We start from the raw sequence: 57671 nt of genomic DNA, 5'->3' as shown, positions 1-57671 counted from the left end.
GTCTACATCGTTGTTGGCAACGGCATTCACCAGTGCTTTGTGCTCATCTTCTTTATTGTTTTTGTGTAAGTATTTATGGGCGAGTTTTTCAACCCCTTCAAAACACAAATAGGCGCCGCCGATCATCAATAATGGTGTAATTAAAATCGGCAAAAAATAACTGATGGCTAAGGCCGCAGGCACAAGAATACCTTTGTTCATTAATGAGCCTTTCGCCACAGCCCAGACCACGGGCAGTTCGCGATCTGCCCTTACGCCAGTAACTTGTTCGGCATTCAGTGCAAGATCATCCCCCAGTACACCGGCGGTTTTTTGAGTGGCTACTTTGGTTAATACCGCCACGTCATCCAATAAGGTGGCGATATCATCAATCAGAGTCAGTAAGTTCGCTGCCGCCATGTGTTGTCCTTTTTATTCACTGTATTGATATTTATTGTTTTGATATTTACTGTTTTGAAGTATTGATGTGTTATTGAATCGTGCCTGTGGTTCGGACACGTCGGCTGACTTTTTCTACCGGTTGAGCATTGGCTTTGGCTTTTTCTTCTCGATATTGATCAATCACATTTTTCAAAGCGATCAGAAAACCGGTCACCAAGAATGCACCGGGGGGTAAAATGGCGACCAAAAACCCAGAGTAATCGTCGATTAGGGTAATGGTCATGCCCTTACCCATTTCACCCAATAATAGGTGCATGTTAGCGAATAAGGTGCCACTGCCCAGTGCTTCTCTGACTGCTCCAACAGCTAGGAGTACTAAGGCAAAGCCAACCCCCATCATTAATCCGTCGATGGCCGAAGGTAAGATCTTATTTTTGCTGGCAAAGGCGTCAGCCCGCCCAAGAATGGCGCAGTTGGTAACAATCAACGCAATGAAAATTCCTAAAATTTGGTACAACTCATAAGTGAACGCCTTCATTAACAACTCTGTGCAGGTAGTGAATGAGGCAATAATCATCACAAATGCCGGTAATCGAATGGCATCGGTGACGGCATTACGAATCATGGAGACGGCGATATTTGAGCCAACTAACACCAAAATGGTAGCAAGTCCCAAACCTAACGCATTCACTACAGACCCACTGACAGCTAATAAGGGGCAAAGTCCAAGTAGTTGGACGAGTGCGGGATTGTTCTTCCACAGACCATTTTTGGTGATATCTGCGTAGTTCACATCGCTCATATCTAGATCTCTCAAGCGTTAGGGTGTTGATGTATTAGGTTCTGATACCTTGAGCGGCAACTGTGTGTGTTCTTGTTCGAAAAAGGACAGTACTTGATGCACTTGGTGCACAACGGCTCTGGGCGTAATGGTGGCGCCGGTGAATTGATCAAATTCTCCGCCGTCTTTCTTGACCTTCCAGCCTTGTTTTTGTGGCAAGTTGATGGACTTTCCATTAAACGAGAGCACCCAATCGCTTTTCTTGAGATCGATTTTGTCACCCAGCCCTGGAGTTTCTTTGTGGTCTAACACGCGTACACCTGCCAAGGTGCCGTCCATGTTAATGCCCACAATCATACGAATGTCACCGCTGTATCCATCTCGCGCAGTGGTTGGCACGATAATACCAATAGGTACGTTCTTATTTCGGGCAACATGAATACTGTCTTCTTCGCCAGTGCCCAATGTTGAGCGGTACTTTTCGGGGACGGGTACGGTATCCATGAGTAGATCATTGTCGTGCTGATGTTCGGGAAACAATTGCAACAGTGCTTTTTGTGCGGCGGCTCGCTCGGAAGCGGCAACGCGCTCTTTTGTGCCTTCATGAGTCAGTGCCAAAACGGCAGCCGTGGATAGGGCGAATAACCCTAAAATGAGACTGTTTTTGCTGATGGTAATGGCCAGCATAGTAATGTTTATCGTCCTAGTGTTCTCAACGTTTAGTTATCAAGGTTTAATTATCGACGTTGTGATGTGTCGATTTTATCAGTGGCGCGGCGCGATTGCGTATGGCCGTAAGTTCTTGGCAAGGTGTAGTAATCAATGAACGGTGCGGCAAAGTTCATTAGTAGTACGGCAAATGCCACGGCATCTGGATAATTTCCCCATTGTCGAATTACGTAAATGATGATGCCGATACACCCTCCATAGATCAGGCGCCCTTTATTAGAAACCGCAGAGCTCACCGGGTCTGTGATAATGAAAAATGCGCCGAGCATGGTGGCGCCAGAGAACCAGTGCAGGAGAGGGGATGCGCCACTGGTGTTACTGCCGCCATCATAAAAAATCAACGCACAGAATCCTAAGCTGGCGAGCATGGCGATCGGGGCATGCCATGTGAATACTTTGCGATAAAGTAGAAATAGGCCGCCCAGTAAAAAAGCCACATTCACCCACTCCCAACCTGCACCAGCAAAATGTGCTTCACGAAAAATCGCTTGGCTGGCATAGAGGTTATCTGCCATAAGACCGGTGTTTTGCTTGAAAGCATCCAGTGGTGTGGCGCCCGTATAACCATCGAGTAATACTGGCGACGCAAAACCAAATACTAAGGAGAGTGCATCGGTTAAACCAGGTAACGATTGCGAGTCTGTTAAGATAGAAGTAGGGGCAGGCCAGCGAGTCATTTCCACCGGAAAAGAAATGAGCAGCACCACATAACCGACCATGGCAGGGTTGAAAGGGTTGTAACCCAGCCCCCCGTACAATTGTTTGGCAATGCCGATAGCAAAAAGGCTGCCTATGAAAATTATCCACCACGGACAGTAGGGGGGCAACGCGACGCCAAGCAACACGGCAGTAACCAAGGCGCTGTAGTCTTTGAGAAAAAAGCCAACAGGTCGGCGTCGAACTTTGAGTACTGAGGCTTCAATGATCAGGCAAAAAGCGGATGCCAGGATCAAATTGATAAAAGTGCCAATACCGAAAAAATAGGTGAGCGTAAGAATGCCCGGTATTGTTGCCAAAATCACGGTTTGCATGATTTTAGTGGTGTCGGTTTGGCCCCGTGTATGTGGAGACGATTGTTTGATCAGTGCCATAAATAGGGCCTAGCTTAGGCATCCTCCAACTGTTGTTGTGCTTGTTGTAACTTTATTTTGAGCTTTTCGACGCCCAGTGACAGAGCTTCTTGTTTGTCACTTCCTTCTTCAATGGCCGCCGCCAGCTTTTCTTCGGCTTTGGATAAGCGCTTTGTTAAACCGTCAATTTGCTCTTTAAGCTTTTCTTCTTCACTCATGGATGCCCGCGCCGAAGCTTTCGCTTGTGCTCTCGCGATAGCTGCACTGGCGGCATCCATCGGGGTATCTGGTTCTGGTTGGGCGTCCACAGTGGCAGGTTGTAATGTCTGTAATTTTTCCTGTGCAGCGGTTGTCTCAAGCTGATTCATAAATTCAGCTAACTTGGTTTCCGCTTTTTGTAACCGCTCTTGGGCAGCATTTAACTGTTTTTCAAACTTTTCTCGTTTTTCATCATCCGCTTCCGCCAGTCGAGCTTGCGTTTTTTCGATACTGTTCATGGCGCTATTAATGGCTTTTTCTAGCCTTAGGCGCTCTTTGTCTTTATCCGCCTCATTTTGAGCTTCTTGAGTTTGAGTTGAAGAAGTGCCAGATGTGTTTGTTGAGAAATTTGTGCTTGTTAAGAAATCGTTGAGTTTTTTCTTGGCATCGGTCAGTCGTACTTCGGCTTGTTTAACTTGAGCTGCGAATTTATCGTTTTTATCGGGTGTATGTTGTTGAGACTCCACCAATCGAGCACTGGCTTTTTGTAAGCGACCCTCTGCACTTTGAACAGCACGCTCAAGTTTTGCTTGTTGTTCTTTCGGGTCCGTTGTTTTAGTTTGTGTTTTGGCTAACGCATTGGTGATAGCATCGTCGCTATTGGCTTGTTGGGTGGCTTCGCTGTGTTGCTCAGCAGCCGCTTTCGCTTCGGCCAATTTTTGTTTTGCTTCTAAAGCTGCTTGCTGGCGGGCTTTTCGTTTCGCTTCTTTTTCTGCTTCTGCTCGGGCGATGCGTTCTTGGCGGAATTCAAAACGCTGTCGTGATCGATCGGCTTTTTCTTTTTCTATTTCTTGCTGTTTGATTTTGCCTTTCGCAGAGCGATAGTACTGCACGAGTGGAATATTGCTCGGGCAAACAAAAGAACAGGCTCCGCACTCAATGCAGTCAAATAAGTGGTGAGATTCGAGTTTTTCGTGATCCTCACTGCGTGCATACCAATACAGTTGCTGAGGTAAAAGTGAAGCCGGGCAGGCTTCTGCACAGAGTCCACATCGAATACAGGCGAGGGCTGGCGGGCTTGGCGGCATCTCTTTCTTAGTGGGGGCAATGAGGCAGTTGGTGGTTTTCACCACAGGAACTTCTGCACTGTGTAATGCAAAACCCATCATCGGGCCACCCATAATGAGACGAGAGAGCTTCTTTTCATTCACTCTGTTAAAGGTGAGTAAATCGCTTAATGGTGTGCCTAGTCGAACCTCTACATTTCGTTGCTCTGCCAGCGCTTCTCCGACCACGGTGGTGATTCGGCTAATAAAAGGTTCCCCGTAACGGACGGCCCGATAGCAGGCATAAGCGGTAGCCACATTTTGTACGACAACACCGATACTCGAAGGAAGCTCTCCGCTGGGTACTTCTTTGCCGGTCAAAATCTGAATAAGTTGCTTTTCGCCACCGGAGGGGTATTTCGTTGGGAAGACCGCCACTTGAATGGGCGTGTTCTTGACGGTTTCCCGCATGGTGGCAATCGCTTCAGGTTTGTTGTCCTCAATGCCAATGACGACATCTTTGGGTTCGCCCAGAATTTTAGAGAGTAATTCAACACCTGCGACAATATCTTGGGCACGCTCTTGCATGAGTATGTCATCAGCGGTGATGTAAGGTTCGCACTCTGTACCATTAATGATTAAGTGCTCGATACTGCAACCTGCTCTCGGGTTTAGTTTTACGGCAGCGGGAAAACCAGCGCCGCCCATTCCTGCAATACCGGCTTCTCTGATGATATCAAGCAGTGATTTGGCGGATTGGTTGCGATAATCGGGTCTCTCTTGCATGGGGATCGAAGCGTCTTTCCCATCTGACTCAATAATGATGCAAAGGTCGGATAGCCCAGAAGCGTGAGGAAGCGGATGTTCTTCAATAGCAACAATGGTGCCTGAGACAGAAGCATGAACAGGCAGGCTGACATAGCCATCGCCTTCCGCAATTAATTGCCCTGTTAGTACATGGTCACCCACTCTCACTATTGGGAGAGAGGGGGCTCCAATATGCTGGGACAACGGCAATATCACTTTGCCTGGCAGTGGGGCGGCAACAATGGGGCTGTTTAGCGATTGTTGTTTGTTTTCTGGCGGATGCACGCCACCTGGAATGGTGAAAAGGGTTCTCTCTTCATCAGTGGCAATAAGTTGTGGGTTTCCAGCTTGGAGATTGGCAGCGGTCACGATAATTCTTGCTCCGATGTCTTACGCAGCGCGATCGTCTTTAGAGGGTTTTTGAGCGTCATTGGGTGTGAGCTTGTCGGTGGCGATGATATTAGGGGTCGAGGTGCTCTCACTTGCCCAACTTATGTTGGGTTTTTCCCAATGCCACGTTTTTACTGTGGTTTCTATTGGACGCATCTCAATACAATCTACAGGGCAGGGCTCTACACATAAGTCGCAACCTGTGCACTCGTCGACAATCACCGTATGCATTTGTTTAGCGGCGCCCAAAATAGCATCCATAGGACAGGCTTGGATACATTTGGTGCAACCAATACATTCATCTTCGCGAATGTAGGCGACTTTAGGGATGTCTGCATCTTCCGCTTCTCCGGCATCCAGCGCTGGGGCGTCTACCCCTAAAAGGCCCGCCAACGCATCAACAGTGGCTTGGCCTCCGGGAGGGCACTTGTTAATGGCCTCTCCATTGGCAATGCCTTCGGCATAGGGCCGACACCCAGGGTGGCCACACTGACCGCATTGGGTTTGCGGTAAAAGGTTATCGATTTGCTCAACAATAGGATCGCCTTCTACCTTAAACTTGATGGAGGCGAACCCTAAGATTCCCCCAAACGCTAAGGCCAGTAGTCCAAGTGCCAGAATAGCTGCAGCAATTGGGTGAGTGCTTAATAACTCAATCATGTCTATACCCAATTTCGTTGTTGTTTAAAGTCATATTGCTTTTTTACTACGGTTATTCACAAAGTATTTTTTGGTAGGTTAGTTTCAGACTAAACCTGCAAACCCCATGAACGCGAGAGACATCAAGCCAGCGGTAATCATGCCGATGGCAGCACCTTCGAAAGGCTGAGGAACGTCCGCAGCGCTCAAACGTTCTCTCATAGCAGAAAACAAGATAAGAACCAATGAGAATCCAGCGGCTGCACCGAACCCGAACAAAGTTGATTCAATAAAACTATTGGCTTTATTCGTATTTTGAAGCGCAACTCCGAGCACGGCACAGTTGGTAGTAATGAGAGGTAAGAACACGCCGAGTACTCGGTAGAGGAGAGGGCTGGTTTTCTCGATGAACATTTTGGCAAATTGCACGACTACGGCAATGACCAGAATAAATGAAATCGTGCGTAAGTATTCGATATTGAGCGGCACTAACACATAATTATGGACAAGATAGCTGCAAATCGCCGCTAGAGTGAGCACAAAGGTAGTGGCACCTGCCATTCCGATGGCGGTTTCCAGTTTATTGGATACGCCCATAAAAGGGCATAATCCTAAAAACTGTACAAGCACGTAGTTGTTGACTAGCACGGTACTTAGCAAGATGGCAGCAAATTCACTCATTAGGTTTGTATTCCTCATCGCCACAATCAAGGTGTGAATCTATTACATGGAAGCTCGGTGGCGCATTATAGACACAGATTATGTCATAGGGCAGATGTGCGGCACTAAAATCATTAAATGATTGATTGAGTCACTCGCTCATAGGGGGTTCGTTATTGAATGGAATGATGGTGTTGCTCTAGAATTTATTCGTCGGGTGTAAAGTTTCTACTAGGGTTCTGCCTGGCTAATTTAACCCATGAGATCAGTCAATTAGATACTGTCGTAAGGTTAACTGGTCGCCCCGTTGTGCAAACTCTATTTGCTTTAAGGCAGTCATTCCTAAGAGTATTTCATCTTTGTTTTGTCCTGGGTTGATACTGGCTTGTACGTTTCTTAATTGGATGCTGCCTAATTGTAAAGATTGGATTTTAGTATCAAATACGTTCACAACACCATTGGCTGTATATGCTTGGGAGCGTCCCAATTTGGGTAGTGATAGTTCTGAAGCGATATGCGCAGGTATAGACACTTCCGTTGCACCTGTATCCAGTAGAAAAATGACTTTTTTCCCGTTAATGAGCCCGTTTACTACATAGTGGTGTTGTCGATTCGCTTGCAATACTACTTCGTTGATGGCGCCGGTTGAGGTGCCTTGAGCGTCGCCATTGGGGTTATAGCGACGCCAGTCAATCGCTGTAAAAACCAACGTCAGCACCCCAAGCAAGCTTACCCAAGCCATGAGTTGCATACCTTTTCCTAATCGGTTGGTTGAGGTCTGAGGTTCGTCCATTCGCATTGGTCTCCGTGCTGGGTGTTGGTGTAAGTTTGGTGTATGAGTAACGTACGTGAGGGATGAAAAGTGATTACTGTACGATAATTAGAGCGCATGATCACGTAGGCGGATAATACAGAGTATGAAGGATAGTCAATAAAGTAAGATATTTACTCTCAAATGAATGAAATAGTGCTAAGGGCGTAGGCTAATATAATTATATTTTACCTAATTTTGCATCTACTACTTCTTTAGTAATAAAAAAGGATTAGTCAATATAATCTGTGTGATGCAAATCCCGAACCTGTTAATTTTTTCTGTCTATAAGCCGCTATGAACGTAAAATATAAATATCGAAGTAAGTCTCTTGGTGAAGTAAGTCTCTTGGTATAGAAATACTCTCTTAAAAAATGGTTTTCCTCAAGATAGTGTGAAGAGGAGACCTTGCTGTACTGCTTTAGCATTTAGAGTTTGCATCTGTAAATTAAGCTGATAAGAGCGAATTGTTATTTTTTGCGTCATAAACTTTGTTGTAAGTGCCTATTTTAAATTTTTATTTTAAAAAGTAGGTTTTTTATACAAAATCGTCGTAAAGTAGCGTATGTTTTTTATTCCTTTTGGGTGATGTTTGCCCAAAATAATTCATAATCTTTTAGTACTCGGGCTTTAACTATGTCAGTCAAGTCGAACGCCGATAATGTTGTTGCTTTAAATACAGCGGCTGCCTCTTCGAGCGGGTCTCTTGCTAAGGCAGCTCAAAATAAGCAAAAGAACACAATGGTGCGCTTACCGGCCGCTGTTCATATGCTCAGAGAGAAAACGGAACAGGTTCTGCGCAATTACCTTAGGACGGTTTTTGAATCTGCGGATGATCGCTTTTTTGAGTTGGCTGATAAGGCGTCTACGAATCAAGAGCAGAGCTTGTACTTTGAAGCCATGCGGTCTGTACGCCTTCGTCGTCGCGACATAGAACAATCTTTCTGCGAACATATCAGTGATGGTTTCAGAGATTTAGCGCAATCAGATTCAAAGAGCACGGAAGATGATTTTTGGGACTATGAGCTTGATATTGATAATTTGGAGCTCGTTCAGAATGATCAACTTGAAGAAAGTGTTGCAATAGACAGTATGGTGAATAAAGCTTTGGAAGCATCTCCAGAGCCTATTCAGCACCTGACTCTTCGTTTAGATAGTCTCGTCCCAACTAAAGTATATCAACGCAATAATCCTGTTGGTCCTCACGCTCTCTGTAAAGCGTTTGTACAATCTTCGTCAACTCTTGATGTTAATATTAAAGCTCGTCTAGTACTGCTTAAGCTCTTTGATTTAAAAGTGGTGAATGAGCTTAAGGATTTTTATCGGATCGCCAATGAAATCATGATTGGGCAAAACATTTTGCCCTCGCTTGGTGTTTCTGGTCAGAGGGCAGCGTCGAAATCTCGTCAACGCCCACAGGTTTCAGGTACCACTTCGGTAAAGAATGCTGTAGATAATAAGCCGCAGACTTCAGAGAGTACGGATGTTTTAAATGCATTACGGAATTTAATTCATCAGCAGTCTGGTGGTGTGTCCGGAGTACTGTCTAATGAAACTCCTGATATTCTTTTAGACCAAACTGAATTGGTCTCTCTGTTGAATAACATTCAACGCCAAGTTTCTGCCCAAGCGTCTTCACAAATTAGCATTGATTCCATTAAGCAGGCGGCCAAACAAGAGCATGACAGCAGCATTAATCAGCTAGATCAGGATGTGATCAACCTGGTGAATTTGTTGTTTGATTTCATTGTGGAAGATCGTAATTTGCACGATGAAATGAAATTGTTACTAGGACGACTTCAAGTTCCTATGTTGAAAGTAGCATTAATTGATAATGCCTTTTTCAATAAAGGTGGGCACCCAGCAAGGCGTCTGTTAAATGAGTTAGCGACTGCTGCTATTGGCTGGCAGCCGGATGATAAAGGCAGGGACCCTTTCAAACGTAAAGTCGAAAGTATTGTTGAGTCGGTTATCACCAGGTTTGATCAGGACCCTATGTTGTTCCAAGACCTGTTGACAGACTTTCTTTCGTTTACCGAGAAAGAAAAGCGTCGTGCCTCTATTTTAGAGAAACGTACGTTGGATGCTGAAGCAGGGAAGGCGAAAACTGCATTGGCTCGGGAGGTTGTAGAAAGGGCATTATCTGCAATTCCTGGGGTTGAGCGTCTAAGTTTGGAAATGAATACGTTAGTGAATGAAGCTTGGGCAAATGTTTTGTTCCTTATTGCATTGAAAGAGGGCACGAAAACAGAGAATTGGGCTGCCGCACGCCAAACAGCGAGAGAGTTGGTGTGGAGTCTAACAACGGATATTACGTCAGAGAATCGTGGTAAGTTGTTAAAGCTCCTTCCTGTATTGCTCAAAAAAGTGAAGCTTGGTTTAGAAGGGATCAGTTACAACGCGTTTGACATGAGTAAGTTGCTGAAATCCATGGAGGCAGAGCACTTGCAACAGCTACGTGGTAACGCGAATCCAGTCAATAATGCTCAACCTGCGAATGATTCCGGGGTAATTCCAAGGAAAGGCCCTGCAGAGCTCAATAATTTGAACAGTTCAGCTGCGAATGAAACCGCACCGGCAAGTAAAGCAGTTGGGCCAGCTCAGAATGAGCCTGTATCAGTTTCGAATCAACAGATATCAGTTAAGAGCAATACCCATAGTGCCGATACAAAAGGTGGCACGATTATTAAGAATGCTTCGGCTCAAGCTACTAGTAAGCTGATGACTCATTCAAGAAGGGCAAACCCTGAAGAAGTTAATTCTGCCGCATCTAAAGCCATTCCACAGTTCTTGTCACAGGTAGATGCACTTTCTCAAGGCAGTTGGTTCGAGCAGGTTGTTGATGGTCAAGCCTCACGCTGCCGTTTGGCGGCTATAATTCGTTCAACTGGTAAATACATCTTTGTAAATCGCAGTGGTATGAAGGTGGCGGAAAAAGCGAGGGAAGATTTGGCGTTTGCCTTGCAAAGTGGTGATTTTCGACTGCTTGATAATAGTATGCTTTTTGACCGAGCTTTAGAGTCGGTTATTAGCAACCTTCGAGAAAGCAAAGGGCTTTAATGCCCTTTGTTACTGCTTTATTTTCCTTTCTGCTTCCATTACCTTACACGACTCTATATACACCTGCCGATTTTCTTTCTTATTGATTTATTTTTTCTTTTATCAAGCCCACTCTTGCTGTTTCGCTCTCGTGTGATTGTAAAATCCGACAGGTAGTTTGTATGGTAGGGGAGAGGTTCGACTGGTCAAATTAATATTTTACAGTACTCTTTTTTCTTATTTTCCACTGTCTTTAAAGGCGAAAGAACTTTGAGTGGTAGAATGGGTTATCGTGAATTACTGTGGAACGACTATCATGTATCTTGAAAATGGGTGGTTGAAGCTCGAAAGAGGGGTTCTTAGGGTGCCCTCCATATCTGTTCGGCACCTATGTTCACCGAATTTTAACAGGAGGCCGATTGAGGCGAAGGTGTCATTGGTGGTTATTCACAATATCAGTTTACCACCTGAACAGTTTGGTGGTGGCTATATTGAGCAATTTTTTTGTAATCAGCTATGTTGGGACAAGCACCCTTACTTTGAGACGATCAGAGGTGTTGAAGTTTCTGCGCACTTTTTGGTGTCTAGGGAAGGTAATATCACTCAGTTCGTGTCTACAGAAAATCGTGCTTGGCACGCTGGAAAATCGAGTTTTGATGGTGAAGACGATTGCAATAATTATTCAATTGGTATTGAGTTGGAAGGCGCAGACAACACGCCGTATGAGCAACCTCAATATTGTTCTACTGTTGAATTGATTAAGGCGCTTAAGAAAAGTTACCCTGACATTCATAATGAGCGCATTACAGGACATGAGCATATTGCGCCTGGGCGAAAAACGGATCCAGGTCCTGCGTTTGATTGGAAGAAATTAATCGAGCACTTGCAAGGTGGCTCATAAAAAGCAGCTAAAAGTGACATGAGGCTGCAGTTTGATTGACAAATAAATATATCTAAGGGTGTTTCAATGCAATTTATCGGTATCGTACTGGTGCTCGGCTTAGTACAAATTTGGGGTTCCGGTGCGCCATTGCACAGAGATCGTTGGTTTTTCGACTGGATAAGCCGAGTCAAGGCTGTGGAATGGTTGAAGTTGTATCCTTTATCTCATTTCTCCGTTGCGATTGCTTTGCCTTTAATTTTACTCCTTTTGTTAGAAGGTCTTTTTTTCAGTATTTCCATCTGGCTGCATCTTTTACTCAGCGTGGCAGTATTGACCTATTGCCTTGGCCGTGGTGATTTCAGTATGTTGTGCAGCCGTTACATGGTGGCTTGGAGTACGGGGAATTGGCTTCAGGCAGTTCATGAAGCGGGTAAAGCCAATGTTGACCTATCAGAAATTGATGACGGTGATTGGGCTGAGCTTCATCATAGAATGGTAAAAGCGCTTGCGTATCTTGGCTTTGAGCGTATGTTCGCGGTTTTATTTTGGTATTTGATTTTAGGGCTTAGTGGTGCATTGGTGTATCGTTTGGCAAGCTTGTACCGAGAAGAAACGGAAGACCCTATTGAATATGAAAGTATTGCGAGATTAATGTGGTTAATGGAGTGGCCGGCAGTCAGGGCTCTTGGCCTCAGTTTCGCTCTTACGGGTAATTTTGTTAGCTGTTTTACTCGTTTCCGCTCTCATCTTACCTGTGTAAAAACCAGTACAGAACACATGTTGCTGATGTTTGTAGAAAGCGCGCTTAGTGTGACTCAAGAGGATATTGAGAACCCTCGATGCGGTGAGCATGAATTGAGAGAGCTTGAGAGGCTCTTTGCAAGAACATTAGTGTTGTGGTTATGTTTTGTTGCGGTGGCAACGGTCTTTTGGTAGATAAAGAGCATAAAGAATATTTTTTGTTAGATTGACTGTTGAGTGAGTGGGTAATTCAAACTATGCCGTCTTTTGATGTGGTTTCTGAAGTAGACAAACATGTGTTGACCAACTCGGTTGACCAAGCCAACCGTGTAGTAACAAATCGTTTTGATTTTAAAGGTGTGGATGCCTCATTTGAGCGAAGCGAATACACCGTGAGTATTACGGCGGATGCTGAATTTCAAGTAGAGCAAATGTTGGATATTTTAAAGTCCACATTGCATAAGAACTCTATCGATATTCGTTGCTTGGAGGTAGGAGACATCCATCAAACTGGGAAGCAGTCTAAGTTGATAGTGGAAGTTCGAACCGGGTTGGAATCGGATTTGGCAAAGAAAATTGTCAAAATGATTAAAGATATGAAAATCAAAGTGCAATCTCAAATTCAAGGTGATCAGGTAAGGGTTACTGGTAAAAAGCGTGATGAATTGCAGGCGGTGATTTCTATGCTCAGGGAATCAGAGGTGGATATGCCATTGCAATATACGAATTTTCGAGACTAATACTCTTTCCTTCTCAGTGAAAGCGGACAGTCAACATACGTATCCGCTTTCACTTCCTCCTAAATCACGGCCGCTTTTCTGTATGACGTGTTATTTCTAGCCGTTGGGCTCCCAATTCTATTTCTATGCTCTTGAAGCATTTATTGACCTTTGGTGTCTAATACAGCCTATTGTAAATTTAAAGGTAAAACTGAAGTATGACCTCAAATTGGATACAAGCATTAAAAGTTTATTGGCATCGTAAAGTATTGGTAATGTGGTTTTTGGGGTTCTCAGCGGGATTGCCGCTATTGTTGGTGTTTTCTACATTAACGGCGTGGTTGAGTGATTATGGTGTCAGCAAAACGGCCATTGGTTTTTTTGCTTGGGTGGGTATCACGTATTCTGTAAAAGTCTTTTGGTCTCCCATTGTTGATAGGCTTCATATTCCTTTTTTGGGTACGTTTTTGGGTCGCCGTAGAAGTTGGATACTGGTGGCGCAACTGTTTATTGCTGTTAGTTTGGCGTTAATGAGCCAGGCAAATCCTGAGAGTGATTTGATGTTGATTGCTCTATTGGCATTAGCGGTGGCCTTCTCTTCAGCAACACAGGATTTATCCATTGATGCTTATCGTGTAGAGGCGGCAACAGTGGACCTACAAGCTGCCATGTCGGCGACTTATGTATTTGGTTATCGATTAGCAATGTTAGTTGCGGGTGCTGGCGCTTTTTTTATTGCGGATTGGTTTTCTTGGTCAATAGCCTATTTGTCAATGGCTCTTTTTATGGGAGTTGGGGTGGTAACGGTTTTAGTGATTAAAGAGCCGTTAAAAATGAGGGCGACAGAAGAAGATGCCGCTCACCGGTTACTGGAAAAGCGTTTCAATCTTACAGTTGAAGAGCAGGAGATGCATCGGTGGCAACGCTTTAAGGTCTGGTTTGGAGATGCTGTGATTTGTCCGTTTCTGGACTTTTTTCAGCGTAACGGTACTTGGGCTATTTTCATCTTGATATTTATTGGTGTCTTTCGGCTCAGTGATATTACTATGGGGATTATGGCAAATCCTTTTTACTTAGATGTCGGTTTTACAAAAAGTGAAATTGCGACAGTGGGTAAAATATACGGTTTTGGTATGACAATGTTTGGAACGTTTGTTGCCGGAATTGTTGTTGCGAAAATTGGCGTGTTTCGCCCGTTGTTTATTGCTGCCATTATGGTTGTGGCAACCAATATCTTATTCGCGTATTTGGCTTATACTGGTCCAAGTTTATTGTGGTTGACGATCGTGATCAGTGCGGACAATCTCAGTGGTGGCCTTGCGAATGCGTGTTTTATCGCTTATCTTGCAGGCCTTACCAATCGCCATTATACCGCCACACAATATGCGCTATTCAGCTCTCTAATGACATTGCCTGGAAAATTTTTGAGTGGATTTGGCGGAGTTGTGGTGGATTCTTTAGGGTTCGTGCCGTTTTTTCTATATGCTGCAGTGATTGGTATTCCCGCTATTTTGATGTCAGCGTATCTTATGAAAACGGAAAAAGCATATTATCTTTTTCAGAAGGAAAACCACAAAGACGTTGTTTAATAGGAGAGGCCAATTATTGTGATTTTCCTTTTAAAAGCTTAGCTGATTAAAGCGCTAATTCGTTTTATTATCCCCTCAATAATGCCTTCGTTTTTAATTTTATTTGATACAGGGGCATTGGTGTTAATATTGGTGATGGCGTTTTCAAACCATTGGTTGATGGAGGTGGTTTGAGAGCGTCGTGCATTCGCAAAAGTGCCGCCTTCTGCTACAAATTTCACTTCGTTATTATTGTCGATGATGGCTATGGATGGGATGCCTCCGGCAATAGGGTTGCCAAATTGTTTGGCAAAATCTAGGTTTTTATTCCACTCTCCTATGTCTATATGTACGATTTCAAAATTTTTGGAAAGAGTGTCTGCCAAGGGTGACTCTGTCATTTTTCGGTTAAGACTGCGGCAGTCTCCACACCATTCGGCCCCAAATATTAATAACACTAATGTATTTTTCTTTTGAGCGTGGTGCAGAGCGCTTTTTAAATCTTCCCTTGGGTTTGCTAACGGATCGTAAGTGTAATTGATAGAAGACTGCGTTGTGGGAGAGTCTGTTATATGGGGCTGTGCTGAGGACGCATTCTCTGCATGGCAAAACAAAGGTGCAAATACACTTATTCCACTGATCAGCAAGATTGAAAATGAGTGGCGGTATAAGGAAAGAGTGCGTTGAAGAATAGGAAGCGTTGGCATAGGGAGTCACTGGTTTTTTTATAAATACAGGCGCTTTATTTTTTATAAGGCATAAACGTCTGTGCAATGTTGATGAACGTTATACGTTATGACGTGCGTTCTTTTTCATCCAGTGATTAGGTCGATATTGCCGTAAGAGGCATGTCACATCTTAGGAAGGTTTTTGGAAATTTTTATTAATGTAAGTCATCAACGACCGATGAACACTACGCGTTACCAGCGGTAAATAGACAAAGGAATTTTATCGCCCTTGAAGAGAATACCTTCTTCTTGCAGTCTTGCTCGTTGTAATTCAATACGATGGGTATACTCTCGAAGAGAAAGTGTTCCATGGCTGTTGATAACGCGATGCCATGGTAGTGTTGTATCTTTAGGAAGCCTTTTTAACATAGTGCCTGCCCAGCGAGCAGCACCTGGACGGCCTGCTAGGGTGGCGAGATCACCGTATGTGATGACTTTTCCCTTGGGGATTTTACTCAGGGCAAGATAAAGCGCCTCCTCTTTGCTTATTGGTTCAGTTGGAGGCTCGCTTTTCTTGTGTGAATGAGGGTGAGAATTGATCATCCGTTTCCGGTATTTTGCAAGAGGTGTTTGTGTTTTAAGGGCATTTTGTCACCGTATCGAAATAGTACGGTGACTTTATGAGAAGTTAAAAATTGTACACAAGATTTACAGACGTAATGGTGTCCGTGTTTTCATCTTCATCAGCGGCTTCTGAATTATATCGGGTTTCATACCCAAATTTCATGGCCAACTGTGAATTAATCGTAACGCTTAAACCTAAGATGTTTTGTACAAACGTGTTGTCAGAAGATGATTCAACACGTGTATCGTTGCTGAAAAACGTGGTTTCCGTTAATTGATGTGTATACAGCGAGTTGGCAAGAAACGTTGTGCCACTTTGATCTTCACCCGTTTCTTCAAATTCGGTTGAACGGTAACCCACACCAGCGCTTAATTCCCAGTTAACGTGATCACGCATGACCACACGATAACCTGCACCGAGACCAATAGAAACGATACCTTCATAGGAGTCGAAGCGGTCTTCGAAATAGCGTGTCTCGCCGTATCCGAATGATCGAGCGTTAAAGTCTGCCTTGGTAGTCCACTCAGCAAGGTAAGACTCGGCGTCTTTTTCGCCATCGTTTTCGGCACTGATGGCCGATATTCTCGCAATGTGCTCCCAACCCCCTTTTTTGCGGCTAAACTCCAGCGCTGCATTAATAACTTCGGATTCCGAGTTCCCTTCTACAATCACCATTCCGGCTTCACCTTTTCCGGACCAGGACTTTTCTTGAGGCTCTTCTTCGGTATCTTGTGCAGAGATTGGCGCAGCAACAGCAATGACAAAAGTCGTTAATAGAGTCGTTAATAGAGTGTGTTTTAGCATGTGGGGCTCCATAATACCCGAATGTTTGGTCTCATCTGTATGCCACGTCAGTCTAGCTTAAGGTGACGTGGCTAGAGAGTTTTTAGAGGTATAGTGGGGTGATTATAACAAAAATGTAATTGTTATAATTATATGAACAGTTTTGATTTGGCGTTTAGATTATGAGCTCTGCGGGGGCTTTGCCGTTGAGCGCCGCACAATTAGTTTGTGCGGCACGGTTTCAGCGCCAAGGCCAATGTCACTGCCATCAATAGCCTTGCAAAGGCGGTACATCGTTCGTTCCCCGATTTCTTCAGCAGGCTGAGCGATGGTGGTCAGAGGTGGATCGACCACTTCGGCATACCGGATATCATCAAAGCCAACAACCGAGATGTCTTCGGGAACTGAGAGACCAGCAGCTTTGATTTCGTGGATAGCGCCAATGGCCATTTCATCATTCGCGCAAAAAATGGCTGTGGGAGGGGCACTAGAGTTAATGAGCTTGCGTACGGCTCGACGAGCGCCCTCTAAGGTCAACCCGCCTTCACTGACCCAGGTATCATCGATGGGAAGTTTGGCTTTTTTCATGGCTTTGCGGTAACCGGTTTCTCGGTCAGCCGTTAATGTCGAAGACGATTTACCAAACATAAAGGCGATGCGTTTGTGCCCTAGGCTGATTAAATAAGTGGTAGCCTCTGTTGCTGCAGCAACGTTGTCGATGCGCACACTAGGGAAGTTCTTGAGTTCTGGTGTGACGTTTTCACAACTGAGAATGATCGGTGGTTGCTTGCGCTCGTCATCAATGGATACCCCTTCTCGGAAGGGACTTGGACTTGCTAGCAGAATGATACCATCGGCCTGCTTTGAGAAGATCATATGGGTGAATTCGTCGAAATCCACCGTATTAAACAAGGTCTCCCGCACTAGAATACTGTAGCCTTGCTCCCTGGCAACGCGCCAAATTCCCTCCATGATCCCTTCAAAAAATGGATCTCCTACCGAGGGCAATACCACCACTACGATATGAGTCTTGCCACGCCTGAAATTCCTGGCAAGCGTGTTGGGTGCATAGCCTGTTTCACTGATTGCTTTTTGTACGCGTTCACGAGTGTGTTGTTTAACTTGATCAGGGTTGTTGATAAAGCGCGAAACGGTTGCTGTGGAAACACCCGCTAGCTGAGCCACTTCTTTGATAGAGACCATAGTATGTTTGTTATGATGATTTATTTGTTATCAGTTTAGGTGGATATTTTTCATTTTTTAGGGGAAAAACAGCCAATTTTGATACATATTTGAAGAAAAGGTTGTGATTTCTTTCATGCTGTAATGCGATTTATGAGGAGCAGTCTAAATGGAAAGTGAGAAAAGGGAAGGGTATTGCGATATGTAATCGTTTACATAGGGTGGTGTTAGAGTTAGTCTTTCCAGTTAGTACAAAAATATGAAAATGACAATGTCCACTTAACCTGTGTCCTTTGTCGAGTAGAAAGTTGTATAGAAAAAGGCCAGTGTATGTACCCACTTGGGTAATGGATCGATTCGCTATGATACAGAAGCTGAAATCAAGAACGGCGGTGTCGTTACACCATGAGCTTCACACTCATACTCTTAGTAATGCGTCGGGAATGCGGGTGAGCTTCTTAAATTACGGCGCAAGAATGGTTGAGTTGTGTGTGCCAGATCGCCACGGTGAAAGGCGCAATATCGTCTTAGGCTACAGTGATCCTAATGCCTACCTACATGACCCTTTTTACTTGGGCGCGACCGTTGGTCGTTATGCTAACCGAATTCAAGCGGGTCGTGTCCGATGTCAAGAAATAGATCTTCAGCTCGCTACAGATGAAACTGGTGAACATTTGCATGGTGGGCCACTGGGTTTTGATAGTCAGTTTTGGCTGATTGATGAAAGTGTCAGTAATCATCAATATCTGCGTATGACATTACTCAGCCCATCTGGAGATCAAGGGTATCCGGGCACTGTGTTAGTGACCGCTGAGTATCAGCTGTCTGAAGACAGTATTCTATCTTTGTCGATGACGGCCCATACCGATCAGAAAACACCCTTTGGCTTAAGCCAACACAGTTATTTTAATCTTGATGGTATTTTCCCGATTTCAAATCAATCTGCTAGAAAAGCTGGAAATACCTTTGACCATCTTGTCACCTTGCCTTCTGATACGTTTTTATCCACCGGACCTGATCAAATCCCCCTTGCTCACGCTTCCCCCGTAGATCAAACCCCTATGGATTTTCGTCGTGAGCGCCGTTTGGGTGAACAGTTTGATCATTTTATGTCTTTGGATTCACAGCTGCAGCGTGCAAAAGGCTATGACCATTGCTGGTGCTACCCGGTTAAAAATACTGAATTAACGACCAATGCGGTGGTGGCAAGTCCGAAATCCGGAATTGAGTTAACCGTTCGAAGTAATCAACCCGGTGCGCAGTTCTATGGCGGAAATAATTTGAAGCCTGTTACCATTAATGGTCAGTGTTATTACGTTCACCCATACGAAGCGTTTTGCATCGAGCCTCAAAGTTACCCAAATGGTCCGAATCGTTGCGACAGCCCTAATGCGTGGCTATTGCCGGGTGAGCAGTACGAGTTTTCTGTGGAGTGGGTGTTTCGAGTGCGAAACTAAACCTGCTCGACATAATCCATAAATGAGTAATCTAAGAATAAATGACCTATTAATATACAGCCCATCAATAATAACTTGGTACACAAATAACCAGATACAAAACAAGTCGTTAATCTGGCCCAAAACACAGAATAAAAGAATATAGACACTAAAAAATAAAGAGAGGCACGCTAGCCCTTCAGAGAGAGGCTCAGCACTGACAGACCTCTGTAGCGAGAAACGCGAAGTGAAAAATGAGCGTTAAAGCCAGGGGTTTAAAAAGAGTAGAATACGGTTTACAGGACAATAACGATAAAACCGCAGGAGCAGTATGATTGGGATGTCTTCCTCGTCTAAGGGACGTGGTGATCTTCTCTTGGATACGCTTCGTGAATACTATCAAATAGCCCTGCATCCGCCATCCGTTATTCAAACAATAAAATAGAGAGGCAAACTCAATGGCACAGGCAAGCGCAGATCACGGGAAGTTAACCGTGGTTGAGAAAATTGGCTACGGCTTGGGGGATACGGCGAGTAATATCGTCTTTCAAGTCGTGATTAATTTTATGGTGATCTTTTATACGGATGTGTATGGCTTGCCAGCCGCGACGGTGGGAACCCTAATGTTAGCGGTGCGTGTTTTTGACGCCTTTACAGACCCGTTAATGGGTGGGATGGCAGACCGAACGAAGACCCGCTGGGGGCGTTACCGCCCTTATTTGATTTACACTTCAATTCCATACGGAATTCTTGCCGTATTTGCTTTTACCACACCGGATTTGGCTGAGAATTCTAAGGTGGTTTATGCCTATGTGACCTATGCGTTACTCATGACGGCATACACTGCAGTCAATATTCCATACTCTGCATTGGGCGGCGTCATTACAGGTGATAGTACTGAGCGTGCTTCGGTTCAGTCATACCGCTTTGCTATGGCAATGGTGGGAGGCGCTTTAGTGACATCAGCCACCTTGCCTTTAGTGAGTGCTTTGGGAGGAGAAGATGTTCAGCGTGGTTACCAGCTGGCTATGGCAGTGCTCGCCACTTTAGCTGTTGCTTGCTTTATTGGCTGTTTTTTCTTAACGCGAGAGCGTATTACCCCTCCACCTCAGGAAAAAAGCACCAATATTATGGGCGACCTTTGGGCGGTAATGTGCAATAAACAATGGCAGATTATAGGCTTACTTGCGTTCTTTTTATTGGTATTGGTGGCGATGAGAGGAGCAGGCGCCCCCTTTTACATGAAATATTTTTTCGGTCGTGAAGATCTTACCTCTCAATTTATGACATTGGGTATGATTGGTTCGGTAGTTGGCGCTTTATCTACCAATTTTCTAACAAAGCTTTATTGCAAAGTGAGTATCATGAATTGGGCTTTGATTGGAATGATTGTTTTTCATGCACTTCTTTTCTTTGTGCCCAATACCCAAATTGAGCTTGCCTTTGTCTTCTTTATTTTAGCGAATATGTCGCAAATGGTAGTGGTGCCGCTGATGTTTTCCATGGTGCCAGATACCGTTGATTATGGTCGTTTGAGTAGTAGCCGAAATGTGATGGCGATGAGTTATTCTGCACACCTCTTATTGATTAAAATGGGGTTAGCAATTGGAGGCGCTTTGGTGGGGTGGTTGTTGAGTTATTACAACTATGAAGCCAATGCCGAGCAGCAATCGGCCCAGGCACTTTTTGGTATCCAGTTGATTTTTGCCCTTTCTTCCGTCGTTTGCTCCATTCTGTGTTTGGTCGCAATGCGTTTTTATAAGCTCACCAATGCCAAAATGGTAGAGATACACGCTGAGCTGAGTGACATGGAAGCAGAGCAGGAAAGCGAATCGAATAGTCGCCTTAACCTCTCTAAAACGGCTGTATCTGAAAGTACGGAAAGAACGGCTTAACCCAATTTGGGGTGCTTAGTTAGGTGGTGGAATCGTTAGATACTGAAGTGATTGGAACACACAGTATTAGATTTCTGTCATTTCAGGTAAATCCTATCTCTGTAGGTCGTACTGATATTCCGTACGACCTTTCAATAGAAGAAAAATTAGACGTTTGGTGTCTTAACAATGACTGATGTAATTTCCAATCCAATTTTACCGGGTTTTAACCCCGACCCTTCCATCTGCCGTGTGGGCGATGACTACTATATTGCGACCTCCACGTTTGAATGGTATCCAGGTGTTCAAATACACCACTCTCGTGATTTAAAGAACTGGCGATTAGTCGCTCGTCCATTGAATCGACCAGATTTATTGGATATGACGGGCGAGCCAGATTCATGTGGTGTGTGGGCACCGTGCTTGACCTATAACGAGGGTTTGTTTTATCTGGTCTACACCGACGTTAAACGTTTTGATGGAAATTACAAAGACACTCATAACTATGTGACTACCTGTGCCACTATTGATGGCGACTGGTCTTCACCGGTGTACATGAATAGCAGCGGTTTTGACCCGTCTTTATTTCATGATGATGATGGCCGTAAATGGTATGTCAATATGGTGTGGGATCACCGTCGTCCGGGGCCGACCTTTTTTAAAGGCATCGACCTGCAAGAATATTGCCCTGAGCAAAAAAAGCTGATGGGACCGGTTCACTCTATTTTTCCAGGTTCAGATCTGAGTTTTACCGAAGGGCCACACTTGTATAAGCGCAATGGGTACTACTACCTTATTACGGCAGAAGGTGGAACCGGTTACAATCATGCGGTGACGATGGCGCGTTCCAAATCCCTGACTGGGCCCTATGAGCTTCACCCCATCAAGCACATCATTACAGCGAAAGACACCCCGGATAACAAAATTCAGCGTGCAGGTCATGGTGATTTTGTTGAAACGCAATCGGGTGAGGTGTATCACGTGCATTTATGTAGTCGCCCATTGTCTTTATGGGGCGGAAAGGCTGCCCGTAGCCCAATGGGGCGCGAGACAGCCATTCAAAAAATGGAGTGGCGTGAGGACGATTGGCTATGGCCGATAGATGGCGATTGCATTCCCAAAGCGGAAATTGCCATCGCCGATTTGCCACCGGAGATGCCATCCAAGGCTTACGCACGTCATGACTTTGATGAGACAGCGCTACCGGATGAGTTTCAGTGGCTACGTGTGCCGGACCCTTCCGTTTTCATGAGCTTAACAGACCGTGCAGGTTTTTTGCGTTTGTATGGTCGCGAATCCATAGGCAGTTGGTATAAGCAAGCCTTGATTGCTCGACGTCAGCAGGCGTTTTGTTTTACTGCTTCCACCCAAGTGGAGTTTGAGCCTGAACATTTTCAGCAAATGGGGGGCTTGGTTTGTTACTACAACACTCATAAATTCCATTACCTTTACATTTCCCGTGATGAAACGTTAGGCAAGGTATTGAATGTGATGTCTTGTGTGGGTGACCAAAGCTGGATGCTTACTTTTGGGCTTGAGCAGGGGATTAAATTGCCGGATAACGTCCCGGTTTATTTACGAGCCGCAGTGGATTTTGACAAATTGCAGTTCTCTTGGTCTTTGGATGGTACCGATTGGCATCTTTTCCCAGTCACACAAGATTACAGCTTATTGAGTGACGAAGCCGGTAAGGGCGAAGGTGCAAACTTTACCGGTGCTTTTGTTGGTATGTGTTGCCAGGATGTTGCTGGCACCGGTTTGCATGCTGACTTTGATTTCTTTGAATATATCGAGTGGTAGAGTCGGTAGTGGTAGAGTCGGTATCGGCTTTATTCTTTCATCTTCTCTAAAAAGGCCCCTTGATTCATCTTGGGGCCTTTTGTTTATTATTTGCTTTCCTTCAATTTGCCCCCACCTTCTTATTTGGCACGCAGGCTGAATCAACTTTAGTGCAACTTTTTAGCGCTGTCTGAAATTCAGCCTCTGTCTAAAATTTACCGTCAGTCTAAAATGAAAATTTAGGCGACAACCGATTGAATTATCTCGGAAGCTATTTCGAATATATAACATGCGTTACTTTCTTCTTTTATTGCTAAGCGGAATTCTCATTGAGTTTTGGGTGCTGGTCAAAGTGGGTACTCAGATTGGTGTTTTATCTGCCATTGGGCTGAGTATTTTTACGGCATTTGCCGGTATCCACCTTGTGAGAATGCAAGGTTTAAAAACATTGGCTACCTTGCGTGAACGAATGCAGGCCAATGAACTGCCAGGGGTCGAAATCATCGGTGCCATCAGCTTGGCTATTGCGGGAGTCTTATTGTTGATCCCTGGTTTTGTCAGTGATGCGGTAGGGGTTTTATTTTTGATTCCGGGGTTACGGGTGCGATTAGCCAAATGGTTATTGCGTGGAAAAATTCAGCGTTTTCAACAAAGTGGTGCTTTTGGTCGTCGTACCTTTCAAGGGGAATCGTCATTTTTTCAGACGGATTTTGAAGCGAAAACAGGCTTTCAGCATGGGGCGGAGAAAGGCGGAACGACGATTGATGGTGAGTGTGAAGAGGAAGCTCCCATGGCACCAAAGTCACTTACGGGGCATGAGGATTCTGATACCCCACCCCCTCATAAAAAAAGCTAATTTTTTTGAATTTGAGTGTTGAAAAGGGAATTTTCGATCCCCATTTCACAAAACACTTGATATTTGACCATCGATAGAACTGTTAAAAGAAGCTGTTGTTGGGCATTGGGTAATACCGTGTAGATAAGCGGTAACCGAACAATTATTGCTGTTAAACGTGACATGTAAAGTCGAGTTTGGCAGCGCGTAATGTAATTCATAATAAAATCCGTTAGTCGGGTTAGTATCTTACTTCTAGGAGAAGAAAACGATGAATATTCGTCCTTTACACGATCGTGTTGTGGTTCGCCGTAAGGAAGAAGAAAAAACGACCGCCGCAGGTATCGTCCTACCCGGTTCCGCCACTGATAAGCCAAATCAAGGTGAAGTATTGGCTGTTGGTAACGGTCGCATTTTGGACAATGGTGAGGTTCGCCCAGTAGACGTAAAAGTTGGTGACACTGTTGTATTCGGTAAATACGCAGGCAGCGACACTATCGACGTTGATGGCGAAGAGCTTCTGATTTTGTCTGAATCAGACATCAAAGCTGTTGTGGTATAAGCCTCCCTTTTCTCAACCTAGTGTTTGAACTGAAATCGATTATTAAAGGAATCAAAAATGGCCGCTAAAGACGTAAAATTTGGTGATGATGCTCGCGTAAAAATGCTTGCGGGCGTGAATATTTTGGCTGATGCCGTAAAAACTACTTTGGGCCCTAAAGGTCGTAACGTTGTTTTAGACAAATCTTTCGGTGCTCCTACTGTCACTAAAGACGGTGTTTCTGTTGCGAAAGAAATCGAGCTAGAAAACAAGTTCGAAAACATGGGCGCACAAATGGTAAAAGAAGTGGCTTCTAAAGCGTCTGACGATGCTGGTGACGGTACCACTACTGCTACTGTATTGGCACAAGCCATTGTCAACGAAGGTCTGAAGTCCGTTGCTGCGGGCATGAACCCAATGGACCTTAAGCGTGGTATCGACAAAGCGGTTGCGGCTGCAGTTGCGCACGTTCAGTCTATCGCTCAGCCTTGTGAAGACAGTAAATCTATCGCTCAAGTAGGTACTATCTCTGCAAACAGTGATGAAAACGTGGGTAACATCATTGCTGAAGCAATGGAAAAAGTGGGTAAAGAAGGTGTTATCACCGTCGAAGAAGGTTCTGGTCTTGAGAACGAGTTGGACGTAGTAGAAGGTATGCAGTTCGACCGTGGCTACCTGTCTCCTTACTTCATTACCAACCAAGACAACATGAGCGTTGAGCAAGAGTCTCCGTTCCTTTTGTTGGTTGACAAAAAAATCTCTAACATCCGTGAATTATTGCCAGTATTGGAAGCTGTAGCAAAAGCTGGTAAGCCGTTGGTCATTATTGCTGAAGACGTAGAAGGCGAAGCCTTGGCGACTTTGGTTGTAAACAACATGCGTGGCATCGTTAAAGTTTCTGCGTGTAAAGCGCCTGGTTTCGGTGATCGTCGTAAAGCGATGTTGCAAGACATTGCAACCTTGACCGGTGCAACTGTGATTTCTGAAGAAGTGGGTCTTGATCTCGAAAGCACTACTCTTGAGCACTTGGGAACCGCTAAGCGCGTTACCATGAACAAAGAAAACACTGTGATTGTTGATGGTGCGGGTAACGTTGAAGAGATCCAATCTCGTGTTGCACAAATTCGTGCACAAATCGAAGAGTCCAGCTCTGATTACGATCGTGAGAAGCTTCAAGAGCGTGTTGCGAAATTAGCTGGCGGTGTTGCGGTGATTAAGGTTGGTGCAGCCACCGAAGTTGAAATGAAAGAGAAAAAAGCACGCGTTGAAGATGCACTTCACGCCACTCGTGCTGCAGTAGAAGAAGGTGTTGTGCCTGGTGGTGGTACGGCATTGGTTCGCGCGGTTGCGGCAATTGCGGATTTGACTGGCGACAACGAAGAGCAAAATGCGGGTATCGCGATTGCTCGTCGTGCGATGGAAGCGCCTTTGCGTCAAATCGTCGACAACGCCGGTGAAGAAGCGTCTGTTATTGCAGAAAAAGTTCGCGGTGGCGAAGGAAACTTCGGTTTCAATGCTGGGTCTGGCGAGTACGGTGACATGTTGGAAATGGGTATCCTAGACCCAGCAAAAGTGACTCGTACTGCCTTGCAAGCAGCTGGCTCTATTGCGGGCTTGATGATTACCACTGAAGCAATGGTTGCTGATGCACCAGCGAAAGATGCGCCAGCTGCACCAGGTGGCGGTATGCCTGACATGGGCGGCATGGGTGGCATGGGCGGCATGATGTAAGCCCAACCTTTGCTAAGCGGCTCGCATTTGCGAGCCGTTTTTGTATTGGCGGTGTAAAAGCCCTGAAAAATTTGATGAATTAAATGGGTTTTTCCTCTAAACCTATCTGTCAAATAATCCGTAGAAGCTATTCTTAAGAGCTGTCTTTAGAAATTTCCCTTAGAAAGCAATTCGAAAAATAGTTTGAAAAGATAGTGTGTAAAAGATCGTATTAATGATCGCACTAACAACCGTATTACTAACATTGGCCATTAACTGATAAGGAAGGTGACATATGTCTTTTGAATTACCTGAACTGCCTTACGCCCTGAATGCATTGGAGCCACACATCTCGCAAGAGACCCTCGAATATCATTACGGTAAGCATCATAAAACTTACGTCGATAAATTGAATGGTTTAGTACCGGGCACTGAATTTGAAGGTAAGTCTTTAGAAGAAGTGGTGAAGTCTTCTTCCGGTGGTGTATTTAATAATTCGGCACAAATTTGGAACCATACTTTTTACTGGAATTGTTTGAAGCCAAATGGTGGCGGTGAACCTACTGGGCCGGTTGCAGAGGCTATTAATGCCGCTTTTGGCTCTTTTGAAAAGTTCAAAGAAGAATTTACCACGTCTGCGATCAACAACTTCGGTTCTTCTTGGACTTGGCTTGTTAAAGAAGCAGATGGTTCCGTTGCGATTGTCAACACCAGTAATGCGGCAACGCCACTAACAGACGAAGGTATTACTCCTATTTTGACCGTTGATTTGTGGGAGCATGCTTATTACATCGATTATCGTAATGTACGCCCTGATTACATGAAGGCGTTTTGGGCATTGGTTAACTGGGATTTTGTGAACGCTAATTTCGCTTAATATTTGGCCATTGATGCGATAACGACACCACCGACTTCTGTGATACCCAAAGATTGGTCACAGAATAGTCACATCAGACCCATAAAAGGAGGCGATTGCCTCCTTTTTTCTGTTTAGGGCTTACCCAAGTCAGGCAATCTCAGCATAATGTACGCGACTTATTCTACTTAGCTTGTTATGCCATGTTTTAGTATCAATGACATTTTGTTCTTGCACTGTATTGGGTTATCACGTTCTGTGTGATCACATTGAACGGTTGATAGATTAGTTATTGTGAGATTAGTGTGGTTAGATTAGTCGTATTAGATTGTTGTTAATCGTGATATATAAAAGACATTGAGAGGGAAGTATGGCTCGTAAAGAACCGACCTTATCTGGTATCAGTACCGATGACTTAGGCGAAGAGCCTTTACGTCGATCTACCGCGAACCGTAGTAGTGGCTCTAAAAAGGGGGGCAGCAGTAGAGCTGAGCAGCCTCCAAGGTCTGTGAGTTATGACCCTGCGCCTTCTGGTTCAAAATGGACTCCGGTGTTGTTTGTGGTGGCGGTAGCGGCACTTGGGTTATCGGGCTTCTTATTTATGCAGCTCACACAAGCTCAAGTTGCTCTACAAGGTGTTCAACTACGGCTTACGGATTTAGAGCAACAACTCACACTCACTGATGATGAAGCTAGCCAGTCGGTGACGGCGTTACAAGCCAATCTGAAAAAGTCCAATGAACAATTGGCACTCGCACATTCAGAAATTCGTAAGTTATGGGATACCCGTAAGGTAAATAAAAAAGGCATTGCCAGTAATGCGTCTGCGGCAAAATCTGCTGCTTCAACCGCGAACAGCGCAAAGCAATCATTAACGAAAGTGGAGTCATCTCTGTCTGAGCTGAAAGCGACGGTATCTTCGTTATCTCAGTCTGTTAATACCAAAATGGCCTCTGTGGATTCATTACAGTCTGAGGTGAAATCATTATCTTCAGCGCAATCAAGCCTGAAAAGCTCTTTCAAACAGGTGGATAATTTATCGTCTCGGGTACAGAGCAATGAGGATGCGATTGAGTCGATCGATGCCTACCGCCGTAATATTAATCGCCAGCTTTTAGAATTACAGCAGCGTGGAAACAGTTCTCCTGCTACGCCATAAAAGAGAATGTATGGGCCCCCAAACGTCGTTGCTAAGGTCGTATAAATATTGTGGTCAATATCGTTGTTAATACGGTCGTCAATACGCCCTTGAATACAAAGATAAATACACCTTACGATGTTGTTGTTTTATAACTTCTCCCCCTTCTTTTTAAGGGAAGCAAATTCGGAAAAGTAAACCACAAAATAGTAGATGCTTTGATCATATAGGCGTTTACTGTGGTTTACTCTCCTTGAAGTTTCTAATACCCGGTGTTCAAAGCCATATTCATTTTAGATTCCAGTAGTACTCAATATTCTATCATTGTGAGGCCGCTCGGTTGGTGAGTGAAATACTGTCCGCTTCGTTTGCTGGTATAGGGTTTTTCGTTTGATGTTGTCGTATTAGCAAAGATGTTTTATTCCACTCTGATTGTGCTGCTTTTAGATTTGATCGATGTGGGCCACGACAGCGGCAGGATTGGCAGCTGACAGAGTAGGTCATAAGGTGATTGCAGATGTGTAAATGCGAACTTTGACAAAACGGACATGGCTCTAGCGACGTTGCCATCAGTGAACTCCCACGGTCAAATTACCGTACTCTTCTGATTAACATTACCCTTTTTATACACAATCACCTTCCTGGTGAAGGTTATTATTGGTTTTGGTGTTGGCTTTAGTATTGGTTTCGTTGTTTAACACATAAGCTTTTACATCACTCGCTGGCGGTGAATTTGGTGATAGAAAAGTGTTTATTTCCAGTCTTTTTTCTGCATTTTTTAAAAGCATTCGAGAGAGATAAATCAAAGAGAGGGATGCCTTTCTTCCCGAAATTAGAATCTGACGGGCAGAGGAGATTGGGATGGTGCCAACGGGATGATAAGCAATCATTGCCCCATCCTGGAAAAGACTGTGATAAAAAGACTCACAGACGGCTCCTAGAGTGAATTTATTAATGATTAGTCTAGCCATAAAATCACGACGAGCAAGCCAATAACGTTGGTTAATGTCGAAAAATAAGTATCGAAAAACCTAAATATCAGCGTAATTTGCCTACTAAAACGGTATCGTGAAAAAAGTGAAGAATACGAATGAATCACTTTTCTATTTCACCATTTTAATGAATAAAAACACAATCGGTTGCTCTTCGTACAGTAGACAAAGGTCGTGAGTATTATTTAAGGGTTATTTTTCATGACTTTTCTTGATGTACTTTTTTGAATGCCTCCTTTTGTTATTAAATTTTTCTGTTCTAACCTTTCTTCCTTTAATTCTGTTGATGTATAGCGCCGTCTTTGTGATGAGTTTTGCTAAGGTGCTTCGGTTAGTTTGAAAAATGATCACGCATTGGGAAGTGGCTATAACAGCTATCCCTGTGAGTATTTCACGTAAACATGGTGTAAAATGCGTTTGGTACTGAGTATTTATTCGGTGAGGTAATATCTGAATAGTCCATGTACGGTAGGGCAGTGTGGGCTTTAAATGAGTCTTTTTATTCGACCCATTGAGAGAATAGTGACTGACCCCGGTGTGAGCAGAATTTAAAATAACGAAATGAGGCGTACGTAATGACAACCGTGATTCGCCAAGATGACATCATTGAAAGCGTCACTGATGCTTTGCAATTTATCTCTTACTATCATCCAAAAGATTTTATTGACGCTGTGCATGAGGCGTATCAACGGGAAGCCAATCCCGCAGCAAAAGACGCGATGGCGCAAATCTTGATTAATTCTCGTATGTGTGCAGAAGGGCATCGTCCTATTTGCCAAGATACCGGTATTGTCTCTGCTTTTGTGCATGTCGGTATGGATGTCAAAATCGAAGCAGACATGAGCTTAGATGACATCATTAATGAGGGGGTTCGCCGTGCTTACAATCACCCCGATAATGTCCTGCGAGCCTCGATTTTAGCTGACCCAGATGGGGCACGTAAAAACACCGGCGATAATACCCCGGCGGTGATTAACTATAAGATTGTACCGGGCAATACAATTGACGTGCATTTGGCGGCAAAGGGGGGCGGTTCGGAAGCGAAATCCAAGTTTGCCATGCTTAATCCTTCTGACTCGGTTGTCGACTGGGTGTTAAATGTCGTACCCACCATGGGAGCAGGTTGGTGTCCACCGGGTATGTTGGGTATTGGTATTGGTGGTACAGCAGAAAAAGCCATGCTCTTGGCGAAGGAGTCTCTCTTAGACCCCATCGATATTCAAGATTTGCAAAAGCGTGGTGCCAGTAATCGAGCGGAAGAGTTGCGCTTAGAATTATTTGAGAAAGTGAATGCGTTGGGTATTGGTGCTCAGGGGCTTGGTGGTTTAACAACGGTGTTAGATGTAAAAGTCAAAGATTTTCCCACGCACGCGGCGAATAAAGCGATTGCGATTATCCCTAATTGCGCCGCAACTCGTCATGCGCATTTCACCTTGGACGGCAGCGGCCCTGCCTTACAAACACCACCAAAATTGGAAGATTGGCCGGAAGTCACTTGGGAAGTGGGTAATGCACGTCGTGTTAATTTGGATGACGTTACCGCAGAGGATGTTCGTGATTGGAAACCCGGCGAAACGTTATTACTGTCAGGAAAATTGTTGACCGGTCGTGATGCGGCTCATAAGCGTATGATCGATATGATCGCTAAGGGCGAATCGTTACCTGTGGATATGGCCAATCGATTCATTTATTACGTTGGGCCGGTTGACCCTATTGAGGGTGAAGTGGTTGGGCCGGCAGGGCCAACAACGGCCACTCGTATGGATAAGTTCACGCGCACCATGCTGGAAGAAACCGGCCTACTGGGTATGGTAGGTAAGGCTGAGCGTGGCCCAACGGCGATTGAGGCGATTAAAGACAGTAAAGCAGTGTATTTAATGGCAGTAGGCGGTGCGGCTTATCTTGTCTCTAAAGCCATCAAATCTTCAAAAGTATTGGCTTTTGAAGAGTTGGGAATGGAAGCCATTTACGAGTTTGATATTCAGGATATGCCGGTCACAGTGGCGGTAGATAGTAACGGTGAATCGGTGCATCAAACGGGGCCGCAAATCTGGAAAGCCAAAATTGAAGAGGGTGTTTTAGAGGTTCAGTAATCCCTAAGGTTAGATAAAACCCACTTCTTCAAAAAGCCAGCGTATTTTATGCTGGCTTTTTTCTTTATATTAAATACTAATACGATTGTCCTCGCGCCTCGCTGGTCCGATACCTTGGGGGGTGGACAAGTAAGGGGAATGGACAAGTAGGGCGATGACATATGGATGACATATGTAAGGCGCTTGGCCTATTTGCATACTCACATCTTATGAAGGGTGGAGTATGCTAGAGGGTGTATTGGCGTAACGCTTAACAGACTTCGCCCTGATAATAATGAAAATCCGAACAATGCTCGATTTTTAATCTTATTCATTGCCTACGAGAGTGAAACGTACCTATAAACGGCGCGGCAAGGGTGAATCGAGCTTTGGAAAACACAAGGAAACTTTATGTCAACTTCATATCAATCACCGGTTCATGCTTCCACCGATGGTGGCATTATGACACTTACCATGAATCGCCCCGAGTGCAAAAATGCCATCAATATCGACATGTATGAGCAGTTGGCCAATCGTTTTGCCGAAGCAGCAGACGATAAAAGCATTCGCGTTGTTGTCATTACTGGTGCTGGCGGCTGTTTTACCAGCGGAAACGATTTAATGGATTTCGCCAGTAATCCCCCTACCGATGAGAAAAGTGCGGTAGCGGTGTTTTTGAGAACCTTATATACCTTCGAAAAGCCAGTGATTGCTGCAGTGGATGGCAATGCGGTGGGTATTGGCACCACCATGTTATTACACTGTGACTTGGTATACGCCAGTGCCGGTGCCAAGTTTAAATTACCGTTTGTGAATTTGGGTCTTTGTCCTGAATTCGCATGTAGCCAAATATTGCCATTATTGGCAGGGCATGTACGGGCGAGTGAGCTGTTGCTGCTTGGAGAATCTTTTGGCGTGGATACGGCTCGCGATATCGGCATTATTAACACTGTGGCTGAGGGCGATTCTAGCCTCAATTTAGCGCTTGAAAATGCACGTAAAGTAGCAGCGCAGCCACCCATGGCATTACGTAAAACGAAAGCACTTATCCGAGATTATCGTTTTAAAGATGGCTTTAAAGTAATGGAAGAAGAAATGAAAGCGTTTCGTGATGGCTTACAGTCACCAGAATTTGCCGAAGCGGTTGGGGCTTTTTTTGAAAAGCGGGCTCCCGATTTCTCAAAGTTTGATTAATGATCCTCTTCCAATAACAGGGAATGAAAAGAGCGGTGGCGATGTGTTTTCTCAATTCGTTTTGTCGAATAATCATTATTGGTAAAGAGTTGAGATGCTTTCAGTATTAATTAGGTTTAACTAATGTGGATGATTAGCATAAAGTAGAATGGATTCTACCGCGCACATGTGGTCTATTCTCGATAGAGTGTGATGAGCATTTCCAAAAAGAATAAAAAGTCATTCCAGGGTGAGACGTAAGGGGTTTGGAATTTGGCCTTGAAGTGAGGCAAAAATATGGCGTTAATTATTGGGGTAATGGCGGATTGTAAAACCATCGGGTTACACCGTTACCATTGTGTGGGTGAAAAGTATTTGTTGGTGGTTTCCCGATTAATGGGAGCTATTCCAATCATGATCCCTGCTTTGGCCGCGAAAGCCGACATTACGGATTTACTGCACATGGTAGATGGACTGCTGATTCCCGGTAGTGACTCCAATATCGACCCAAAACATTATTCTCATGGCCAATCCGGGTATACATCCACTGTCTCCGACCCTCATGAATTACGCGACCCAGATCGAGACCACACAAATTTATGGATGATTGAATACGCCCATCGTAAAGGCATTCCTATTTTGGGGATTTGTAGAGGATTACAGGAAATTAATGTCACCTTTGGTGGAACCCTGCACGGAAAGGTGCATGAAGCGGGTGATTTCTTTGATCATCGGGGAGACGCTTCTGAATCTATAGAGGCTCAATATGGCCCGGCACATAAAGTTCATATTGAGCCGGGCGGTTGGTTATCGCAATGCTTTCTGCATTCGGATGTCATTGTGAACTCTGTGCACGGGCAGGGTATTTGTACTCTAGCACCGAGGCTCAAAGTAGAAGCCAGTGCACCGGATGGTTTAATTGAGGCGATATCATGTGGTATCGATAACCCGTTTTTATTGGGCGTTCAATGGCATCCAGAATGGAAAGCCCATCTCAATCCATTTTATCAAAATATATTTTCAGCGTTTCAGTCGGCCTGTGAGCAGTATCATCGCTTGAAGTGAAGCGTCTAATTGAAAGGGGCTTCTCAGAAGTCACAAGCACGTTATCTCAAAATTTACCGTTAGAAATTTCTTACCAATAAAGATGGCTATAATAGCTGTATTACTACACTATTGTGTACCTCGTGTAGACGGTTGACACCGCCAGAATGGATATGGTGTGAGCGTTACCAATTACCGCCAATTGGGTAGAGATGAGTTATTTATGCTGCCGCCTAACGGTCGAAAGAAATTGAACAACGACAATAATAATGTGGGATTTTCATGGCGATGCCATAGTAGTAAATGCCATAGTAGTAAATGCCATAGTGGTATTTACGCATCAATTTTACATTTGCACTGGCCATGCTTGATGGGCTCGCATTTATGGGCTTTATGTTCGCAAACTTCCCTTTGTATAAGGTGTGACTGTGTAAGATTAAGATTCAGTTGTGTAATAGATGCTGTAAGAAAGGTATCGCGGTGCTTATGAATACGCCTTCCTCTTCTGATCGTGATCTGTCTCAAACGTATTTTTCAGCAACGGCCAGTGGGCCAATTGATCGACCGCCTCTTACGGAATCCATATCGGCGGATGTCTGTATTATTGGTGCTGGGTTTACTGGGCTGAGTACAGCGTTACACCTTGTTGAACGAGGTGTGTCGGTGGTGGTTTTGGAGGCACAACACATTGGCTCTGGTGCCAGTGGCCGTGGCGGCGGATTGCTGATTCACAGCCTTGAATCTGAGTTGGATGAAATTGAAGCCCGATATGGCGATGCGCTTGCCTCGCAATTGGGCAAATGGGCGTTTACCGGTTCAGGAGTGATTCGAGGCTGGATGGAAAAATACGCCATTGAGTGTGGCTTTCATCAGGGTGTTTTTTTTGCAGCAAGTAATGACCGACAGTTAAATCGACTCGCAGAGAAAGAGCGATTGTGGCGTCGATTTGGTTATCGTGAGTTGGAGCTTATTGGAGCGGATACCTTGCCCCAATACGCCAACAGTGAACGCTTTATGGGGGGGCTGGTTGACCATGGGGCAGGCCAGCTTCATCCTCTGAATTTGGCATTAGGAGAAGCCCAGGCGATTGAATCTCAAGGTGGGCGTATTTTCACTCACTCCCCTGTGGATACATACTCGTTAGTTAACAGTGAGTTGAGTCGACATAACGATCAGCACGTGAAAATTCATACACCAAAAGGGTGTGTGACGGCGAATACGGTTGTAATGGCTTGCAATGCTTCTGAAATACCGTTGCTTCCGGAACTCTCGGGTTTTACCCTTCCTTCTCCATCGGGTGTGGTAGTAACGGAGCCTCTGTCATCAACACTGATTGACAGTTTGCTTCCACAGCAATATGGCGTGGAAGACGCCAATTACGATTTGGACTATTTTCGTCTCACCGAAGACCACCGCTTGCTTTATGGGGGAGGGCTTAGTTATGGTGAAAACAGTGTCAGTGGTTCAAAGGGTACAATAATTAAGCGTATCTTCAATACATTTCCACAGTTGGAAACGGTGGAAATGGACTATGCATGGACTGGGCAAGGTATCGTGACACAAAATCGCTTACCTTGTGTTGGATCGTTTAACTCCCATGTCTTTTATGCTTTGGCATGTGGTCATGGTATTACACTGCCTCATACGTTGGGCTGCATTATGGCTCAGTGTTTGATAGGGGAAACATCGGGCTTTAAAACATTCTCGGGTATTGATCATCGGCCTTTTCCTGGGGGAAAACGATTTCAGGCGCCCTTGAGCCAAATTGGGATGGCCTACTTACGGTTACGTGATCATCTAGGTTTGTAGCTCGCCTCTAAACCAAAGGTTGAGTTTATGTCTCTGCTCAATCATTATGTGGCTTCAATATTAGAATAAAAAAGCCATTGTTTATTGGTAATCGCCAGGTCACCGTTACTTGTTGTTCGCAATTTATTAGGTAATAGTAAGGCGATACATCATTGGTGATGGTAGAGAGATATTCAATCAATTAGGGTGATACATGAAGGGAAAATTGGCACATATTATTGCTGTGTGTGTGTTGTATATTATTGCCGTTGGAATGGCATACCCACTGTTTCTTGTTATTTTTCAACTGCTCGGATTTTTAGTTGATCAATCTGTGCAGTCCACTTTGTACTACTGGCCGCTGGTGACTCAATATTTTAGCAAAGCCCAGTTATTTTCCATTGTATTGGAAGACTGGTGGTCATCTATGCCCCTTTTTGCAGGTCTCTTATTTGTATTTTTTCTTGTGCCCGGTTTGGTCAGCTTACCTGTGGGGGCGTACAGCTGGGTTATGCGTTTTATTGTTCTTATTGCCGCGAATGCTTTTGTTATTACACAGGTAGGAAAACAAACGCCGATCATTATGGGAGTGACGTTATTTCTCATGGCTTTGTGGCTATTGGAATTTACCGTTGCCCAGATGATTTTACGAGCACAGTTATTTAACACTCAGCAACCTCCAAGCGCATCCTTGCAAAATGTTCTTGAGGCGAGAAGCATAAACGACCCCGCTCAAAAAAAACTGGATACAACTGCTGCCTCGTTGACGGCGGAAAATGTACCGAATTCGTGAAAGAGTCTGGATAAAATGCCGTTGTCTTCTTTTTGCCTACATTTTCGAAACCTGACTCGCCATATTATTCAACTTGATGTTCGAATGGATTTGGTGCGTTGTTTGAGTTTGTTATTCACATTATTGGGTTGGTTAGCGGTATCCAATGCAGCAGTGGCTCAGCAAGCTGTGATTGTCGGCGGTGGAGGGGATGTCACTTCCTCAGAAGTGTCTATTGAGCGTAATACTCGATGGATTTATCACATCTTGGCGGAACGTTACGGGGATCGTATTTCACTGGCCTATACCGACGGTGGCAATGCGCAGCATGATGTGTATTTATCGACACCTGCTGAGGTTGCAACGACCGAACAATGGATTCACTTTGCCATAAATGATGGCGAGTTATTGGAATCGAAATCCAGCGAGTTTTTAATAGACCCTCGTCCTGCACATCGTGAATCGGTTCAAGCACTACTTTCCAATACCTTGTCTCAGTTTCCTGCAGAGCGAGTCACGTTGATTTATCAAGGACACGGCGATTTGGATGAGCAGGATACCAATGAAAATGTATTACGATTATGGAATCACTCTTCGTGGAGTGCGAGGGAATTTTCAACATTTTTAGATCAATATAATCAGTCTTCTGAATTTCGATTTGTTTTTCCCCAGTGTTACTCCGGTTCATTTGCCAATGTGATATTTAAAAACATGGAACCGGCAAACGGGTTGACTGAAGACACACGTTGCGGGTTTGTATCCCAATTGGATTTTCTGACTTCTGAAGGGTGTACTCCGTCAGTGCAGGAGGCGAGCTATCGAGATTATTCCACTTATTTTTTTGAAGCGCTGGGAGGTATGCAGCGTACGGGAGAGCCGTTACTGGAATCGCCAGATTATGATGAAAACGGAGAGGTCACAATGCGCGAAGCGCATTTATACACCTTGAGAAATGCCTTGAGTTTGGATTTTTCTCGCTCTACCAGTGAGGTGTATTTAGAGCATTGGCAGGATTGGTTTACACGTTGGTTACCCAGCAGTATTTCTAAATTTAATGATTATTACCAGGCAGCCCAACGTATTGCCGAACCCTTTTCCACACCAGTGCTGCAATCGGAAGCTCGTTCAGAAGCGTATGCCACGTTAAGCTATAAAATTGGTGTTATGGAGCGGGCTATTGGTGAACAACAAGACGTGCTGGAAGAGAAAAAAATCGAACTTGCTCAATGGATTGAAGAGAATTGGCCTGATATTTACAGTGCTTATCTCAGTGATGGCGCCTCCCCTGGGTTAGTTGATATGAGCCCTTCTTTAAAAAGTGGTGAAACAGACCCACTTACCCGAGAGGCCCGCACAGCAATTCAAAAGCAATTATCTTTATTGAATATCATCAGCGCTTACCTTGAGTTAGAGCAGCTGATTGACGCTTACCTTAACCTTGAGCGACAACAAGCACAGTTATCAAAAATCGAGCAAATGTTGAATATCGCTCGCTTACAAACGCTGTTTTCCCGTTTCGCTACCGAATCAGAGAAAAATGAATACCGGCGTTTGTTGGCCTGTGAAGAATTGCCTTTGTGATGGTTTTGAAATCAATTTCCTTAAATAGTTTTTAGATAGGCATTGCATTTTGAGCCGGAATGACTGTTGACCTCAATCTAAATTTTACAGCTTATTTTTACAGTCGAGTTTTAGATCCGAACCTCCCGAAAATTAGGATTGTCTTCTGACTCGTGTTCCCACATACGTTCAAAATGCTCTTTTGCCATTTGAAATTGATGATCACTTAAGCGCCGCCGGTGTGCAATGATTTGTGTATTTTCTAAGGTGGCAACCCACTCGTGGTGATCGGCCAGCAATTTTACACTGTCAAAGCGCACGGTTTCGTCGGTAAGTGTACGGATAGTCACTCGGCTGGGAAGTCGTTTTGCCAGACTCAATAACCCTTCAGTTGGTAAGTTTTCGCTGGTATTGACGTCCAAAATGAGCTGCAGTTGGTTGCGGTTGTGAGATTTAAAAAACGCGCTGAGGGCAGAGTGGGTGTTGTCGGCATTAAAAACATTAATCAGAAGTTCTGGGCAACATAAATACAGTGTGCCTCGACTGGTGGAGAGGGTGTCTGATAACTGGGCTGTCACGTCAGGATAGCCAATAACGGGTTGCCGGATGGGCGTTACGTTATCGCCATTGTGCCGTGTATGTTGTGAAAATGATGAGTCAGTGGCTTTGTGCTCAGAGCTACTGTGGTCATCATTTGATGGGGTAGATGAGATAAATGAGGAAAGAGCGTAGGTCATGTGTTTATGGGGAATCCCTGCATCCATGAACTCTTGGCCATGGGCTACAAAGCCGAGTTTTTCATAGAACGTCAGAGCTGAAAGCTGTGCATCCAATTTTGGCGTTTTTTGTAATACCTCCACAGAATATCGGGTGCAAGCGAGCATTAACTCTACGCCAACACCTTTACCGCGATATTCTTTGTAAACGGCGACTCGGCCAATTTTTCCATTGTCGATGACGCGAGCACAGCCGACGGGGGTATTCGTGTTTTCTTTGTCAAAACACAAAAAGTGCATGCACTTTGCGTCGTATTCATCCAGCTCTTCTTCTTCGGGCACATGCTGTTCTTCAACAAACACGGTGTAGCGAATCGCTTTTAATTGCTCTGCGGCGTCACTCCATCGAACCTGACGTGTCACAAACCCTTTTGCCATAAAGAATACCGTTTATGTAAATTGCATGGATGTGGTCGTTATGCTGCAGTGCAGCTTATACCATGATAATAGCTATCGTTTTTCAATGTTTATCATAATTTATACGGAATATTGCAGTGCAGCGGAGTCATTATTTTGAGTGATATTTCAAAATGGTTTTACCAACTCCGCTGACGATAGCCTACCTGATTAAGGCAGGCTGGTGGTGTCTACATCGGTCAAATCGTGTGGTGGGTGAGTTTGGTGCTGATCCTGCAATTCGCGAGTGACCGACATGGGCGAACCGGTGTGACGCGCCAGCAGAGAATAGGCTACAGGTGTCACGAACAGCGTGAAGAGAGTGGCTGAGATGACACCTGTCAACACGACTAAACCAATGGCTGCACGGGTTTCCATGCCAGGGCCACTGGAGAGAATCAATGGCAAGGTGCCAGCCGCTGTCGTAATGGCCGTCATAGCAATGGGGCGCAGGCGAGTGCTGGCCGATTCTCGAATCGCTTGGGTAAATTCCACCCCCTCATCTCGCAGCTGATTAGCAAACTCGACGATTAAAATCCCGTTTTTAGCGGCGAGCCCGACCAGCATAATAAGGCCAATTTGAGAATAAATATTTAATGAGGCACCGGTAAAGTAAAGCCCAGCCAGCCCACCGACCATGGCCAGTGGTACACAAAGCATAATGACAAACGGGTGTACCCAACTTTCAAATTGCGCGGCCAAAACCAGATAGGTTACGAACAAACCGAGCAAAAAGATGGTAATCAAGGACGCACCGGCGTATTTGAAATCCCGCGATTGCCCTTTATAGTCCATCACCACTTCCGTGGGTAAGTGCTCCCGTACCAATGTTTCGAGATAGTTGATGGCTTCGCCTAAGGAATAGCCCTCGGCCAGATTGGCCTCCATGGTAATGGCGCGTACTCGATTAAATCGATTCAGACGGCTGCTGTCGGCAAATTCATTGATCGTGACTAAGTTAGACAGCGGAATTAATTGACCACTAACAGTGGAGCGGACATAGATGTTTTCCATATTGTGGATGGTGCGCTGCTGAGAGCGTTCGCCTTCCAAAATAACATCATATTCTTCACCCCCTTCGATGTAAGTGGTCACTCTACGTGATCCAAGCATAGTTTCTAAGGTGCGGCCAATGGTTTCGATATCGACGCCCAGTTCGGCGGCACGGGTGTAGTCGATATCCACTTCCAATTGGGGTTTGGTTTCTTTGTAGTCCCAATCAATGCCTATTAAACCTGGGTTAGACTCACTGATTTTCTCCATTAAGACATCGCGCCACTGGGTGAGCTCTGCATAGGTGCCCCCACCGACTACAAAGCTTACCGGTTTTGACAAGCCACCGCCAAAGCCTTGGCGCATTACCGGGAAGGCACGAACTCCAGGAAGGTCACTGAGTTTGCTTCGCACTTCGTTCATAAGAGTGAAGGCACTGCGTCGCTGATCCCAGTCTTCTAAGACGATGATCACCAAGCCACCGCTGAAATCTTGTGTGGTGCCAAAGGCGCGAGGGGCTCGCACAAGTAATCGTTGAAACTCGCCGTTGTCGACGAAGCTCATTAAGCGTTGTTCGATTTCTTCCATGTAGCCTTTGGTGTAATCGTAGGAAGCGCCTTCCGGGCCGTTAACGATAAGAAAAAATGCGCCGCGATCTTCCTTGGGGGCATACTCTTCTGGTGTATTGTGGTACAGCCACGCCATAGTACCCACCAAGCTAAAAAAGAGCACAATAATGGGCAATGGGTGTTTAATGCAGTGGTCAACGGTATTGAGATAGTGAGATTGCAAGTAGCCAAAGGCGCTATCTACCGCCCTTACAATAACGTTGGATTTATCGGTATTGCGTAAAAACTTTGAGGCCAACATGGTAGACAATGATAGGGCCACAAAAGAAGAAAAAACCACTGCCGCCGCCATGGTAAGGGCGAATTCAGAAAACAATCTGCCGATATTCCCCTGTTGGAAGGCAATGGGAACGAAGACCGCCACTAACACCGCCGTGGTGGCCACGACAGCAAAAGCTACTTGGCGCGCACCTCGATAGGCTGCAATTAGGGGTGATTCGCCGTATTGCTCCATTCGCCGAGAGATGTTTTCCAGCACCACAATGGCGTCGTCCACGACTAAGCCAATGGCCAACACCAAGGCGAGCAGGGTGAATAAATTGATGGAAAAGTTGAATAGGGCTAACGCACTGAAAGTGGCAATAACAGAGACCGGAACCGTGACCGCAGGCACCAGCATGGCCCGAACATTTCCTAAAAACAGATAAATCACCAACACGACCAGTGCGATGGCAATAAACAGTGTTTGATACACTTCATCAATCGCACCTTCAATAAAAATGGAGCGATCGTAGCTTTGCTCTAGCGACATGCCCTCTGGCAGAGTTTCGTTAATTCGAGCTGCTTGCTCTTTGGCTTGGCGTGCCACCTCGATGGTATTGGCCGTGGATTGTTTGATAATACCGATACCCACTTGCGGTACTAAATTACCACGGAAGAAGCTGCGATTTTCGACCGTGCCCTTTTCCACACGGGCCACATCGCCCAGGCGCACTAAGTAGCCACCGTTGCTGTCTTGCCCTTGGGCAATCACCAAATTGCCAAAGTCAGAAGGTTGATGGAACGTCCGCTTCGTGCGCACAGTAAATTGTCGCTGGTCGCTCTCAATCGTGCCGGCGGGTAATTCGATATTGTTCGAACGCAATGCGCTTTCGATATCCGATACTGTCAGGTTGCGCGCCGCCAACGCATTGCGATCAACCCAAATACGCATGGCGTAACGTTGCTGTCCTCCTACCCGAACCGATGAGACGCCATCGAGAATCGAAAAACGGTCCACCAAATAGCGCTCGGCATAATCCGTTAACTCCGGGGTGGTCATCCCTTCACCGACAAAATTCAGCCACATGATGGCGTCGTCGTTGCTGTCTTCTTTTTGAATATCGGGCGGATCCGCCTCAACGGGTAGGTCGTCGGCAATGCCGCTGACTCGATCTCGAATGTCATTTGCAGCCGCGTCTACATCTCTGCCTACTTTAAATTCAATGGTGATGCGGCTGCGGGAGTCTTCTGATGTGGAAGACATAAATTGAATGCCTTCAATACCTGCAATGCGGTCTTCGATAAGCTGAGTGATTCGAGTTTCGACAACATTGGCCGCCGCGCCGGGGTAGGAGGTTGAGATGGTGACAATGGGGGGATCAATATTGGGGTATTCCCTTAACGATAGGCGTTCAAAGGCCATCAACCCGAACGCGATCAGTAGAAGGGAGAGAACACCTGCGAACACTGGGCGTTTCACAGATACATCCGATAAAATCATAGATCAGCCCTCCTCTTAACCTGTAACGCTGGTCGCTGACAGCGTGGAAAGGGGCTGAGGGTCAATTGCGCCGCCCGGAGCCACCTTGATGGTGCCGTGGGAGACCACGCTTTCACCGGGGATGAGCCCATTGACGACCTCAACACTGCCATGGCGTCGCACACCCAGTTCAACTTTGCGCTTCTCTGCAATCCAGCCGGTATCGGTCTCTTTGGCTACGTAGACGAAGTTGTCATAGCCTTGAGGAATGATGGACTCCTCTGAAACGAAAATGGCCTCCCGCTCACTGTGAAAGATCGTTAATGTCATCAGCATACCGGGTTTAAGGCGGCGGTCTTCGTTAGGCAATATGGCTCGAACCGTCAGAGAGCGCGTGACCGGGTCGATTTGATTATCAATACTCATCACCTTGCCGGAAAACTGTGTCTCTCGGTAGGCACGAGAATGGGCGATAACCGGTAAGCCGACGGACAAATCGCCTAACATCACTTCGGGGACGTTAAAGTCTAACTTCACTTGGCGACTGTCTGTGAGTGTGGTGATGACATCGCCTGGTTGGACAAGTGCCCCAACGCTGATATTGCGTAAGCCAATGGTGCCGGAGAAGGGGGCTCGAATGACAAAATCTTGCAACCTCGATTGCGCAGCAATCAAACGCGCTTTGGCAGCATCATAATTACGTTGCTGTTCGTCCAGCGCCGATTGTGTTGCTGTACCGGATTTTACGAGTGGAATTAAACGTCGTAATTGTTGCTCGGCTTCCCGTGCGGTGGTTTGCGCCTCCAATAAGGCGGCGTCTTCTTCAGCGCTGGTTAGTCGCACCAATACATCACCTCTTTGGACGTGGGCGCCATCTTCAAACTCAATGGCAGAGATGGTCTCTGTGACATTAACGGTAATGTCCACCGCTTCATTGGCAATTAGGGTGCCTAGAGCCTCGGTTTTATCTTGGTAACGCTCTATGACAATTCGCTCTGTTGTGACTAAAGTCGGTTTAGAATTCCCTTTGAATTGAGCCAGTGCGGGAAGCGAGATGGCCATGGTGAAAAATAAGCTAGTGCATAGGGCGCCCACTCTTTTTAAGGCCGTTTTGGAAGTGGATTTTGAAATTGCGTTATTCAATAGTTTTAGGCGTAATGGCTTCAACAATAATGCGATTAAGTTTAACGGGGATATGGTCATTGTGTACCGTTTTCAAAGCGAAGTGTTATGAACAACCAAGCAACACGATATGGTGTGTGCGTAAGTGTTTTTTACATGACATTAAAATCTATATTTATTCGATAAAAAATATAACTTTTTAATTACGTTAAAAATACAGTATCAGGTCTACCTCACCTTAAGATTAGCAATGTGAAAATAGGTTCCTGGCATTATGTGAGGTATGAGCACGGATGGAAAGGGAGGTGTTGCCATAGCTTACTGGCAACACATCAACAGGGGAGGGCAACCACAATAGACGGGTGAACCATTTTATGTAACGTGACTTTGTGTAAATGATGTAACGTAACTTAAGCTTATGTAATAAAAATGGTTACATCTTGTTCTAAGAGTGTGTTTTAGTATCGAGAAAAATAATCTTTTGCTGCTTCCATAACTTTGGGCGCTAAAATAAAGGAAGATAACATGGTAGGAATGGCCATCAACGCATACATTCCGCTCATTAAGGCCACCACCGCTTTGACTGACACCACTGCACCGGCAATCACTAAGCCCACATAAGCGTAACGGTACCACCCTACACGATCAGCCCCGACTAAATAGCTCAAGCATTTTGTTCCGTAATACCAAAATGTAAACATTGTGCTAATGCTGAAAAAGAATACGAGTACAATCAGTAAGTAAGGGCCGATGCTGCCCAGTGAGGTTTCAAAAGCCTTTGCCGTAAGGGTTACGCCGTCCGCACTGCCGGTTTCCCATACGCCGGTCATTAAGATGACCAATGCAGTACAAGTACAGACTACGATAGTATCGACGATGGGGCCAACCATGGCTACCAACCCTTCACGAATGGGTTCTTGTGTTTTGACGGCGCCGTGAGCAAGTGACTCCGTACCAATGCCAGCTTCGTTTGAAAAGGTGCCTTGGCGCACACCAATAATCATGGTGCCGAGTAACCCACCGGCAACGGCAGAACCTGAGAAAGCATCTTGGACGATCAACAAGAGCGTCGAGGGAATGGCGCTGGCATTAGAGATGAGCACCCAGCAAGTAATCAGTAAATAACCCACCACCATGATGGGTACGATGCGCTCAGCGGTCGCCGCGACACGTTTTACGCCACCGAAAATCACTACTGCCACCAAGGCGGCCACCAAACTGCCAAAGACAATATCAAAACCAAGGTGCGCCTCTGGGCCGGTCCAGCCTGCGGGTACGGCAATTACATCGCGAACAATTTGGGTAAGCTGGTTGATTTGAAACACGGGCAAGGTGCCGAACATGGCGGCCACACAAAAAAACATTGCCAATGGTTTCCAGCGCTTTCCCAATGCGGTTTCGATGACGTACATCGGGCCACCTTGTACTTTGCCCTGACTGTCTTTGCCTCGATACATCACCGACAAACTGGCGGTAAAAAACTTCGTTCCTACACCGACCAATGCGGTTGCCCACATCCAGAAAATCGCCCCTGGGCCACCGGCAGCAATGGCCACGGCAACCCCGGCAATATTACCTAGCCCCAGTGTTCCAGAGAGGGCGCTGGATAAGGCTTGAAAGTGGGAGATATCGCCTTGGTCATTGGGGTCGTTGTAATCACCCCGTAAAATTTTGAATGCGTGTCCGAAATACAAATAAGGTAATAGCCTAGAGTAGACAACGAAAAAAGCGCCACCAGCAAGAATCAACGCTAATAGTGGTGTACCCCAAATAAAATCTGAAAAAGCGACCAAGACGTCTTCAATTGTTTGTAACATAAATTATTGTGCTTCTATGATTGAGTGGTCGTAAACTAAGTACGTTCGAAAAGTAATAAAAGAGCCGAACCATAGAAGTCAAGGCACAATTAATCAAATAAAAGTCATGAATTGCTTATTCAAACCTCTAATTATTGATAGTAGCTAAATCGATTGTTTTCTCAGCAGCCGCTTATTCACAGGCCCAGAGTTGTGTACCAGCGGCTGATATTTTGAGTCAGAGGGAGTAGAATCCACGTTTTTCATCCGTTCGAAGGGTTGCTTAAAAAATGGGCAGAGCTTATCAAAACCGAAAAGAATCCATGGCCAAGACGGCCGATGCCAAAACCAAGGTCTACAGCAAATATGGCCGCGAAATCTATGTCACTGCAAAATCTGGTGGGGTAGACCCAGAAGGTAACTTAACCTTACGCAGCTTGATTGATCGTGCAAAAAAAGATCAAGTTCCGAGCCACGTTATTGAAAAAGCATTGGACAAAGCCAAAGGTGCGGGAGGAGAAAACTTCGACCCGGCTCGTTATGAAGGCTTTGGCCCAGGTAATTGCATGATCATTGTGGATTGTTTAACCGATAACCCTAACCGCACTTTTGGGGATGTCCGTACCTGTTTTAACAAAGCCAAGGCCAAGCTCGGGTCGCAGGGCAGCGTCAGCCACATGTTCGATCATTCCGCTATTTTTGTATTTAACGGTGATGATGAAGAACCCGCATTGGATGCGCTGATGGAAGCCGATGCCGAAGTGAGTGATATCGAATGCGAAGACGGTAAAATTTCGGTGTTTGTGCCTCACACGGAATATTTCAAAGCCAAAACGGCATTAACTGAGGCGTTGGGTGATATTGAATTTGATGTGGATGAAATTCAATTTGTTCCAACCACTACCACCGAAATTTCTGGCGACGATGTGGAAGTATTTGAACGATTCTTGGATATGCTAAATGACTTAGACGATGTTCAGCGTGTTTATCATAATGCGGAAATTGCCGGTTAGTTTTTAATTTTCATTTCAGGCAGGCTTCTTGGCTTGCCTTTTTATTTTCCATTCTTAGTAATTTCGTGTTCCAAAAAAATAAAGCTTTTATTGAATGGTTCTCGCTTAATTAGCTCAACGCACATTATGATTAACTTCAAATACCCCAAAGAAAAAGAAATTTCATTGCATTATGCAAATGCCTTTTCAGATCTTTTGGTGGAAAAAATTTTAAATGGCACTGATGTGTCAAATAGTGATGAGGCTTTACACTTATCTAAATTCTATTGGGAAATGGTGGATGCGTTAGTGGAAGATGCTTCAAAAAATAATTTGATATGTGGGGAGTTGAATCTTCAAGAGTGGAGTGAGTTAATTTTTAATTCTTTTAGGTCTTACATTCGAAATGCGGGTTTTTCCACTGAATGGGATAAGGCCTCTGATGAAAACTAAGTCAGCGTAAATTTCTACCCTATGTACTTCTTTCCAATAGAGCCTGTTGTCTTGTTTTTATTGGAAATTTATTCATATCTCCACAGTATCAGTCAAAGCGTATTATCCTCAGGTAGCATCCAGAGGTTTAATTGACTTGTGCCTTTTTGTGAATGATAATGATTATCATTTTTGGTGTTCGCCAAAGTCATAGAAATCTATACCAACTACTACAGGATTTACCAAGCATGATCCCTTATCGCGTTTTTAAACGACTGCCTTTGGCTTCATTGGCCTCTCTAATGGCGTTTTCTGCTGTGTCTATCGCAGAAACGAAGGATGCGTCATTAGAAGAAGTGGTCGTCACGGCGACTCGTACTGCTCAATCTGTGATGGAAGCGCCTGCATCGGTTTCAGTGATCTCTCAAGAGCAAATTGAGGCACTCTCAGCGGATACGCTCAATGATATTGTGTCTCAGTCGGTTGGGGTGGAGAGTACCAAGCAAGAGGGGCGAGCGGGTAGAGAGTTTATTAAGCTACGGGGGATGGATTCCGGTTTTACTTTGATTTTGCTCAATGGTCGTCGTATGAGTTCATCGAATGCTGTCATTCGAGGTAACGATTTTGACTACAACACCATTCCGACTTCCAGTATCGAAAGAATCGAAATTATTCGTGGGCCTATGTCCTCATTGTATGGTTCCGAGGCGTTAGGTGGTGTGATCAATATCATCACCAAGAAAGCAGACAATGATTGGGCGGGTACCGTTAACACCAATGTTTCTTCACCTGAAGAGGATGGCGGTGAGCATTATCAGTTGGGGATGAATACCGCTGGTGCGTTGGTGGAGGACGAACTGTTCTTAAATCTTTCTCTTAATGTCAGTAATCGTGATGCTTGGCAGCCATTTGAAGAAAACGATGAGTCTGGGAGAGACCGTTCGGATGTGACAGGCTTAGAAAACCGAGACAGTTACAGCTTATTGAGCAGTTTGAGTTGGCAGATTAATGACCAACATAGCTTGGCTCTGGATATGGCCCACAGTAACGATGAGCGTAGTGGTATTTTCGAAACCGTAAGCAGGTCATCACCTTTTGAAGCAACGGTAGAGAGAAACAGCGTCTCGATTACCCATAATGGGAAATGGGATTTATTGGACAGCCAGGTACGCTTCAGCGTCGAGACAGTGGACGTAGAAGAAGGTATTCGCCGTGTGGCGGAAATTACAGAAGAAAACCAAATTCTTGATGCCGTATTTACTAATGCGTGGGGGCCGCATCGTATTACCTATGGTGGAGAAGTGCGTTCCACTGAACTAGACAGTGAACGCGATCTTCTTGAAACGGGTAAGGCTTCGGTAGATCAAAGCGCCGTATTTATTCAGGATGAGTGGTCATTGGCCGATGGTTTGACGCTTACCGTTGGTGGCAGAATGGATAACCATGAAGAATTTGGCTCTCATGTGAGTCCAAGAGTGTATTTGGTTAACCGACTGAATGATCAATGGGTGATTAAAGGTGGTTTAGGCCGAGCTTTTAGAGCACCCTCTTTATTACGCTTAAATGAAGAATATCGCCTGAGTTCTTGTAGGGGTTCGTGTTACGTTATTGGTAATCCAGATCTCTCACCGGAAACCAGCGATAACTATGAATTCAGTACGCTTTATCAATCTGAATATTGGAGTGGGGAGCTAACCTTCTTTTTGAATGATGTTGACGATCTAATTCAACGTGATAGGAATACCGTATTGGGCGAGCAAGAAGGGCGAGATGTTTTTACTTATCAAAATATTGCGTCAGCCAAAATTGAAGGGATTGAGTTTGCAGTAAAAGGTAACCTCACGGATCGATTGCATATCAATACCACCTACACCTATCTGGATGCCAAAGATGAGGCCACTGGTAATACGTTATTAGAACGGCCTGAGCACAGTTTTATGACAAGGGTGGCTTTGACGTTCAGCCAGTCATTAAACAGCTTTGTGCAATACAATTACACCGGTGAACAAGCTATTAGAAATAATGATATTTTAGATGCCTTCAGCACCATTGATATTGGTTTGAATTCTGAATGGTCGGATTCAGTTCGTTTACGTGTGGGTATTCGGAATCTCACTAATAAAGAGTTGGATCGTGATGCTAGCTTAAATGGCTATAATGAAGCGCCGAGATCAGGGTATGTTGGCGTGAGTGTTGATTTTTAATTTGTGTCTATTAATGGCATTTTTTTGATACGTAATCTTTTCTATCGTCTACAGGGGTTGTTTGTAAAATAAACAACCTCTTTCATACTCTTTCACTTCTTCTAATCTGAAATCAGTCCCCCAGCATAACGAAATTTTGTATACATTTTGGTTCTAGATTTTCGCTAATTAATGCCATTTTTGTAGTGGTCTTTTTATTGGGCTTGTGGGCTATTTTTTGTTCTCTATGAATGCTGTTTTTAGGTCGCATTTTGAGTGTGATAGACCACTCAGGATTGGCATTTTCTATCAGATGACGACTGATTTATAAAAGTGCATTTGTTGTAATGTATGCACTCACCTTTCAAGTAGTGAGTCCTCTTTTAAACCTATTTCGCCAAAATAGGCCTTTTAAAGGCCATTTTACAGAGTACTAAAATAATGAAAGCAAAACTCAAATTATTAGCGTTGGCAGCTAGTATGACGTTACCAGGGCTGAGTGTCGCTCAGGATGTTATGAATACCCTTCAATGTGTGGACCTTAATCCATGCTATGAAGAAAGCACTTATACTCAAACCATGATGGAGCAGGGCACAGAGCGTCCACTCGAAATGTTCTTCAGGAATGAAGAAGATGGCATTGCTCTAGGTGTGACTTTCTCGGAAGCACTGGGTTTGGGGCAGGCATTATTGAATGAAACGCCTTTTACACTTCGTCGTGGTGGTCATCCCGAACGTGACCCTCGCTCATTTTCTTATCGACCATTATCAAGTTACCGCACCGTAGAAATGTTCCAGGTGAATGACACTCTGTATGTTGGAATTTATAAACCAACGAATGAAGTTGTTATTCGTCGAGACAACGGTGAAGGACAAGAGCCTACTCGTGTTTTCACCAACTTCGAAGGTTTAATTAGCTCGGTTCAACAAGGGTATGCCAAATTTTCTCAAGAAAAAATTAAAGGCGGCAACTTCGGCAAAAACCATTCGGTTACCGATACCATCACCCGTGCAGTTTTCCAGTCGGTTTTTGTTAGCTCCTTTGGTCCGTCTTTTTCAGCGAGTGGTGAATACTTTAAAGAAGAAAACGTACAATACACCGCTTACAGAGCGTACGCGGATCGTGAAGGTGAAGAACGCCGTGATTTTTGTCATTCACGTACAACTCGTGTAAACGGTGGAAGTGGTGGTTATACGCATACTTCTTTGAGAACCAGTAATTGTACTCCTGAGCATGAGGATGTGAATGTTGATCCGCATGTACACTCTGAGCGTGAAGAGTGGGGTGTTACTGTAAATGGTGCGACGTCTGTTCGACGTGGCTTAACCATTCGCGTGAATGGCGAAGACACAATTTCCCGTACTGGCAGCGATTCTGACTACCGTGATTGGCGTTTCTCTGACCTTGAATTAAACAACTATCGTGGTGTTCCTGATCAAGGTGCAAATCCGAACTCAGGCAATGCCGTAGACGATATGATTTCAACGGTATTGGGTTCGGTCACCTCTCCAACGCCAACGGAGGAAGAGTCAACGGATCAGCCAGAAGCGGAAACCCCTCAAGCCGGACCACGTCCACAACTAGAGAGAATGTTCTCCTGGTTTAGAAGTATGATGGCGAGATTCTGATAGAAATTTTTCTATCCTAGAAGCTTACTAATGAATGCGTTAAATACTCAGCAATAAAATTTAGTGCAACGTTAGGAAAGTAAAGGGAGCAATACATTTTGTATTGCTCCCTTTTTTATTTCCCACATTTCTCTCGATAAAAATGTTTTTAATAAGCAGATTGATTTTTGTCTCGCTTGTATTAATTCTGGAAAGACATAGTTACAAAATTAGTTTGTCCAAATTCATCCAAAAATTCATTTCGGCAAAATTGAGAGTTAGAGCGACGATAAATTCGGTAGCTGACTGAGCGTGGTCTTAGAGAGTTGCCGGAGTAATAAAAGCGAATGTTAGCTCTAACGGTACAATTGTCATCAACGTAAGCGGCAATACGTTGTTCCCAGCGGTTGTATGGCCCACGGTTGGTGCTGGGGTCTTGTGGGAAAATTTGAGTCCTACTGGGCGAAGTAACTAAACCAGAGCCGCCTAAATTTCTAGCGATAATATGCCCACAATCACCAGAACCAAAAGAACGTGTGAATTCTCGAGAAAGGTTAGTACAACTTGATCCGCTGCCGATGTCTCTAGACGTAATCGTACCGCCGGTTTCACGTACTCTCCCGAAAAAATTACCTCTAAACTCAATACCAACTCTAGAGTCTCTGCTAACACTTGCGGTGACAGCGGCGTTGAGCCAATCGTTCGAGTTGAATTGTGCTTCTTGAGCTAAACGTTCGGAAAGTTGAGCAAGAATAAATCCAGCTTCATCCAGTGCATCTTCTTGAGTGTATACGTCTTTCTTGAAGAAGACATCTGAAAAATGCTGTGTTTCCGCTGTTTCGCTGTAGCTGGTTGCCGTTTCTAGAGTACTGGTTGTGATGTAATGAATACCTGTAACACTATTCACATTAAAGTGAACATCCGACTCACCAGTTTCGGTATTGCACACGGCCTTGGCATGAGAGGGAATGCCTGTGTCGATAGAGGGCAAGTTTGCAGTGTAAATCTTAAAACTATCGCAGCCATAGAGTGTATTGAGTGCATAGTCTTCTGGAATTGCCATGGTCAGGCCAGAGAAAATAAGCGCCTTTTTTTGATCGCTATTGGGCTTTGCTACTTCTGTGCTTTCTGATGCAAAAGACAGAGAGGTGGCTAAGCTGAAGGCTAAAAGAATTGAATATTGTATTAATTTCATGGTGTCCTCTTTGTTAGTTTTTGTTTAAGGATATTGTGTATGCGATTTTTATACCTTTAAATTTCTACTTAAGAAAAATATGGAAATCAATTGCGTGTTTGCCTCAAAAAAACCGGGCGAGCGAACGGTAGAAGTTTGCCGTTGCAATTTGATGAAGATTTTTTTAAACAAGCTGCTGTGTTGAGATGTTTAAAGAATTTGCAAGAAGACTTTAATGAAAAAGATTTTTTTTGTGGCTCTAGTATTGTATTTGTTTTTCGTAGGATGAATTAGATGACTCTGTTTTTTAACATGAGTTGAGAGATGATATTTAGTGTGAAAGAAAAGAATGTGGCAGGTGGAGTGGTATGTCGAAAAATAAGATTGGGCTCTTGGCGAAAGCAGAAAACTTTAAAGAGCCCGAAAAGTAAAGAGGTGTCTTTTTAACAGCCGTTGCTATTGGGAATGAACACTCGGAAAGGGGTGTTGGGCAGTTCTTGATAGTAAATTAGGTAACAGGCGCTGGCGACCATTTGAGCTTGTGTAGGCACGGTATTATACAAGCCTGAAGGAGAAATCATCAGCTCATCATTTCTTCTTACGTAGACAAAACTTCGGGATAAGTCCGCTGCCCAGTCGGCATTCAAGGCAATACCAATACCGCTTGCAGTGGGCGCTGGAGCGCCGTATTCAAGATCAATCGTTTGTCCGTTGATTTCAATGGAAGAAAAGGGAGCGTCTGAGGTACTTTCAAGAATCGATTTTGACTTTATAATGGAAGCGGCTGAAGACACATTACCTCGTAATGCTTCAAGGGTTGCTACTCTTGCCTCTGATGACAAGTCGGCAAATCTTGGAATCGCAAAAGCGGCGAGAATACCTAATATCACAATCACGGCGGTCAGCTCGATTAACGTAAAGCCTACTTGGTTGTTGGATAGTTTGCCCATGGTTGTATCCTTTTCTACAAAATGGCCGCAATGGCGCATATTACTAATATCATCATCGATTACTTGCAGCCTGAAAGCCATAGCCTTAATCGAGTCTCAAAATACTTGCAAGTATAGATAGTTGCAAATGAAAGACAATTTAAAACGAAAAAATTAGAAGTCTACGTTAATTTTACTCCATAAATGTGGCTTTCCTAGTTTTTGATGTACGACAGCTTTTTTAGATTTTTTATAATTCAAAGCCAATATGGCTTCATTGTTCAGATAGGCGATTCAATCTTCAGGTGTGCTATGTATTTTAATCTTAGGGCTTATCCCGAATCATATTAGACATTCGTATATATTAGTTTTTTCTAAAATAACGCTGTCTCAGTATTGAATGCTGATTGGCATGAATATTAAAGTGTTTGTGATGGTGATAGAGAGAAGGAAATTGATACAGAAAAGAAAAATCTGCTATTAGGGTAATTGAATAGAAATTGACAGTTTTTTAATTATGCCAGTGGTTCAACACCACTGGCATTTAAGGTGAATTAGATTGGGCAGTTTGATGAAGCGGCTTGTGCTTCATCGGCAAAACATTGATTACACGATTGTGAAAATATCGGATGACTGCTCGTACAATTATTTGGCGTTGGCGTTGGCGTTGGCGTTGGCGTTGGCGTTGGCGTTGGCGTTGGCGTTGGCGTTGGCGTTGGCGTTGGCGTTGGCGTTGGCGTTGACGAATCTAATGTTTGAAATAAATTAGAAGACGCGTGTAGCCAGTTATTAGAATTAATTTCAGCTACCCAATTATCGCGAATTAAATTTCTTTGTTGTACTCGGGTATCCCCCCAATAACCATTTCCACCACGGTTGTTATCAATATCGCTTTGCGTGCGATCATCAGGGTTGTAAGGCTGGCCCCACAGTCTTTGACTATCCCAGTCGGCATTAATATAGGCGACTGCTTTAATGACATCACTATTGGATTCGATGAAGTTAAAATACGGTCTAAACCATTCTCTCCATAAACGATTAGCGCGAATAGACGTTCTGGTGTTCGCGGCGACTTCCGATGAATAGGTTAATTCATCTAAGTCATAGCGTTGAGGTGCAGACTCAGCAATCATTAAAGGCATATTTTTAGAGCGAGAAAAGTTTACTACTTCATTAATGGCAGAGTTAGGAGTAGCGCAATCATCCGGGCGGAAATAAGACAAGGCTACCCAGTCGACATATTGATCGCCTGGCCACCAGGCATCTAAAGCTTTATCGGTGTAACGTTGAATTCTGCCATTTTGCAAAGCGTTACAATAACTTGAGCTTTGCCATACCATAACAATATTATCCGCATTGGCTGCCTGTTTACGATTGTAGAAATTAATCCAGGCGCGTTTGAACTCTTCGGAATCATAGCGGTTCCAGTTTCCGTCAAACTCATAGCCCCATCGTAGATAAACCGGGCGATTCCAGCTTTTGAGCACGCGGATTAATTCGTCCATGTCATTATTGAGGCTACCATTGTTGATATCACCCAATTGGTCCACTAAGTAAACCCCAATAGCTAAAGTACTGTTTGGGTAGCGCTGGCGTAAGGTATCCATATTGTTAAGACCGGCGCCGTTATCGACGTTGCTGGTTAGGCCTGTTAGGCCAGCTAGGCTGATATAACCGGTGACGCCACCGGGAGTATTACCAATAGCGCCGACATAATTAGAAATACTATCGACGTCTTGGCCCACGATAAAAAGCTGTTTACCTTCTGGTGGAACATAAGGCCCTTCTACAGCAGCGAATGATGAAGCTGCCCCCATAAGACCTAAAGACCCACTAATGGCTATGTTGCTGATGATTGAACTAAGTTTTTTGGATTTTATCATTATTATTACCTTCTCTATAAAGGGGGTGTATAACGCAAAATGATGCTGAATTCTTCTGTTTAGTTTTAAATAGGTGTTCTATGAACAGCTTGAAGACAACATGATTGGTGCTCGTTTTATTATTTTGTTGATCCTACTTTGGGTATTTGTAATTATTTATAAGTAAACGATTACAATTTTTTGTTTTTTATAATAAAAATGCTATATGGCTATAGATTAAGCCAGCACAGGTTTTATTCTCGCTTTTCGAAGTTATTTAATGTTCTGTGTATTTCACATTCTAGATGTTGATCATTTATTATTTTTATTTGTATGACAAAATTCTACTTGACGAAAAAATTATTTATGGTGTGCTAGTTTGATGAGCTATGTTTTTTATCATTAAAAATGATTTTCACGCCATTATGCTGGCAACAATATAAGTTTGATGAAAGAAGTTCAACTCTTTGAGAGCAATTTTTTGTAGAAAGTAACAGAGTATTGTCCTCTACAGAGGGGCGCGGGTTTCAATTAGAAGAAACACGATTGAGCTGTGAAAAAAGGCTCTCACGATTACTGGCCGTGATGGCGTTACCGTTGTGTTGGTGTTACGACACGGGTGTGTGGCGTAATGAGAAAAACCGATCAAGCTATTAAAGCATGGAAGACCTGAGATTAGTTTGTTCCGGTATGGTCTTTCCTATTTACGGAATGCCCTAGTTCAACCGAAGAGCCACTTAAAATCCGTGACGTCTTTGATGAAAAAATCTGTCCCCAAGGGGTGAAATACCACTGGGTTGTTCATTTATTCTCAGCGGAGGTTGAATATTGATCGAATAATTGTCCCCCTACAGAGCTTCAAATAATCAAATAAAAACCTTTCCAAATCTATGAGTTGGGCTCTCAAGCCCAACTACCATCAAGTTAGATAATCATTCCCTCTCATGTACGAAGTTATCACTCTTTTCTATATCAATCCCTTACAAGTCATGAGACTTTAATGAGCTAATTTTTAAAAAATTGACAATCTTTTTATCCTTTTTCGGTCTTAATAGGTAAGACAATTATCTATTAGTCATACAGGGGTCAACTTGAGCCTCGTTCGCTTCAGTAAAGACTTTAATCTTGAACCAGCAAGTGATAGATAGCACACAGACTACTAACACTTTTACAAACCATACGGAAATAGGAGTCACTATGAATTGTGCCTACGAACAAATTCAGTTTTGGTTGTTGGAGTTAAGTTCCGACAGTGCCAACCCTTTAACCTTGGATAAAGATGGCAACGGTTACCTTGCTGATAAGGAAGCAGGAGTCAAAATTATGCTTTCTGCTCCAAGAAACTCTGACTATTTTTCAGTCAATATTGATCTTATACAAGTCATGGAAAAAGACAAGCAACAAGCTTTTGAGAAAGCGCTCACCTTGAATTTATACCAGTATGGTACATTAGGAGCTTCCATTGCTTTTGATCCGAAAGGTGAAATTCTCGTGTTGAGTTACCTTAGAGAGATAGGGCATACACAATTCCTGGATTTTCAAAATATCTTGACCAACTTGGTGGATCTCAGCAAGCAATTAAAGCTTCAACTCTTCGATATTAATCAACGTATTGCCAATTACGGGAAGAAGCACCAAAACAGCCCCAGCGTTATTCACAGCTCAAACTTTATCAGAGCGTAGCGCACACTCATTTTTCCTTAACAGTGTTTAGCGTAATTAAAGGAGCAAAGCTAACATGTCAGGCACAGCTGGAGCAGTAACGACTGCAACCCAATCTTCATATGTAACACAGATAAATAAAACGCGCCAAGACATAAAAAATCACTTGGAGCCAGAAACTCGAGCCAGAGCTTATACGCCGACGCCTAATCAACTGCAAAGTGTGGTGGAGCCCACCAGTAGAGACTTGAAGCTGGGAGCCACAATAATGGATTGTGAAATGCATGCTAGAGCAGAGTTAAATAGCAAAGATCCAGGTGAAAGGCTTACGAGTGCCGAGTATGGGCAACTTAAAACCTTAATTGAAAACGTTGCATCTATTGGAAAAGCGAGATCAAAATCTTTTGATTCACTCAAACAAAAAGAAGTGGATATAGCTTTTAACAGTCTAATTAATCAAGCCATGAATGACAGCATGAAATCGGCTTCCCAACAAGCCCATCAGCTGAGATTGCTAGAGAGATTGATCGATTTTGTTGAACAAAACCCTTTGAACCAAGATAGTTGGGACCGTGATAATCACTATAGACACTACATAAGAAATGATCATAGAAATCCTAAGAAAGTTGGAAAAGAATTTTCTTCTCCTGCTGCTGCCTTGGAGAAAGTCTGCTCGCGCGTCAGTGAAGATCTCAAACAACAACAAAAACTTACTCCAGAAACAGCAAGGGACATTGGCGCATTACTCACCGCTGTTGCCAAAGAGTATAAAGATACTACGCACAAAAGCATCAAGACGCACAATACCACTGTCAGCCAAATTGCAAGACTCAATACGGAAATTCAACAGCTCAAAGCCGCTGATGAGAACAATCCAAGTATAAAGACAAAAGAAAACGAAATAGAAGAGCTCAAAAATAGTGGTGAACTGATTAATGGCAGTGAGGAGATAATAGTCATTGGGTCTAAAGTGGAAGGTTGGGATAAGTATCGCGGCGACGGAAAAATGCAGGCGCTCAACATTCTCTCTCGCTATGTGTTTGGTATTACCTTAAACAAAGCGAAGCACGCACAGCTTGCCGAAACGCCTAGGGCTACGCCAGAAACTGAGGGGGGTGTCGTTCCTACTAAGGAGCGCTTTGCGACTTCTCGTTTTGGTCCCTCCATGACAGTTTGGAATACTACCTTATTTTTGGAAACCATGTTGGGCGCCTCTCTAACAGAGCAAAAGGTCTATGCGGCAACTCAAGCCACAGATTGGGCAATGGCAAAAGACTCTAAATACAATGGGCCATCGAAGGGTGCTCATACCCCAATTGAAGCTATGATGACCTTTGCGGAAGCTCATGGAGCAGACCATAAAACCGCACACGCTAAAGAAACTTTAGTACGTTTAATTTTAGAAAGTAATCCCTCTGTGGAAGATGGAAACATTGAGTTTGATCGCCCGAGTGCTGAAAACACTAGACAGGCTAGCTTGATTGATCAAATAAGTTCGCGTGGAAAGGTGCTCTTTCTTGGCATAAAAGTACGAGAGGCTGAAGTTAATTTGATTGAGAAAGGGAAAGCGTTGCCAGAGATAGAGTCAAAGCAAGCAGCAATTAAAAAATTAAAAGAAGCGTATGAACAAGCTGAAGCCGATGTAAGAAAGGCCGAAGAGAAATTCAAGGATAATTTTGCTTTTATAAATAATCGTAAGGCCATTGCAGACAAAAAACACAAGGAGTTTAAAGCCGCTGACACTGAGTCTGAAGAATTATCGAATCAACACAAAGAAGCACTCAAAGCGCTAAAGGTCGCAAATGAAGATTTAGAAAGAGCACAAAAAGCCAGAGAGCTAGCAGTAATAGAATATGAAAATAGTTATGAAACAACAATGGTAATGGCGGAAGAAGTTATACCTGCCGTTGAAAATGGAGAGGTTGAAGAAGTGGGTGAAACAGGGCCGCTTAAGGAAGGAAATATTTAACTGTTAAATAGTGAGCAGCGATAAATCCGGAGGTTGTTCAAAATTCTGTGGGTAGTGTTCAAATTTCTGTGTCATTTCTTTCATAAACTGGTTGTAACCAGAGGAGATGACACATGTCCAAATCAGACCTTCCTTTCGATCTCGAAGACGCTATTGCCCATATCAAAGCCGGAAAGC

General features: G+C 44.3%; 46 protein-coding genes (1 of these 46 running past the window's edge). 25 read left to right on the top strand and 21 right to left on the bottom strand.

Annotated elements, in window-relative coordinates; translation table 11 throughout:
- The 8 genes from LU351_RS15240 to LU351_RS15205 form a co-directional block, all read right to left on the bottom strand.
- Positions 1-399, bottom strand: partial view of a DUF808 domain-containing protein gene (locus LU351_RS15240; RefSeq protein WP_232594949.1) — the 5' portion only. It extends 546 nt beyond the left edge of the window; the window shows 399 of its 945 coding nt (coding positions 1-399); its start codon is at positions 397-399; the stop codon falls past the left edge of the window.
- Positions 400-469: 70 nt separating this feature from the next.
- A complete protein-coding gene (locus LU351_RS15235; protein WP_232594948.1) occupies positions 470-1183 on the bottom strand; it encodes an electron transport complex subunit E in 714 nt (237 codons plus the stop codon).
- Positions 1184-1201: 18 nt separating this feature from the next.
- The gene (rsxG, locus tag LU351_RS15230) at positions 1202-1849 is read right to left on the bottom strand and encodes an electron transport complex subunit RsxG (RefSeq protein ID WP_232594947.1); all 648 of its coding nucleotides are present in this window, start codon (positions 1847-1849) and stop codon (positions 1202-1204) included.
- Positions 1850-1899: 50 nt separating this feature from the next.
- Entirely contained in the window at positions 1900-2982 is a 1083-nt protein-coding gene (gene rsxD / locus LU351_RS15225) for an electron transport complex subunit RsxD (RefSeq protein ID WP_232594946.1), read from the bottom strand.
- Positions 2983-2996: 14 nt separating this feature from the next.
- Entirely contained in the window at positions 2997-5342 is a 2346-nt protein-coding gene (gene rsxC / locus LU351_RS15220; RefSeq protein WP_431310053.1) for an electron transport complex subunit RsxC, read from the bottom strand.
- A gap of 60 nt (positions 5343-5402) precedes the next feature.
- Positions 5403-6062, bottom strand: coding sequence for an electron transport complex subunit RsxB (gene rsxB, locus LU351_RS15215; RefSeq protein ID WP_232594944.1), 660 nt, complete (start codon positions 6060-6062; stop codon positions 5403-5405).
- An 84-nt stretch (positions 6063-6146) separates the two neighbouring features.
- A complete protein-coding gene (gene rsxA / locus LU351_RS15210) occupies positions 6147-6722 on the bottom strand; it encodes an electron transport complex subunit RsxA (RefSeq protein WP_232594943.1) in 576 nt (191 codons plus the stop codon).
- Positions 6723-6966: 244 nt separating this feature from the next.
- Positions 6967-7494: a retropepsin-like aspartic protease family protein gene (locus LU351_RS15205; RefSeq protein ID WP_232594942.1), complete on the bottom strand. Its 528-nt coding sequence runs from the start codon at positions 7492-7494 to the stop codon at positions 6967-6969.
- 654 nt (positions 7495-8148) lie between these two features.
- Between LU351_RS15205 and LU351_RS15200 the strand changes: the two genes are divergently transcribed.
- The 5 genes from LU351_RS15200 (at position 8149) to LU351_RS15180 (ending at position 14483) form a co-directional block, all read left to right on the top strand.
- Positions 8149-10572: a DUF1631 domain-containing protein gene (locus LU351_RS15200; RefSeq protein ID WP_232594941.1), complete on the top strand. Its 2424-nt coding sequence runs from the start codon at positions 8149-8151 to the stop codon at positions 10570-10572.
- 295 nt (positions 10573-10867) lie between these two features.
- Positions 10868-11452, top strand: coding sequence for a 1,6-anhydro-N-acetylmuramyl-L-alanine amidase AmpD (ampD, locus tag LU351_RS15195; RefSeq protein WP_232594940.1), 585 nt, complete (start codon positions 10868-10870; stop codon positions 11450-11452).
- A 66-nt stretch (positions 11453-11518) separates the two neighbouring features.
- Complete coding sequence (gene ampE, locus LU351_RS15190; protein WP_232594939.1) at positions 11519-12370, top strand: regulatory signaling modulator protein AmpE; 852 nt, start codon at positions 11519-11521, stop codon at positions 12368-12370.
- A gap of 62 nt (positions 12371-12432) precedes the next feature.
- Positions 12433-12915 (top strand): YajQ family cyclic di-GMP-binding protein, encoded by a 483-nt coding sequence (locus LU351_RS15185; RefSeq protein ID WP_232594974.1) that lies wholly within the window; start codon positions 12433-12435, stop codon positions 12913-12915.
- A gap of 197 nt (positions 12916-13112) precedes the next feature.
- Positions 13113-14483 carry an AmpG family muropeptide MFS transporter gene (locus LU351_RS15180; protein ID WP_232594938.1) on the top strand — a complete coding sequence of 457 codons (1371 nt, stop codon included), beginning with the start codon at positions 13113-13115 and terminating at the stop codon, positions 14481-14483.
- 38 nt (positions 14484-14521) lie between these two features.
- On the opposite strand, the gene LU351_RS15175 is transcribed toward LU351_RS15180, so the two are convergent.
- From LU351_RS15175 to LU351_RS15160, 4 genes are all read right to left on the bottom strand, one after another.
- On the bottom strand, positions 14522-15169 hold the full coding sequence (locus LU351_RS15175) for a thioredoxin family protein (protein ID WP_232594937.1): 648 nt from the start codon (positions 15167-15169) through the stop codon (positions 14522-14524).
- A 213-nt stretch (positions 15170-15382) separates the two neighbouring features.
- Positions 15383-15733 (bottom strand): MGMT family protein, encoded by a 351-nt coding sequence (locus tag LU351_RS15170; RefSeq protein WP_232594936.1) that lies wholly within the window; start codon positions 15731-15733, stop codon positions 15383-15385.
- Positions 15734-15818: 85 nt separating this feature from the next.
- Entirely contained in the window at positions 15819-16559 is a 741-nt protein-coding gene (locus LU351_RS15165) for a DUF481 domain-containing protein (RefSeq protein ID WP_232594935.1), read from the bottom strand.
- Between the two features lie 159 nt (positions 16560-16718).
- Complete coding sequence (locus LU351_RS15160; protein WP_232594934.1) at positions 16719-17741, bottom strand: LacI family DNA-binding transcriptional regulator; 1023 nt, start codon at positions 17739-17741, stop codon at positions 16719-16721.
- A gap of 341 nt (positions 17742-18082) precedes the next feature.
- Between LU351_RS15160 and LU351_RS15155 the strand changes: the two genes are divergently transcribed.
- The 8 genes from LU351_RS15155 to LU351_RS15120 all read left to right on the top strand — a co-directional run bounded on the left by LU351_RS15155 (position 18083) and on the right by LU351_RS15120 (position 27910).
- Positions 18083-19177, top strand: a complete 1095-nt coding sequence (locus LU351_RS15155) for an aldose epimerase family protein (RefSeq protein WP_232594933.1) — start codon at positions 18083-18085, stop codon at positions 19175-19177.
- Positions 19178-19614: 437 nt separating this feature from the next.
- On the top strand, positions 19615-21051 hold the full coding sequence (locus LU351_RS15150; RefSeq protein WP_232594932.1) for a glycoside-pentoside-hexuronide (GPH):cation symporter: 1437 nt from the start codon (positions 19615-19617) through the stop codon (positions 21049-21051).
- Between the two features lie 168 nt (positions 21052-21219).
- Complete coding sequence (locus LU351_RS15145) at positions 21220-22830, top strand: glycoside hydrolase family 43 protein (protein WP_232594931.1); 1611 nt, start codon at positions 21220-21222, stop codon at positions 22828-22830.
- Between the two features lie 268 nt (positions 22831-23098).
- On the top strand, positions 23099-23665 hold the full coding sequence (locus LU351_RS15140) for an FxsA family protein (RefSeq protein ID WP_232594930.1): 567 nt from the start codon (positions 23099-23101) through the stop codon (positions 23663-23665).
- Positions 23666-23915: 250 nt separating this feature from the next.
- Positions 23916-24206 (top strand): co-chaperone GroES, encoded by a 291-nt coding sequence (locus LU351_RS15135; protein ID WP_232594929.1) that lies wholly within the window; start codon positions 23916-23918, stop codon positions 24204-24206.
- A 57-nt stretch (positions 24207-24263) separates the two neighbouring features.
- A complete protein-coding gene (gene groL / locus LU351_RS15130; RefSeq protein ID WP_232594928.1) occupies positions 24264-25916 on the top strand; it encodes a chaperonin GroEL in 1653 nt (550 codons plus the stop codon).
- Positions 25917-26190: 274 nt separating this feature from the next.
- Entirely contained in the window at positions 26191-26772 is a 582-nt protein-coding gene (gene sodB / locus LU351_RS15125; protein WP_232594927.1) for a superoxide dismutase [Fe], read from the top strand.
- A 349-nt stretch (positions 26773-27121) separates the two neighbouring features.
- A complete protein-coding gene (locus LU351_RS15120; RefSeq protein WP_232594926.1) occupies positions 27122-27910 on the top strand; it encodes a hypothetical protein in 789 nt (262 codons plus the stop codon).
- Between the two features lie 300 nt (positions 27911-28210).
- Here the strand turns inward: LU351_RS15120 and LU351_RS21055 are convergent, their stop codons facing one another.
- Together LU351_RS21055 and LU351_RS15115 are read right to left on the bottom strand one after the other, a co-directional pair.
- Positions 28211-28459, bottom strand: a complete 249-nt coding sequence (locus tag LU351_RS21055; protein ID WP_416053963.1) for a Lar family restriction alleviation protein — start codon at positions 28457-28459, stop codon at positions 28211-28213.
- A 53-nt stretch (positions 28460-28512) separates the two neighbouring features.
- Positions 28513-28779, bottom strand: a complete 267-nt coding sequence (locus LU351_RS15115; RefSeq protein ID WP_232594925.1) for a hypothetical protein — start codon at positions 28777-28779, stop codon at positions 28513-28515.
- Positions 28780-29456: 677 nt separating this feature from the next.
- Between LU351_RS15115 and LU351_RS15110 the strand changes: the two genes are divergently transcribed.
- From LU351_RS15110 to LU351_RS15085, 6 genes are all read left to right on the top strand, one after another.
- Complete coding sequence (locus LU351_RS15110) at positions 29457-30974, top strand: fumarate hydratase (RefSeq protein ID WP_232594924.1); 1518 nt, start codon at positions 29457-29459, stop codon at positions 30972-30974.
- 390 nt (positions 30975-31364) lie between these two features.
- Entirely contained in the window at positions 31365-32147 is a 783-nt protein-coding gene (locus tag LU351_RS15105; protein WP_232594923.1) for an enoyl-CoA hydratase, read from the top strand.
- A 276-nt stretch (positions 32148-32423) separates the two neighbouring features.
- Complete coding sequence (locus tag LU351_RS15100; RefSeq protein WP_232594922.1) at positions 32424-33191, top strand: gamma-glutamyl-gamma-aminobutyrate hydrolase family protein; 768 nt, start codon at positions 32424-32426, stop codon at positions 33189-33191.
- Positions 33192-33656: 465 nt separating this feature from the next.
- Positions 33657-34979 carry an NAD(P)/FAD-dependent oxidoreductase gene (locus LU351_RS15095; RefSeq protein WP_232594921.1) on the top strand — a complete coding sequence of 441 codons (1323 nt, stop codon included), beginning with the start codon at positions 33657-33659 and terminating at the stop codon, positions 34977-34979.
- A gap of 193 nt (positions 34980-35172) precedes the next feature.
- Entirely contained in the window at positions 35173-35751 is a 579-nt protein-coding gene (locus LU351_RS15090) for a hypothetical protein (protein ID WP_232594920.1), read from the top strand.
- 15 nt (positions 35752-35766) lie between these two features.
- Positions 35767-37311, top strand: coding sequence for a hypothetical protein (locus tag LU351_RS15085; protein ID WP_232594919.1), 1545 nt, complete (start codon positions 35767-35769; stop codon positions 37309-37311).
- A 110-nt stretch (positions 37312-37421) separates the two neighbouring features.
- Here LU351_RS15085 and LU351_RS15080 read toward each other — a convergent pair whose 3' ends face one another.
- The 4 genes from LU351_RS15080 to LU351_RS15065 all read right to left on the bottom strand — a co-directional run bounded on the left by LU351_RS15080 (position 37422) and on the right by LU351_RS15065 (position 44704).
- On the bottom strand, positions 37422-38444 hold the full coding sequence (locus LU351_RS15080) for a GNAT family N-acetyltransferase (RefSeq protein WP_232594918.1): 1023 nt from the start codon (positions 38442-38444) through the stop codon (positions 37422-37424).
- Positions 38445-38633: 189 nt separating this feature from the next.
- Positions 38634-41786 (bottom strand): efflux RND transporter permease subunit, encoded by a 3153-nt coding sequence (locus LU351_RS15075; RefSeq protein ID WP_232594917.1) that lies wholly within the window; start codon positions 41784-41786, stop codon positions 38634-38636.
- A 15-nt stretch (positions 41787-41801) separates the two neighbouring features.
- Positions 41802-42968, bottom strand: coding sequence for an efflux RND transporter periplasmic adaptor subunit (locus LU351_RS15070; protein ID WP_232594916.1), 1167 nt, complete (start codon positions 42966-42968; stop codon positions 41802-41804).
- A gap of 377 nt (positions 42969-43345) precedes the next feature.
- Entirely contained in the window at positions 43346-44704 is a 1359-nt protein-coding gene (locus LU351_RS15065; RefSeq protein ID WP_232594915.1) for an alanine/glycine:cation symporter family protein, read from the bottom strand.
- A gap of 269 nt (positions 44705-44973) precedes the next feature.
- Between LU351_RS15065 and LU351_RS15060 the strand changes: the two genes are divergently transcribed.
- The 4 genes from LU351_RS15060 to LU351_RS15045 all read left to right on the top strand — a co-directional run bounded on the left by LU351_RS15060 (position 44974) and on the right by LU351_RS15045 (position 49919).
- Positions 44974-45696 (top strand): YebC/PmpR family DNA-binding transcriptional regulator, encoded by a 723-nt coding sequence (locus tag LU351_RS15060; RefSeq protein ID WP_232594914.1) that lies wholly within the window; start codon positions 44974-44976, stop codon positions 45694-45696.
- Positions 45697-45729: 33 nt separating this feature from the next.
- Positions 45730-46128, top strand: a complete 399-nt coding sequence (locus tag LU351_RS15055; RefSeq protein ID WP_232594913.1) for a hypothetical protein — start codon at positions 45730-45732, stop codon at positions 46126-46128.
- Between the two features lie 227 nt (positions 46129-46355).
- On the top strand, positions 46356-48311 hold the full coding sequence (locus LU351_RS15050; protein ID WP_232594912.1) for a TonB-dependent receptor domain-containing protein: 1956 nt from the start codon (positions 46356-46358) through the stop codon (positions 48309-48311).
- Between the two features lie 420 nt (positions 48312-48731).
- Positions 48732-49919, top strand: coding sequence for a hypothetical protein (locus tag LU351_RS15045; RefSeq protein ID WP_232594911.1), 1188 nt, complete (start codon positions 48732-48734; stop codon positions 49917-49919).
- Between the two features lie 181 nt (positions 49920-50100).
- Here the strand turns inward: LU351_RS15045 and LU351_RS15040 are convergent, their stop codons facing one another.
- The 3 genes from LU351_RS15040 to LU351_RS15030 form a co-directional block, all read right to left on the bottom strand.
- The gene (locus tag LU351_RS15040; RefSeq protein WP_232594910.1) at positions 50101-51093 is read right to left on the bottom strand and encodes a DNA/RNA non-specific endonuclease; all 993 of its coding nucleotides are present in this window, start codon (positions 51091-51093) and stop codon (positions 50101-50103) included.
- 422 nt (positions 51094-51515) lie between these two features.
- Positions 51516-52022 carry a pilus assembly FimT family protein gene (locus LU351_RS15035; protein ID WP_232594909.1) on the bottom strand — a complete coding sequence of 169 codons (507 nt, stop codon included), beginning with the start codon at positions 52020-52022 and terminating at the stop codon, positions 51516-51518.
- Positions 52023-52555: 533 nt separating this feature from the next.
- Positions 52556-53884, bottom strand: coding sequence for a glycoside hydrolase family 26 protein (locus LU351_RS15030; protein WP_232594908.1), 1329 nt, complete (start codon positions 53882-53884; stop codon positions 52556-52558).
- Between the two features lie 1176 nt (positions 53885-55060).
- Between LU351_RS15030 and LU351_RS15025 the strand changes: the two genes are divergently transcribed.
- Complete coding sequence (locus LU351_RS15025; protein ID WP_232594907.1) at positions 55061-55546, top strand: CesT family type III secretion system chaperone; 486 nt, start codon at positions 55061-55063, stop codon at positions 55544-55546.
- A gap of 55 nt (positions 55547-55601) precedes the next feature.
- On the top strand, positions 55602-57494 hold the full coding sequence (locus LU351_RS15020; RefSeq protein WP_232594906.1) for a hypothetical protein: 1893 nt from the start codon (positions 55602-55604) through the stop codon (positions 57492-57494).
- Positions 57495-57671 lie beyond the last annotated feature (177 nt).

It is taken from the genome of Marinibactrum halimedae (assembly GCF_021234875.1).
GTDB classification, from domain to species: domain Bacteria; phylum Pseudomonadota; class Gammaproteobacteria; order Pseudomonadales; family Cellvibrionaceae; genus Marinibactrum; species Marinibactrum halimedae.
The sequence above is the reverse complement of the archived record's forward strand: the minus strand, read 5'-3'. Positions and strand labels throughout refer to the sequence as shown.

Coding starts and splice junctions, on each gene's coding strand:
- LU351_RS15235 (WP_232594948.1), bottom strand. CDS start 1,183: ATGAGCGATGTGAACTACGCAGATATCACCAAAAATGGTCTGTGGAAG.
- rsxG (WP_232594947.1), bottom strand. CDS start 1,849: ATGCTGGCCATTACCATCAGCAAAAACAGTCTCATTTTAGGGTTATTC.
- rsxD (WP_232594946.1), bottom strand. CDS start 2,982: ATGGCACTGATCAAACAATCGTCTCCACATACACGGGGCCAAACCGAC.
- rsxB (WP_232594944.1), bottom strand. CDS start 6,062: ATGATTGAGTTATTAAGCACTCACCCAATTGCTGCAGCTATTCTGGCA.
- rsxA (WP_232594943.1), bottom strand. CDS start 6,722: ATGAGTGAATTTGCTGCCATCTTGCTAAGTACCGTGCTAGTCAACAAC.
- LU351_RS15205 (WP_232594942.1), bottom strand. CDS start 7,494: ATGGACGAACCTCAGACCTCAACCAACCGATTAGGAAAAGGTATGCAA.
- LU351_RS15200 (WP_232594941.1), top strand. CDS start 8,149: ATGTCAGTCAAGTCGAACGCCGATAATGTTGTTGCTTTAAATACAGCG.
- ampD (WP_232594940.1), top strand. CDS start 10,868: ATGTATCTTGAAAATGGGTGGTTGAAGCTCGAAAGAGGGGTTCTTAGG.
- ampE (WP_232594939.1), top strand. CDS start 11,519: ATGCAATTTATCGGTATCGTACTGGTGCTCGGCTTAGTACAAATTTGG.
- LU351_RS15185 (WP_232594974.1), top strand. CDS start 12,433: ATGCCGTCTTTTGATGTGGTTTCTGAAGTAGACAAACATGTGTTGACC.
- LU351_RS15180 (WP_232594938.1), top strand. CDS start 13,113: ATGACCTCAAATTGGATACAAGCATTAAAAGTTTATTGGCATCGTAAA.
- LU351_RS15175 (WP_232594937.1), bottom strand. CDS start 15,169: ATGCCAACGCTTCCTATTCTTCAACGCACTCTTTCCTTATACCGCCAC.
- LU351_RS15170 (WP_232594936.1), bottom strand. CDS start 15,733: ATGATCAATTCTCACCCTCATTCACACAAGAAAAGCGAGCCTCCAACT.
- LU351_RS15165 (WP_232594935.1), bottom strand. CDS start 16,559: ATGCTAAAACACACTCTATTAACGACTCTATTAACGACTTTTGTCATT.
- LU351_RS15160 (WP_232594934.1), bottom strand. CDS start 17,741: ATGGTCTCTATCAAAGAAGTGGCTCAGCTAGCGGGTGTTTCCACAGCA.
- LU351_RS15155 (WP_232594933.1), top strand. CDS start 18,083: ATGATACAGAAGCTGAAATCAAGAACGGCGGTGTCGTTACACCATGAG.
- LU351_RS15150 (WP_232594932.1), top strand. CDS start 19,615: ATGGCACAGGCAAGCGCAGATCACGGGAAGTTAACCGTGGTTGAGAAA.
- LU351_RS15145 (WP_232594931.1), top strand. CDS start 21,220: ATGACTGATGTAATTTCCAATCCAATTTTACCGGGTTTTAACCCCGAC.
- LU351_RS15140 (WP_232594930.1), top strand. CDS start 23,099: ATGCGTTACTTTCTTCTTTTATTGCTAAGCGGAATTCTCATTGAGTTT.
- LU351_RS15135 (WP_232594929.1), top strand. CDS start 23,916: ATGAATATTCGTCCTTTACACGATCGTGTTGTGGTTCGCCGTAAGGAA.
- groL (WP_232594928.1), top strand. CDS start 24,264: ATGGCCGCTAAAGACGTAAAATTTGGTGATGATGCTCGCGTAAAAATG.
- sodB (WP_232594927.1), top strand. CDS start 26,191: ATGTCTTTTGAATTACCTGAACTGCCTTACGCCCTGAATGCATTGGAG.
- LU351_RS15120 (WP_232594926.1), top strand. CDS start 27,122: ATGGCTCGTAAAGAACCGACCTTATCTGGTATCAGTACCGATGACTTA.
- LU351_RS21055 (WP_416053963.1), bottom strand. CDS start 28,459: ATGGCAACGTCGCTAGAGCCATGTCCGTTTTGTCAAAGTTCGCATTTA.
- LU351_RS15115 (WP_232594925.1), bottom strand. CDS start 28,779: ATGATTGCTTATCATCCCGTTGGCACCATCCCAATCTCCTCTGCCCGT.
- LU351_RS15110 (WP_232594924.1), top strand. CDS start 29,457: ATGACAACCGTGATTCGCCAAGATGACATCATTGAAAGCGTCACTGAT.
- LU351_RS15105 (WP_232594923.1), top strand. CDS start 31,365: ATGTCAACTTCATATCAATCACCGGTTCATGCTTCCACCGATGGTGGC.
- LU351_RS15100 (WP_232594922.1), top strand. CDS start 32,424: ATGGCGTTAATTATTGGGGTAATGGCGGATTGTAAAACCATCGGGTTA.
- LU351_RS15095 (WP_232594921.1), top strand. CDS start 33,657: ATGAATACGCCTTCCTCTTCTGATCGTGATCTGTCTCAAACGTATTTT.
- LU351_RS15090 (WP_232594920.1), top strand. CDS start 35,173: ATGAAGGGAAAATTGGCACATATTATTGCTGTGTGTGTGTTGTATATT.
- LU351_RS15085 (WP_232594919.1), top strand. CDS start 35,767: ATGCCGTTGTCTTCTTTTTGCCTACATTTTCGAAACCTGACTCGCCAT.
- LU351_RS15080 (WP_232594918.1), bottom strand. CDS start 38,444: ATGGCAAAAGGGTTTGTGACACGTCAGGTTCGATGGAGTGACGCCGCA.
- LU351_RS15075 (WP_232594917.1), bottom strand. CDS start 41,786: ATGATTTTATCGGATGTATCTGTGAAACGCCCAGTGTTCGCAGGTGTT.
- LU351_RS15070 (WP_232594916.1), bottom strand. CDS start 42,968: ATGACCATATCCCCGTTAAACTTAATCGCATTATTGTTGAAGCCATTA.
- LU351_RS15065 (WP_232594915.1), bottom strand. CDS start 44,704: ATGTTACAAACAATTGAAGACGTCTTGGTCGCTTTTTCAGATTTTATT.
- LU351_RS15060 (WP_232594914.1), top strand. CDS start 44,974: ATGGGCAGAGCTTATCAAAACCGAAAAGAATCCATGGCCAAGACGGCC.
- LU351_RS15050 (WP_232594912.1), top strand. CDS start 46,356: ATGATCCCTTATCGCGTTTTTAAACGACTGCCTTTGGCTTCATTGGCC.
- LU351_RS15045 (WP_232594911.1), top strand. CDS start 48,732: ATGAAAGCAAAACTCAAATTATTAGCGTTGGCAGCTAGTATGACGTTA.
- LU351_RS15040 (WP_232594910.1), bottom strand. CDS start 51,093: ATGAAATTAATACAATATTCAATTCTTTTAGCCTTCAGCTTAGCCACC.
- LU351_RS15035 (WP_232594909.1), bottom strand. CDS start 52,022: ATGGGCAAACTATCCAACAACCAAGTAGGCTTTACGTTAATCGAGCTG.
- LU351_RS15030 (WP_232594908.1), bottom strand. CDS start 53,884: ATGATAAAATCCAAAAAACTTAGTTCAATCATCAGCAACATAGCCATT.
- LU351_RS15025 (WP_232594907.1), top strand. CDS start 55,061: ATGAATTGTGCCTACGAACAAATTCAGTTTTGGTTGTTGGAGTTAAGT.
- LU351_RS15020 (WP_232594906.1), top strand. CDS start 55,602: ATGTCAGGCACAGCTGGAGCAGTAACGACTGCAACCCAATCTTCATAT.